The sequence below is a fragment of the Streptomyces sp. NPDC107471 genome (assembly GCF_055582845.1).
Map to the genome: position 1 here is coordinate 1 of NZ_JBVJPC010000012.1, position 57,671 is coordinate 57,671.

48 protein-coding genes (1 of these 48 running past the window's edge) are annotated in these 57,671 nt (G+C 70.0%); 11 read left to right on the forward strand and 37 right to left on the reverse strand.

What is annotated here, in order from left to right:
• Positions 1–263: 263 nt before the first annotated feature.
• The 3 genes from ACZ66S_RS33120 to thyX all read right to left on the reverse strand — a co-directional run bounded on the left by ACZ66S_RS33120 (position 264) and on the right by thyX (position 3,953).
• Positions 264–1,949 (reverse strand): ribonuclease J, encoded by a 1,686-nt coding sequence (locus ACZ66S_RS33120; protein WP_469905264.1) that lies wholly within the window; start codon positions 1,947–1,949, stop codon positions 264–266.
• Between the two features lie 152 nt (positions 1,950–2,101).
• The gene (gene dapA / locus ACZ66S_RS33125) at positions 2,102–3,001 is read right to left on the reverse strand and encodes a 4-hydroxy-tetrahydrodipicolinate synthase (RefSeq protein WP_469905265.1); all 900 of its coding nucleotides are present in this window, start codon (positions 2,999–3,001) and stop codon (positions 2,102–2,104) included.
• 211 nt (positions 3,002–3,212) lie between these two features.
• Positions 3,213–3,953: an FAD-dependent thymidylate synthase gene (thyX, locus tag ACZ66S_RS33130; protein WP_469905266.1), complete on the reverse strand. Its 741-nt coding sequence runs from the start codon at positions 3,951–3,953 to the stop codon at positions 3,213–3,215.
• A gap of 190 nt (positions 3,954–4,143) precedes the next feature.
• Here thyX and ACZ66S_RS33135 point away from each other — a divergent pair, with 190 nt between their 5' ends.
• On the forward strand, positions 4,144–4,383 hold the full coding sequence (locus ACZ66S_RS33135; protein WP_469905432.1) for a hypothetical protein: 240 nt from the start codon (positions 4,144–4,146) through the stop codon (positions 4,381–4,383).
• 122 nt (positions 4,384–4,505) lie between these two features.
• Positions 4,506–5,060 carry a phage holin family protein gene (locus ACZ66S_RS33140; protein WP_469905267.1) on the forward strand — a complete coding sequence of 185 codons (555 nt, stop codon included), beginning with the start codon at positions 4,506–4,508 and terminating at the stop codon, positions 5,058–5,060.
• A 68-nt stretch (positions 5,061–5,128) separates the two neighbouring features.
• On the opposite strand, the gene ACZ66S_RS33145 is transcribed toward ACZ66S_RS33140, so the two are convergent.
• The 6 genes from ACZ66S_RS33145 to eccD form a co-directional block, all read right to left on the reverse strand.
• Positions 5,129–5,584, reverse strand: a complete 456-nt coding sequence (locus tag ACZ66S_RS33145) for a hypothetical protein (protein WP_469905268.1) — start codon at positions 5,582–5,584, stop codon at positions 5,129–5,131.
• A complete protein-coding gene (gene dapB, locus ACZ66S_RS33150; RefSeq protein ID WP_469905269.1) occupies positions 5,584–6,336 on the reverse strand; it encodes a 4-hydroxy-tetrahydrodipicolinate reductase in 753 nt (250 codons plus the stop codon). Before dapB ends, ACZ66S_RS33145 begins: the two co-directional genes overlap by 1 nt.
• 44 nt (positions 6,337–6,380) lie before the next feature.
• On the reverse strand, positions 6,381–7,760 hold the full coding sequence (locus ACZ66S_RS33155; RefSeq protein ID WP_469905270.1) for a M16 family metallopeptidase: 1,380 nt from the start codon (positions 7,758–7,760) through the stop codon (positions 6,381–6,383).
• A complete protein-coding gene (locus ACZ66S_RS33160) occupies positions 7,757–9,979 on the reverse strand; it encodes a polyribonucleotide nucleotidyltransferase (RefSeq protein WP_469905271.1) in 2,223 nt (740 codons plus the stop codon). The genes ACZ66S_RS33155 and ACZ66S_RS33160 overlap by 4 nt, the downstream gene beginning before the upstream one ends.
• Positions 9,980–10,291: 312 nt before the next feature.
• Positions 10,292–10,579 (reverse strand): 30S ribosomal protein S15, encoded by a 288-nt coding sequence (rpsO, locus tag ACZ66S_RS33165; protein WP_005479656.1) that lies wholly within the window; start codon positions 10,577–10,579, stop codon positions 10,292–10,294.
• Between the two features lie 266 nt (positions 10,580–10,845).
• Complete coding sequence (eccD, locus tag ACZ66S_RS33170) at positions 10,846–12,309, reverse strand: type VII secretion integral membrane protein EccD (protein WP_469905272.1); 1,464 nt, start codon at positions 12,307–12,309, stop codon at positions 10,846–10,848.
• 261 nt (positions 12,310–12,570) lie between these two features.
• On the opposite strand from eccD, the gene eccCa reads away from it, so the two are divergent.
• Positions 12,571–16,509 (forward strand): type VII secretion protein EccCa, encoded by a 3,939-nt coding sequence (gene eccCa, locus ACZ66S_RS33175; protein ID WP_469905273.1) that lies wholly within the window; start codon positions 12,571–12,573, stop codon positions 16,507–16,509.
• 75 nt (positions 16,510–16,584) lie between these two features.
• Here the strand turns inward: eccCa and ACZ66S_RS33180 are convergent, their stop codons facing one another.
• From ACZ66S_RS33180 to ACZ66S_RS33210, 7 genes are all read right to left on the reverse strand, one after another.
• Positions 16,585–17,166, reverse strand: coding sequence for a hypothetical protein (locus ACZ66S_RS33180; protein ID WP_469905274.1), 582 nt, complete (start codon positions 17,164–17,166; stop codon positions 16,585–16,587).
• Positions 17,163–17,663 carry a hypothetical protein gene (locus ACZ66S_RS33185; RefSeq protein WP_469905275.1) on the reverse strand — a complete coding sequence of 167 codons (501 nt, stop codon included), beginning with the start codon at positions 17,661–17,663 and terminating at the stop codon, positions 17,163–17,165. The genes ACZ66S_RS33180 and ACZ66S_RS33185 overlap by 4 nt, the downstream gene beginning before the upstream one ends.
• Positions 17,660–18,433, reverse strand: a complete 774-nt coding sequence (locus tag ACZ66S_RS33190; RefSeq protein WP_469905276.1) for a hypothetical protein — start codon at positions 18,431–18,433, stop codon at positions 17,660–17,662. The genes ACZ66S_RS33185 and ACZ66S_RS33190 overlap by 4 nt, the downstream gene beginning before the upstream one ends.
• 3 nt (positions 18,434–18,436) lie before the next feature.
• On the reverse strand, positions 18,437–19,660 hold the full coding sequence (locus ACZ66S_RS33195) for a putative T7SS-secreted protein (RefSeq protein WP_469905277.1): 1,224 nt from the start codon (positions 19,658–19,660) through the stop codon (positions 18,437–18,439).
• A gap of 62 nt (positions 19,661–19,722) precedes the next feature.
• Positions 19,723–20,010 (reverse strand): hypothetical protein, encoded by a 288-nt coding sequence (locus tag ACZ66S_RS33200; RefSeq protein ID WP_469905278.1) that lies wholly within the window; start codon positions 20,008–20,010, stop codon positions 19,723–19,725.
• Positions 20,011–20,122: 112 nt separating this feature from the next.
• Positions 20,123–20,845: a hypothetical protein gene (locus tag ACZ66S_RS33205; protein ID WP_469905279.1), complete on the reverse strand. Its 723-nt coding sequence runs from the start codon at positions 20,843–20,845 to the stop codon at positions 20,123–20,125.
• A gap of 234 nt (positions 20,846–21,079) precedes the next feature.
• Positions 21,080–21,802 (reverse strand): DinB family protein, encoded by a 723-nt coding sequence (locus ACZ66S_RS33210; protein ID WP_469905280.1) that lies wholly within the window; start codon positions 21,800–21,802, stop codon positions 21,080–21,082.
• Positions 21,803–22,006: 204 nt separating this feature from the next.
• On the opposite strand from ACZ66S_RS33210, the gene ACZ66S_RS33215 reads away from it, so the two are divergent.
• The 4 genes from ACZ66S_RS33215 to ACZ66S_RS33230 are packed head-to-tail and all read left to right on the forward strand — an operon-like array spanning position 22,007 to position 27,022.
• Positions 22,007–23,746 (forward strand): nucleic acid/nucleotide deaminase domain-containing protein, encoded by a 1,740-nt coding sequence (locus ACZ66S_RS33215; RefSeq protein ID WP_469905281.1) that lies wholly within the window; start codon positions 22,007–22,009, stop codon positions 23,744–23,746.
• 53 nt (positions 23,747–23,799) lie between these two features.
• A complete protein-coding gene (locus ACZ66S_RS33220) occupies positions 23,800–24,372 on the forward strand; it encodes an SUKH-4 family immunity protein (RefSeq protein WP_469905282.1) in 573 nt (190 codons plus the stop codon).
• Between the two features lie 5 nt (positions 24,373–24,377).
• Complete coding sequence (locus tag ACZ66S_RS33225; RefSeq protein ID WP_469905283.1) at positions 24,378–25,154, forward strand: nucleic acid/nucleotide deaminase domain-containing protein; 777 nt, start codon at positions 24,378–24,380, stop codon at positions 25,152–25,154.
• Between the two features lie 17 nt (positions 25,155–25,171).
• Positions 25,172–27,022, forward strand: coding sequence for a WD40 repeat domain-containing protein (locus ACZ66S_RS33230; RefSeq protein ID WP_469905284.1), 1,851 nt, complete (start codon positions 25,172–25,174; stop codon positions 27,020–27,022).
• A gap of 78 nt (positions 27,023–27,100) precedes the next feature.
• Here the strand turns inward: ACZ66S_RS33230 and ACZ66S_RS33235 are convergent, their stop codons facing one another.
• From ACZ66S_RS33235 to eccB, 16 genes are all read right to left on the reverse strand, one after another.
• A complete protein-coding gene (locus ACZ66S_RS33235) occupies positions 27,101–28,468 on the reverse strand; it encodes a hypothetical protein (RefSeq protein ID WP_469905285.1) in 1,368 nt (455 codons plus the stop codon).
• A gap of 143 nt (positions 28,469–28,611) precedes the next feature.
• Complete coding sequence (locus tag ACZ66S_RS33240; protein ID WP_469905286.1) at positions 28,612–29,742, reverse strand: WXG100 family type VII secretion target; 1,131 nt, start codon at positions 29,740–29,742, stop codon at positions 28,612–28,614.
• On the reverse strand, positions 29,739–30,062 hold the full coding sequence (locus tag ACZ66S_RS33245) for a hypothetical protein (protein ID WP_469905287.1): 324 nt from the start codon (positions 30,060–30,062) through the stop codon (positions 29,739–29,741). The genes ACZ66S_RS33240 and ACZ66S_RS33245 overlap by 4 nt, the downstream gene beginning before the upstream one ends.
• A 543-nt stretch (positions 30,063–30,605) precedes the next feature.
• The gene (locus ACZ66S_RS33250) at positions 30,606–31,121 is read right to left on the reverse strand and encodes a hypothetical protein (protein WP_469905288.1); all 516 of its coding nucleotides are present in this window, start codon (positions 31,119–31,121) and stop codon (positions 30,606–30,608) included.
• A 128-nt stretch (positions 31,122–31,249) separates the two neighbouring features.
• Complete coding sequence (locus tag ACZ66S_RS33255) at positions 31,250–33,463, reverse strand: hypothetical protein (RefSeq protein ID WP_469905289.1); 2,214 nt, start codon at positions 33,461–33,463, stop codon at positions 31,250–31,252.
• Between the two features lie 86 nt (positions 33,464–33,549).
• On the reverse strand, positions 33,550–33,975 hold the full coding sequence (locus ACZ66S_RS33260; RefSeq protein WP_469905290.1) for a hypothetical protein: 426 nt from the start codon (positions 33,973–33,975) through the stop codon (positions 33,550–33,552).
• A gap of 402 nt (positions 33,976–34,377) precedes the next feature.
• Positions 34,378–35,706: a S8 family serine peptidase gene (locus tag ACZ66S_RS33265; RefSeq protein ID WP_469905291.1), complete on the reverse strand. Its 1,329-nt coding sequence runs from the start codon at positions 35,704–35,706 to the stop codon at positions 34,378–34,380.
• Positions 35,707–35,792: 86 nt separating this feature from the next.
• On the reverse strand, positions 35,793–37,196 hold the full coding sequence (locus ACZ66S_RS33270; RefSeq protein ID WP_469905292.1) for a WXG100 family type VII secretion target: 1,404 nt from the start codon (positions 37,194–37,196) through the stop codon (positions 35,793–35,795).
• A 48-nt stretch (positions 37,197–37,244) separates the two neighbouring features.
• Positions 37,245–37,559 carry a WXG100 family type VII secretion target gene (locus ACZ66S_RS33275; RefSeq protein WP_405469996.1) on the reverse strand — a complete coding sequence of 105 codons (315 nt, stop codon included), beginning with the start codon at positions 37,557–37,559 and terminating at the stop codon, positions 37,245–37,247.
• Positions 37,560–37,727: 168 nt separating this feature from the next.
• Positions 37,728–39,044: a type VII secretion-associated serine protease mycosin gene (mycP, locus tag ACZ66S_RS33280; protein ID WP_469905293.1), complete on the reverse strand. Its 1,317-nt coding sequence runs from the start codon at positions 39,042–39,044 to the stop codon at positions 37,728–37,730.
• A gap of 87 nt (positions 39,045–39,131) precedes the next feature.
• Entirely contained in the window at positions 39,132–40,592 is a 1,461-nt protein-coding gene (locus ACZ66S_RS33285) for a PPE domain-containing protein (protein WP_469905294.1), read from the reverse strand.
• A gap of 51 nt (positions 40,593–40,643) precedes the next feature.
• Positions 40,644–40,967, reverse strand: a complete 324-nt coding sequence (locus ACZ66S_RS33290) for a hypothetical protein (RefSeq protein WP_469905295.1) — start codon at positions 40,965–40,967, stop codon at positions 40,644–40,646.
• A gap of 2 nt (positions 40,968–40,969) precedes the next feature.
• Entirely contained in the window at positions 40,970–42,166 is a 1,197-nt protein-coding gene (gene mycP / locus ACZ66S_RS33295) for a type VII secretion-associated serine protease mycosin (RefSeq protein WP_469905296.1), read from the reverse strand.
• Positions 42,167–42,399: 233 nt separating this feature from the next.
• Positions 42,400–42,693: a WXG100 family type VII secretion target gene (locus ACZ66S_RS33300; protein WP_053850322.1), complete on the reverse strand. Its 294-nt coding sequence runs from the start codon at positions 42,691–42,693 to the stop codon at positions 42,400–42,402.
• Between the two features lie 70 nt (positions 42,694–42,763).
• Entirely contained in the window at positions 42,764–43,084 is a 321-nt protein-coding gene (locus tag ACZ66S_RS33305) for a WXG100 family type VII secretion target (RefSeq protein WP_053850321.1), read from the reverse strand.
• Positions 43,085–43,567: 483 nt separating this feature from the next.
• Positions 43,568–45,133 (reverse strand): type VII secretion protein EccB, encoded by a 1,566-nt coding sequence (eccB, locus tag ACZ66S_RS33310; protein ID WP_469905297.1) that lies wholly within the window; start codon positions 45,131–45,133, stop codon positions 43,568–43,570.
• Positions 45,134–45,328: 195 nt separating this feature from the next.
• Here eccB and eccE point away from each other — a divergent pair, with 195 nt between their 5' ends.
• The 4 genes from eccE to ACZ66S_RS33330 all read left to right on the forward strand — a co-directional run bounded on the left by eccE (position 45,329) and on the right by ACZ66S_RS33330 (position 51,307).
• Complete coding sequence (gene eccE / locus ACZ66S_RS33315) at positions 45,329–46,669, forward strand: type VII secretion protein EccE (RefSeq protein ID WP_469905298.1); 1,341 nt, start codon at positions 45,329–45,331, stop codon at positions 46,667–46,669.
• Positions 46,669–47,496 (forward strand): hypothetical protein, encoded by an 828-nt coding sequence (locus tag ACZ66S_RS33320; protein WP_469905299.1) that lies wholly within the window; start codon positions 46,669–46,671, stop codon positions 47,494–47,496. Before eccE ends, ACZ66S_RS33320 begins: the two co-directional genes overlap by 1 nt.
• A gap of 137 nt (positions 47,497–47,633) precedes the next feature.
• Positions 47,634–47,969 carry a DUF397 domain-containing protein gene (locus ACZ66S_RS33325; RefSeq protein ID WP_469905300.1) on the forward strand — a complete coding sequence of 112 codons (336 nt, stop codon included), beginning with the start codon at positions 47,634–47,636 and terminating at the stop codon, positions 47,967–47,969.
• A 302-nt stretch (positions 47,970–48,271) separates the two neighbouring features.
• Complete coding sequence (locus tag ACZ66S_RS33330; protein ID WP_469905301.1) at positions 48,272–51,307, forward strand: SCO5717 family growth-regulating ATPase; 3,036 nt, start codon at positions 48,272–48,274, stop codon at positions 51,305–51,307.
• A gap of 56 nt (positions 51,308–51,363) precedes the next feature.
• Here ACZ66S_RS33330 and ACZ66S_RS33335 read toward each other — a convergent pair whose 3' ends face one another.
• From ACZ66S_RS33335 to ACZ66S_RS33355, 5 genes are all read right to left on the reverse strand, one after another.
• Positions 51,364–52,314, reverse strand: a complete 951-nt coding sequence (locus tag ACZ66S_RS33335) for a bifunctional riboflavin kinase/FAD synthetase (RefSeq protein WP_469905302.1) — start codon at positions 52,312–52,314, stop codon at positions 51,364–51,366.
• Positions 52,315–52,448: 134 nt separating this feature from the next.
• Complete coding sequence (locus tag ACZ66S_RS33340; RefSeq protein ID WP_469905303.1) at positions 52,449–56,015, reverse strand: trypsin-like peptidase domain-containing protein; 3,567 nt, start codon at positions 56,013–56,015, stop codon at positions 52,449–52,451.
• A gap of 257 nt (positions 56,016–56,272) precedes the next feature.
• Positions 56,273–57,178 (reverse strand): tRNA pseudouridine(55) synthase TruB, encoded by a 906-nt coding sequence (gene truB, locus ACZ66S_RS33345; protein ID WP_469905304.1) that lies wholly within the window; start codon positions 57,176–57,178, stop codon positions 56,273–56,275.
• Positions 57,175–57,627: a 30S ribosome-binding factor RbfA gene (rbfA, locus tag ACZ66S_RS33350; protein WP_123763410.1), complete on the reverse strand. Its 453-nt coding sequence runs from the start codon at positions 57,625–57,627 to the stop codon at positions 57,175–57,177. The genes truB and rbfA overlap by 4 nt, the downstream gene beginning before the upstream one ends.
• Positions 57,628–57,659: 32 nt before the next feature.
• On the reverse strand, positions 57,660–57,671 hold the 3' end of the coding sequence (locus ACZ66S_RS33355) for a DUF503 domain-containing protein (RefSeq protein WP_031052658.1). It continues 282 nt past the right edge of the window; 12 of the gene's 294 nt are visible here — the last part of the coding sequence; its start codon lies beyond the right edge, outside the window; the stop codon is at positions 57,660–57,662.

The window sequence follows — 57,671 nt, forward strand, 5'->3', positions numbered from 1 at the left end:
TGCGTTTCCGACTCTATCAGACCGTTTCCGGTTCCGATTTCCTCGGTGCTTTCCAGGTTCCCGCTTCCGCGTTTCCCTTTCCGGCGGTTCCGACTTTATCAGATGTTCTGAGTCGGAATTCCCGCCCCCTGGAGGCTCGGTCCGGAGCATGAAGCTGCCGGGTTCCCCCTCGGGCGGAGCCGTAAACGTACTGGAGCGGGGCGCCCCGATGCAAATCGAGGCGCCCCGCTCCTGGTTCACTCGGACGGATGTCCGACGGTCCGTCAGACCTCCACCACCACAGGGAGGATCATCGGCCTGCGGCGATACGTGTCGGAGACCCACTTGCCGAGGGTCCGTCGCACCAGTTGCTGGAGCTGGTGGGGTTCGACCACACCGTCCTGCGCGGAGCGCTCCAGGACCTCGGTGATCCTTGGGATCACGTCGGCGAACGCCGAGTCCTCGATGCCGGAGCCGCGTGCCTGGATGTGCGGGCCACCCGTGATCTTGCCGGTGGACGAGTCGACGACCAGGAAGACCGAGATGATGCCCTCGTCACCGAGGATCTTGCGGTCCTTGAGCGCCGGCTCGCCGACATCGCCGACCGAGAGGCCGTCGACGTAGACGTATCCCGCCTGGACCTTGCCCGAGATCTTCGCCTTGCCCTCGACGAGGTCGACGACCACGCCGTCCTCGGCGATGACGATGCGGTCGTGCGGGACGCCGGTCAGGGCGCCGAGCTCGGCGTTGGCGCGCAGGTGGCGCCATTCGCCGTGGACCGGCATCAGGTTCTTCGGGCGGCAGATGTTGTAGAAGTACAGGAGCTCGCCCGCGGAGGCGTGGCCCGAGACGTGCACCTTGGCGTTGCCCTTGTGGACGACGTTGGCGCCCCAGCGGGTCAGGCCGTTGATCACGCGGTAGACCGCGTTCTCGTTCCCGGGGATCAGGGAGGACGCGAGGATGACGGTGTCGCCCTGGACGATCCGGATCTGGTGGTCGCGGTTGGCCATGCGGGACAGGGCGGCCATCGGTTCGCCCTGCGAGCCCGTGCAGACCAGGACCACCTCGTGGTCCGGGAGGTCGTCGAGTGTCTTGACGTCGACCACCAGGCCGGGCGGGACCTTCAGATAACCGAGGTCGCGCGCGATGCCCATGTTGCGGACCATCGAGCGGCCGACGAAGGCGACCCGGCGGCCGTACTCGTGCGCCGCGTCCAGGATCTGCTGGATGCGGTGGATGTGGCTCGCGAAGCTCGCCACGATGATCCGCTTGCGGGCGCTTGCGAAGACCTGCCGCAGGACGTTCGAGATGTCCTTCTCGGGCGGGACGAAGCCCGGGACCTCGGCGTTCGTCGAGTCCGAGAGGAGGAGGTCGATGCCCTCCTCGCTCAGCCGCGCGAAGGCGTGCAGGTCCGTGAGACGGCCGTCCAGCGGGAGCTGGTCCATCTTGAAGTCGCCCGTGTGCACGACCATGCCGGCCGGGGTGCGGATGGCGACGGCCAGGGCGTCCGGGATGGAGTGGTTGACCGCGACGAACTCGCAGTCGAAGGGACCGATGCGCTCACGGTGCCCCTCCGCCACCTCGAGGGTGTACGGCCGGATGCGGTGCTCCTGGAGCTTGGCCTCGATGAACGCGAGGGTCAGCTTGGAGCCGATGAGCGGGATGTCCGGCTTCTCGCGGAGGAGGTAGGGGACGCCGCCGATGTGGTCCTCGTGGCCATGGGTGAGGACGATGCCCTCGATGTCGTCGAGGCGGTCCCGGACGGACGAGAAGTCCGGCAGGATCAGGTCGATGCCGGGCTGCTCCTCCTCGGGAAACAGCACTCCGCAGTCGACGATCAGCAGACGGCCGCCGTACTCGAAGACCGTCATGTTTCGGCCGATCTCGCCGAGACCGCCGAGTGGGGTGACCCGCAGGCCGCCTTCGGGCAGCGGCGGGGGCGGGGCCAGTTCAGGATGCGGATGACTCAAAAGACTCTCCTCACCACGCACGCCACGTACCGGTGGGGCACGTGGCGCGCGTGACGTTCGTGCGTGTAGCAGTTGTCGTTGTGGTGCGGGCACCGGTGGCCCGCCTATTCAGTTGTTGAGTCCGTTGCGCGCCGGGCGCGCGAAGTCTGGTGCTAGAGCTGTACCCCGCCGGCGGCAAGATCGATCTTGAGCTGCGCGGTCTCTTCGGGCGAGAGCTCGACCATGGGGGCGCGCAGGGGCCCGGCGGGGAGTCCCTGCAGGGTGAGCGCCGCCTTGGTCGTCATCACGCCCTGGGTGCGGAACATGCCCGTGTAGACGGGGAGCAGCTTCTGGTGGATCTCGGTGGCCTTCTGCACGTCGCCCGAGATGAACGCCTCGACCAGGGCGCGCAGGTCCGGGGTGACCACATGGCCGACGACCGAGACGAAGCCGACCGCGCCCACGGAGAGCAGCGGCAGGTTCAGCATGTCGTCGCCGGAGTACCAGGCGAGGCCGGAGCGGGCGATGGCCCAGCTCGCGCGGCCGAGGTCGCCCTTGGCGTCCTTGTTGGCGACGATCCGCGGGTGCTCGGCGAGCCGGACCAGCGTCTCGGTGCTGATCGGGACGCCGCTGCGGCCGGGGATGTCGTAGAGCATGACGGGCAGCTCGGCGGCGTCGGCGACGGCCTTGAAGTGCCGGTACAGGCCCTCCTGCGGGGGCTTGTTGTAGTACGGCGTCACGATCAGGAGGCCGTGTGCGCCGGCCTTCTCGGCGGTCCGGGCCAGCTCGGTGCTGTGGTGGGTGTCGTTGGTGCCGACGCCCGCGACGACGTGGGCACGGTCGCCGACCGCCTCCAGTACGGCTCGTACCAGGTCCGATTTCTCCGCGTCGCTGGTGGTGGGGGACTCGCCGGTGGTGCCGTTGATGATCAGGCCGTCGTTGCCTGCGTCCACCAGGTGGGTGGCGAGCCGCTGTGCGCCGTCGAGGTCGAGTGCGCCGTCCGCCGTGAAGGGCGTGACCATGGCGGTGAGGACCCGCCCGAAGGGGGTCTGCGGAGTGGAGGTCGGAGCCATGGGTAACACGCTACTCGTTGCGCAGGGCGGGGTCTGCTCTAGGGGGGCGCGGAAAGTCCGGACAAATGCGGAGCCCGGCACTGCCTGCTCGGGGGTTCAAGCAGTGCCGGGTCCGTTTGATCAGGCTAGATGAACTTCTCTAAATGCCGCAATACGGACACTTCGCGCGGTGGACCCGCACATCTGTGCCCGGCGAGGGCTCAGCCCCCTGTTACGGCGCCACGCGGCCGTTCGCGTTGAAGGCGGCGTAGGTGAGCGGCATGAGCTTCGCCCACTCCGCCTCCATCTTCTCGCCGACCATCTCGATCTCCCGCTGAGGGAAGGACGGCACCTTCGCCTCTTCGTGCTGGGTGCGCAGGCCGAGGAAGTGCATGAGCGAGCGGGCGTTGCAGGTGGCGTACATCGAGGAGAACAGGCCGACGGGCAGGACCGAACGGGCGACCTCGCGGGCGACGCCCTGCGCGAGCATCTCCTGGTAGGACCGGTACGCCTGGCGGTACGACTCCTCCATGGCGTGCGCGACGGACTCGTGCTGCTCCGGCGTGCCCTCGACGAAGACGTACTTGCCCGGGCGGCCCTGCTGGACGAGCTTGCGGTCGGCGCCGGGGACGTAGAAGACGGGCTGGAGCTCCCGGTAGCGGCCGGACTCCTCGTTGTACGACCAGCCCACGCGGTGCCGCATGAACTCGCGGAAGACGAGGATCGGGGCGCTGATGAAGAAGGTCATCGAGTTGTGCTCGAAGGGGCTGCCGTGCCGGTCCCGCATGAGGTAGTTGATCAGGCCCTTGGAGCGCTCCGGGTCCTTGTTCAGCTCGTCCAGGGACTGCTCTCCGACGGTCGACACCCGGGCGGCGAACAGCACGTCGGAGTCGGCCGCGCTGTGCTTGACCAGTTCGACGGTGACGTCGTCGCGCAGCTCGATCTTGAAATCGTCGTCGGGGGTGGAGGTCACGGTTCGGGGGGTCCTTCCCAGCTCGTTCGGTGGCGACGCCACTCTACGTGCCGCCAAACGGGACTTTCAGTGTCGTGCCCGAGTTAAGTCGGCGAAACCGGGCACCTTTTGCGGCAACCGCTCGTCTGTACAGACAGCAGCGATTCGTTCGATCCCTGACTCGATCCCTGAAGGGAGAAGTACCCCCATGCTGTTGCGTCGGCGCGAACCCGTTCCGTTCGCCTTTGTCGCCGAAGCCGACAGGTTCCGCAGCAATGTCACTCCTCCGCCCCGTGAGCGGGCGTCCGCCGGTGAGATGGCCGGGCGCTGGCTGATAGGGCTCACCATCGTCGCCGGACTCGTGGGATCCCTGGTCCTCGGGATGCCGGCGCTGTCGCAGGATCAGGCGCCCTCGCAGACCCAGCAGTCGCAGGCGTCCCAAGGCCGCTGACCCTCCCCCGCTCCCCGAATGGCGTGGGACGCACCCCCATTGGCCCCCGAAGGTGGCTCGCGGGGGGCCCGGCGGATAGCCTCACCGGCACTGACCACGCATGGACCGAGTGAGGAACCGCCGTGCCCCTGCCCTTCCTGACGGCCGACCGCGCATTCGAGGCGACCGACGACGTCGCGCTGCCGTTCGACGACCGTGACCACTGGCGGCGCCCCTACCGGCCCGGTCCGTGGCGGGTGGGTGTAGCGGCGATTCTCCTGCTGCTCGCCTCGTACGTGCTGTTCGCCGCGGTGATCATCGCGCTCACCGACTCGCCGTCCGAGGCCGCGGTGGTGCTCGGCATCGCGGTGCTCGTCATCGTCGGTGCGCTGCGGCTGCTGCGCATGGGGGTGTGGGTGAACGCCCGCGGGGTGCGTCGGGTCGGCTTCCTGCTGACTCGCACGGTGCCCTGGGAGCAGGTCGTCGCTGTGCGGACCGCACAGCAGCCGGTGCGCTGGCTCGGACTGCCGCGCACGGTCCAGGGCCAGGCCCTGACCCTCGTACGGCAGGGTCGTGCGCCGGAGGACCTGCCGCCGCTGCTGACCACGCACAACGCGGACTTCCTCGCGCGCGGCCAGGCGTTCGACCGGGCCGCGGACGCGGTGGAGGCCTGGGCCGCGGAGCACGCGCAGGGCTGATCGACAGGGACAGACGCAGAAGGGGGCCGGTCCGTGTCAGGACCGGCCCCCTTCGGCGTGCCGGGACCTCAGAGCTGCTGGACGGGCCTGCCGTCGTGCAGCGCTATCGCGCGCTGCATGGCCTTGCGGGCCCGCGGGGTGTCACGGGCGTCGTGGTAGGCCACGGCGAGCCGGAACCAACTGCGCCAGTCGTCGGGGGCCTTCTCGGTCTCGGCCTTGCGCCGGGCGAAGACCTCGTCGGCGGAGTCCCGGTCGATGCGGCCGGCGGGCGTGCGCTTGAGTTCGTCGACGGGCAGGCCGCCCTCGGCGTCGAGCTCGGCGGCGAGCGCGTTGGCCCTGCGGACGAACTGGGTGTTCTTCCACAGGAACCACAGGCCGATCACCGGCAGGACCAGCACCGCGACGCCGAACGTGACGGTGACGAGGGTGCCGGACTGGATCAGCATCACGCCGCGGCTGCCGACCAGGACGAAGTAGAAGACCAGGACGGCGGCCGTGAGGAGGTAGGACAGCTTGGCGCGCATCAGCCCAGGTCCAGGAAGTTCTCCAGGCCGAAGGTCAGGCCCGGTGTCGTGACCACGCGGCGGGCGCCGAGCAGGATGCCGGGCATGAAGCTGCTGTGGTGCAGCGAGTCGTGGCGCACCGTCAGGGTCTCGCCCTCGCCGCCGAGCAGGACCTCCTGGTGGGCGAGGAGTCCGCGCAGGCGGACGGCGTGCACGGGGACCCCGTCGACATCGGCGCCGCGCGCTCCCTCCAGGGCTGTCTCCGTGGCGTCCGGCGCCGGGGCGGTACCCGCCGCGCGCCGGGCCTCGGCGATGAGCTGGGCCGTGCGCGTGGCGGTGCCGGACGGGGCGTCGACCTTCTTCGGGTGGTGCAGCTCGACGACCTCGACCGACTCGAAGTAGGGCGCGGCGATCTGCGCGAACTTCATGGTGAGGACGGCCCCGATGGAGAAGTTGGGGGCGATGAGCACACCCGTCTCCGGGGACTGGGCGAGCCAGCCCTTGAGCTCCGCGAGGCGCTCGTCGGTCCAGCCCGTCGTACCGACGACGGCGTGGATGCCGTGGCCGACGCAGTACTCGAGGTTGGCCATCACCGAGGCCGGTGTGGTCAGTTCGACGGCGACCTGGGCGCCGGTCTCGGCCAGGGTCTCCAGCTTGTCGCCCCGGCCGAGGGCGGCCACCAGCTCCATGTCCTCGGCGGCCTCCACGGCCTTGACCGCCTCGGCGCCGATCCGGCCCCTGGCTCCGAGGACCGCCACGCGCAGCTTGCTCATCTTCTTGCTTCCTTAGGCGAGTTGACCGGCTTGGACCGGCTGGATTAGGCCACGGCCTCGTGCAGTCGGGCCGCCTGCTTGTCCTTCAGCGGGCCGATGACCGACAGCGACGGGTGCCGCCCCAGGATCTCGCGGGCGACCGCGCGGACGTCGTCCGGGGTGACCGACGCTATGCGGCTCAGCATGTCGTCGACGGACATCTGCTCGCCCCAGCACAGCTCGCTCTTGCCGATGCGGTTCATCAGCGCGCCGGTGTCCTCCAGGCCGAGGACGGTGGAGCCCCGGAGCTGCCCGATGGCGCGGCCGATCTCGTCGTCCGAGAGGCCGTGCTCGGCGACCTGGTCGAGCTCGTCGCGGCAGATCTTCAGCACGTCGTGGACCTGCGAGGGCCGGCAGCCGGCGTACACCCCGAACAGGCCGCAGTCGGCGAAGCCGGAGGTGTAGGAGTACACGCTGTACGCCAGTCCGCGCTTCTCCCTGACCTCCTGGAAGAGCCGGGACGACATGCCGCCGCCGAGGGCGGTGTTCAGCACACCGAGGGCCCAGCGGCGGTCGTCCGTGCGGGCGAGGCCGGGCATGCCGAGGACGACGTGGGCCTGCTCGGTCTTGCGGCCGAGCAGCTCGACGCGGCCCGCGGTGCGCAGGGCGCGCACGCCGTCGCGCGGGGCGATCGGCGTGGCGTCGGGGTTGGAGAGGGCGCCGGCCTTCTCGAAGGCGGCGCGGACCTGTCGTACGACCTTGTCGTGGTCGACGTTGCCCGCGGCCGCGACCACGAGGTGCGTCGGGTCGTAGTGCTTCCGGTAGAAGCGGCGGATGCGGTCGGCGGTGAGGGCGTTGACGGTGTCGACGGTGCCGAGGACCGGGCGGCCGAGGGGGTTGTCGCCGAACATGGTGTGCGCGAACAGGTCGTGCACGCAGTCGCCCGGGTCGTCCTCGGTCATCGCGATCTCCTCGAGGATCGCGCCCCGCTCGACGTTGACGTCCTCCTCGCGGATGAGGGAGCCCGTGAGCATGTCGCAGACGACGTCGATGGCGAGCGGCAGGTCGGCGTCGAGCACGCGTGCGTAGTAGCACGTGTACTCCTTCGCCGTGAACGCGTTCATCTCGCCGCCGACCGCGTCGAGCGCGGAGGAGATGTCCAGGGCGCTGCGCTTGGCGGTGCCCTTGAAGAGGAGGTGCTCCAGATAGTGCGTGGCGCCGTTCAGCGACGGGGTCTCGTCGCGGGAGCCGACGTGCGCCCAGATGCCGAAGGTCGCGGAGCGGACCGAGGGGAGGGTCTCGGTGACGATGCGCAGGCCACCGGGGAGGGTGGTCCTGCGGACGGTGCCGATGCCGTTCTCACCCTTGATCAGGGTTTGGGTACGGGCGACGGCCCGCGCCTCCGAGGAGGTGCGGGCCGTCGCCTTGGAGCCACGGGACGTCACTGGTCGGCGTCGTCCTTCTTCTCGTCGGAGGAGCCTTCCTCGCCCTCGATCACGGGGATCAGGGAGAGCTTGCCGCGGGAGTCGATCTCGGCGATCTCGACCTGGACCTTGGCGCCCACACCGAGCACGTCCTCGACGTTCTCGACGCGCTTGCCGCCGGCCAGCTTGCGGATCTGCGAGATGTGCAGCAGACCGTCCTTGCCCGGGAGCAGCGAGACGAACGCGCCGAAGGTGGTCGTCTTCACGACCGTGCCCAGGTAGCGCTCGCCGACCTCCGGCATGGTCGGGTTGGCGATCGAGTTGATCGTGGTGCGGGCGGCCTCGGCGGCCGGGCCGTCGGCGGCACCGATGTAGATGGTGCCGTCGTCCTCGATCGTGATCTCGGCGCCGGTGTCCTCCTGGATCTGGTTGATCATCTTGCCCTTGGGGCCGATGACCTCGCCGATCTTGTCCACGGGGATCTTGACGGTGATGATCCGCGGGGCGTTCGGGGACATCTCGTCCGGCGTGTCGATCGCTTCCATCATCACGTCGAGGATGTGGAGGCGGGCGTCACGGGCCTGCTTGAGGGCGGCGGCCAGGACGGAGGCGGGGATGCCGTCCAGCTTGGTGTCGAGCTGGAGGGCGGTGACGAACTCCTTGGTGCCGGCGACCTTGAAGTCCATGTCGCCGAAGGCGTCCTCCGCACCGAGGATGTCGGTGAGGGTGACGTAGTGCGTCTCGCCGTCGATGTCCTGGGAGATCAGGCCCATGGCGATACCGGCGACGGGGGCCTTCAGGGGCACACCGGCGTTCAGCAGCGACATGGTGGAGGCGCAGACCGAGCCCATGGACGTCGAGCCGTTGGAGCTCAGCGCCTCGGAGACCTGGCGGATCGCGTAGGGGAACTCCTCGCGGGTCGGCAGGACCGGGACGAGAGCGCGCTCGGCGAGGGCGCCGTGGCCGATCTCGCGGCGCTTCGGGGAGCCGACGCGGCCGGTCTCGCCGGTGGAGTACGGCGGGAAGTTGTAGTTGTGCATGTAGCGCTTGCGCGTCACCGGGGAGAGGGTGTCGAGCTGCTGCTCCATGCGGAGCATGTTGAGGGTGGTGACGCCCAGGATCTGGGTCTCGCCACGCTCGAACACCGCGGAGCCGTGCACGCGCGGGATGGCCTCGACCTCGGCGGCGAGCGTACGGATGTCCGTGACGCCGCGGCCGTCGATGCGCTTCTTCTCCTTGATCACGCGCTCGCGGACGAGCTGCTTGGTCAGGGAGCGGTACGCGGCGGAGATCTCCTTCTCGCGGCCCTCGAACTCCGGGAGGAGCTTCTCGGCGGCCAGACCCTTGACGCGGTCCAGCTCGGCCTCGCGCTCCTGCTTGCCGGCGATGGTCAGCGCGGAGGCGAGCTCCGGGCGGACAGCGGCGGAGAGCGCCTCCAGGACGTCGTCCTGGTAGTCGAGGAAGATCGGGAACTCGCCGGTGGGCTTGGCGGCCTTGGCGGCGAGGTCGGCCTGGGCCTTGCACAGGACCTTGATGAAGGGCTTCGCGGCCTCGAGACCGGCGGCGACGACCTCCTCGGTCGGGGCCTCGGCGCCGCCCTTGACGAGCTGGATGGTCTTCTCGGTGGCCTCGGCCTCGACCATCATGATCGCGACGTCGCCGTCCTCCAGGGTGCGGCCCGCGACGACCATGTCGAAGACGGCGTCCTCGAGCTCGGAGTGCGTCGGGAAGGCGACCCACTGACCGTTGATCAGCGCGACGCGGACGCCGCCGATCGGGCCGGAGAAGGGCAGACCGGCGAGCTGGGTGGACGCGGAGGCGGCGTTGATCGCCACGACGTCGTAGAGGTGGTCCGGGTTGAGCGCCATGATGGTGGCGACGACCTGGATCTCGTTGCGCAGGCCCTTCTTGAAGGAGGGGCGCAGCGGGCGGTCGATCAGGCGGCAGGTGAGGATGGCGTCCTCGGAGGGACGGCCCTCACGGCGGAAGAAGCTGCCGGGGATCTTGCCGGCGGCGTACATCCGCTCCTCGACGTCCACCGTCAGGGGGAAGAAGTCGAGCTGGTCCTTGGGGTTCTTGGAAGCGGTGGTGGCCGACAGCACCATGGTGTCGTCGTCCAGGTACGCCACGGCGGAGCCGGCGGCCTGCTTGGCGAGGCGGCCCGTCTCGAAGCGGATGGTGCGGGTGCCGAAGGAGCCGTTGTCGATGACGGCCTCGGCGTAGTGGGTCTCGTTCTCCACTAGGTGCTCTCCGTTACTTTTCGTCTGCGTTCGTCTTTTGTCCCGATCCGCCCGTGTGGCGGGGGGACCTGCGCGGAGAAGCGCTCCATCTGGTGCGGGCCGGTCTTCGATCGAAGCACCCGGGTTCGCAAGGCCCGGGGGCCACTACCGAGGACCGGCGGCGGCGAGGTGCACTTCTCCTCGTGGTACTGCGTTGTGCTACCACACTACAAAGCGGGTGTGACACTGCGCACGTTTCCATACGTACGGTGCGCACGTACGGCAAAGGGAGCGGCCCCCGATCGTTTCGGGAACCGCTCCCCTCACGGCGTCCTACTTGGCGCCCGCCGCACCGCGGCGGATGCCGAGGCGGTCGACCAGCGCACGGAAGCGCTGGATGTCCTTCTTCGCCAGGTACTGGAGAAGGCGACGGCGCTGACCGACCAGGATCAGCAGACCACGACGGGAGTGGTGGTCGTGCTTGTGGGTCTTGAGGTGCTCGGTCAGGTCCGAGATACGGCGCGAGAGCATCGCGACCTGGACCTCGGGGGAGCCGGTGTCGCCCTCCTTGGTACCGAACTCGGTGATGATCTGCTTCTTCGTAGCGGCGTCGAGCGACACGCGTACTCCTCGTAGTCTCTTGGGTAGCCACCGAGTGCCCCTGGTCCACTTCTCAGGGGAGCTTCCGTAACTCGGGAGGCGGGGATCCGCTGGGCGCGGCCTCCAGGGCGATCAGCTCCGGGGGTGCGTACACAAACGGCCGTCAGCCAGGGTATCAGCCCTGCGGTAGTGCCCCGGCCCCCGCCGACGTCGTACGCATGACCACGACACGGCGGCTGCCACCCGGGTGGGTGACAGCCGCCGGGGCTGTCCGGGACGGTCGGCCGTCAGCTCGTCATGCCGCGGGCCGCCGCGTACAGGTCGAGGACGGCGAGGCAGAGCGGGACCAGGGAGAGGAGCACCGCGCCCTCGCTCAGGTCGAGCATCCGGCCCCAGAACGGGGTGACGCCCTTGCGCGGCACGATCAGGGCGATGGCCACCAGGAGCGTGGCGCCCAGGGCCACCGCGGCCGCCAGCCAGACGGTGCGGATGTCGAGCGGGGCGCTGTTGTGGTCGTAGACGAGTTCCTTGATGATGTCGGCCGGCGGGTTCAGGGCGAGGCCGAGGACCAGCAGGCTGACCGTGACGATGCCCGACAGCATCAGGGTCACGACCTGGGACGTGTACAGGAAGAGCCGGGCCCGCATCAGCATGGCGAGGCCGGCCGCGAGCGACAGGAGCTGGGCCCAGCCGCTGCTGGAGAAGCCGAGCACCACACCGGCGGAGGCGACCCCGGTGACGGCGCAGCCGCCGACGAGGCCGAGCAGCAGTTCGTGACCGCGGCGGGCCTGGTCGGTGATGAGCTGGTAGTCGACCGGCTCCTGCTCCTGCTGGTCCTCGGCCCGGCCGCGCTTGGCGATCTGGTCGGGCGAGCGGAAGCCGATGGGCAGCCGGGAGAAGCGGGCGGACCAGCCGGGCAGGAAGCCGATGACGGCGATCATGACGACGGCGGTGACGGCGGCGGTCTCGCGCGGCTCGGCCTCGGAGACGATCGCGGCGAAGGTGGCGAGGACGCCGATGCCGGCGCCGAACGCGGCGGCGATGAAGGGCGCGTCGTTGTGCGGCAGCATCAGGACGAGCAGGACGGCGGCGACGAGGACGACGGCGAAGCCGACGAGGAGGTTCAGCCGTCCGGGGCCCTCGCCCGCGTCGAGCGCCATGATGCCGGAGCCGCCGACCATCAGGTGCGGCAGCGAGGCGAGTCCGAGGGCGACGGCCGCGTGGTGGTCGTCGTACACGCGCGCGCGTACCGAGGCGAGCGCGACGAGGACGGCTCCGGTGACGCCGGCGATGACGCCGGGCAGGCCGTGCATGTCGTGACGCAGCGGCTCGGAGAACCACAGGGCCAGCGCCATCATGGTCAGCAGCAGCGCGCCCGCGGTCAGGCCGACGACGCGCATCATGCCGTCGTTCCAGCTCCGCCGGTCGGCCTCGACGACGGCGGCCACGGCGTCGACGACGTCGTCGAAGACGGCGGGCGGCAGCGAGTCCGCGAACGGCCGCAGGAGCAGCAATTCGCCATCGCGTATCTGCTGTTCGGCGAGCGAGCGGCCGTCGTCGAGGACGGAACCGTCCCTGCGTACGAGGTTGTACCCGGTGGGCGCGGCCTCTTCGGGAGTCTGTCCCGACAGCCGCAGGATCTCCGGGTAGACGTCAGAGAGCGGCACGTCCTCGGGAAGTGCCACATCGATCCGGCTGTTCGGTGCCGCCACCGTGACCCGGCAGAATCCGGTTGCTGAAACCGTACTCACCTGACGGTTCCCCCTAGTCCAGTACTCGGTGATTCGTCGCGGTTTGCCAGGGCGAAACCCGTTCCGCGCATCGTTTGGAGCGTCACCCTACCGTCCTCTTGCGGCATCTCCTCATCCCCTATCGGCTCAACGGCCCCGCAGAACAGTAGGATCAACGCCCGACTCATGAGTTGGCCAAGCCCCATGAAGTCGACGAACATACGGGGGCCGTCACGACGGGGGCGGTTCGACATTGCTATTGCGTGAAGGACTGGTGGATCGGTGAGCGTTGTCATCGTCAAGCGCCCGCCGCGGGTTTACCCGCCGGAGGTGCCGGGTGAGGAGGTCAAGCTCGAGTCCCCTCCCGAACTCCCTCGTACCGAGGACGACAGCCTGCTGATGAACCTGCTGCCCATGCTGGGCATGGGTTCGTCGGCGGCGTTCTTCTTCATGCCCGGTGCCCAGGGCTTCATGAAGATCATGGGCATGCTGATGATGGCCTCCACGGTCGCCATGCTGGTCGCCCAGATAGTGCGGGCCCGCAAGGGACCGTCGGGTCAGATGGCCGAGGCCCGCCGCGACTACCTCAAGTACCTGGCGCAGAAGCGTCGCGAGGTGCGGCGCACGGTGCACAAGCAGCGGGACGCCCAGTACTACCTGCACCCGGCGCCGGAGCAGCTCTGGGCGCTGGTGGCCGAGGGCTCGCGGCTGTGGGAACGCCGTTCCACGGACCCGGACTTCGCGCAGGTGCGCATCGGCCTCGGCCCGCAGCAGCTCGCGACCCCGCTGGTCGCCCCCGACACCGCGCCGGTGGACGAGCTGGAGCCGCTGACCGCCCACGCCATGCAGCAGTTCATCGCGAGCTACGGCACGCTGGGCGACCTCCCGCTGGCGATCGGGCTGCGCTCCTTCTACCACGTGACGATCTCCGGCGACGCCGAGACGGTCTACGGCCAGACCCGGTCGGTCGTCGGTCAACTCGCCTCGCTGCACTCGCCCGAGGACGTGGTGATCGCGGTCGTGGCCTCGCCGGGCGCGGCGGTGGACTGGGAGTGGACCAAGTGGCTGCCGCACATGCAGCACAAGGAGTCCGACGGGGCCGGCAGCCGGCGTCTGCTCTGCTACGACCTCGGCGAGCTGGAGGAGATGATCGCCCACCAGCTCGAGGGGCGCCCCCGCTGGAGCCGGGACGGCTCGCCGGTCCTGGACCAGCCGCACGTGGTCGTCGTCCTCGACGGCGGCGGGGTGCCCGCGGACTCGGTGCTCGCCTCGGCGGAGGGCCTCCAGGGCGTGACCATCCTCGAGGTGGTGCCCGGTGAACTCGACGAGGCACGGGGCTCGTTGTCGGTGCGGGTGTGGCCCGAGGCCATGGAGCTGGAGGCGGGCACGGGTGTCTTCACCGGTGTCCCCGACGTGCTGTCGCAGGCGCAGGCCGAGTCGCTGGCCCGGCAGCTCGCCCCGCTGCGGCTCGGTGCCGCCGACGCGGACGAACCGCTGCTGGCGAACCTGGACTTCACCGACCTCATGCAGATCGGTGACGCGGCGAGCGTGGACGTCTCGCGCACCTGGCGGCCGCGCACCCTGCACGAGCGGCTGCGGGTGCCGATCGGTCTCGGCGAGAACGGCGAGCCGGTCATGCTGGACATCAAGGAGGCCTCGCAGGAGGGCATGGGCCCGCACGGCCTGTGCGTCGGCGCCACCGGTTCCGGCAAGTCGGAGCTGCTGCGCACCCTGGTGCTGGGCCTCGCGGTCACGCACTCCTCCGAGACCCTGAACTTCGTCCTCGCGGACTTTAAGGGCGGTGCGACCTTCACCGGCATGGGCTCCATGCCGCACGTCTCCGCGGTCATCACCAACCTGGCCGACGAGCTCACCCTCGTCGACCGCATGCGCGACTCCATCACCGGTGAGCTGACCCGCCGCCAGGAGCTCCTGCGGACGGCCGGCAACTACGCCAACATCACCGACTACGAGAAGGCCCGCGCCGCCGGTGCCGCCCTCGACCCGCTGCCCTCGCTCGTCCTGATCATCGACGAGTTCAGCGAACTCCTCGCCGCCAAGCCGGACTTCATCGAGATGTTCATCCAGATCGGCCGGATCGGCCGTTCGCTGGGTGTGCACATGCTGCTCGCCTCGCAGCGCCTTGAGGAGGGCAAGCTGCGCGGCCTCGACACCTTCCTGTCGTACCGCATCGGTCTGCGCACCTTCTCGGCGGCCGAGTCCCGTACGGCGATCGGCGTGCCCGACGCGTACCACCTGCCGAACGTCCCCGGCGCGGGCATCCTCAAGTACGACACCGAGACGATGGTGCAGTTCAAGGCCGCGTACGTGTCGGGCACCTACCGGGCGAACGGGCCGATGGCGCAGGGCGGCGGCCGGATCGACCGCTCCCCCGTGCTGTTCACCGCGGCGCCGGTGCCGGTGCGCATCCTCGCCGAGCCGGAGCCGGAGACCCGGCCCAACCAGATCGACGACGCGCTCGCCGACACCGTCCTCGACGTCATCGTCAGCCGCCTGGACGGCCAGGGTCCGCCCGCCCACCAGGTGTGGCTGCCGCCGCTGGACGAGCCGTTCAGCCTCGACCAGGTGCTGCCGGCCCTCAACATCAGCCCGGAGCGCGGTCTGCACGCCGAGGGCTACCACGCCCAGAGCAAGCTGATCGTCCCGGTCGGCCTGGTCGACAAGCCCTTCGAGCAGCGCCGTGACGTCATGTACGCGGACCTGTCGGGCTCCGCCGGTCACGCGCTGATCGTGGGTGGTCCGCAGTCCGGCAAGTCGACGCTCGTGCGCACGATGATCACGTCGTTCGCGCTCACGCACACACCGGCCGAAGTGCAGTTCTACGCGCTCGACTTCGGCGGCGGCGGCATGCTCGCGCTGGAGAACCTGGCCCATGTGGGCGGCGCCGCCTCGCGCCTGGACCAGGAGAAGGTGCGTCGTACGGTCGCGGAGGTGCACGGCATCCTCAACGCCCGCGAGGAGTTCTTCCGCTCCAAGAGCATCGACTCCATGAACACCTTCCGCTCCCGCCGCGCCCAGGGGCACTACCCCGACCAGCAGTGGGGTGACGTCTTCCTCATCATCGACGGCTGGGGGACGTTCAAGAACGACTACGAGATGCTCGACCCGGTCATCGCGGACATCGCGACCCGTGGTCTCGGCTTCGGTGTCCACCTGATCATCACGGCGACCCGGTACACCGAGATGCGGCCGGCGCTGCGCGACCAGATCCTGAGCCGCCTCGAACTGCGGCTCGGTGACGCCATGGAGTCGGAGTTCGACCGCAAGCGGGCCGAGAACGTGCCGATGGGCAAGCCCGGCCGCGGTCTGTCCCCGGAGAAGCTGGACTACCTGGCCGCCACCCCCCGGATCGACGGGTCGACGCAGGTGGAGGACCTCGCCGACGGCATGGCGAACCTCGTGCAGAGCGTCAACAGCGGCTGGCAGGGGCCGACGGCCCCGAAGGTGCGGATGCTGCCGACCCTGCTGCCCGCGTCCGAGCTGCCCGGCGGCGGCGACTTCGGCAGCCGCGGCATCGCGGTCGGCGTCGACGAGCTCACCCTCTCGCCGGTCTTCGTGGACTTCGAGACCGACCCGCTGTTCGTCATCTACGGCGAGAGCGAGTCCGGCAAGTCCTCCCTGCTGCGGTTCATGGCCAAGCAGATCTCCGAGCGGTACGCCCCCAACAAGGCGCTGTTCGTGGTCTCGGACTTCCGGCGCGCGCTGCTCGGCCAGGTGCCGGAGAGCCACATGTACAAGTACTGCGCCTCGGGTCCGCAGCTCCAGGAGGTCATGGAGTCGCTGGCCGGTTCGATGAGCCGCCGTATGCCGGGCCCGGACGTGACGCCGGACCAGCTCCGCAACCGGTCCTGGTACAGCGAGCCCGACGCGTTCATCTTCGTCGACGACTACGACCTCGTCGCCACGTCGATGGGCAACCCGATGTCGGTGCTCCTGGAGTACCTGCCGTTCGCGCGTGACCTGGGTCTGCGCATCATCCTGGCCCGCAGCACCTCGGGCGCCTCGCGCTCGTCCTTCGAGCCGGTGCTCACCCGGATCAAGGAGCTCGGCGCGCAGGGCATCGTGCTGTCCGGCGACCCGTCGGAGGGCCCGGTGTTCAACAACATCAAGGCCACTCCGCAGCCGCAGGGCCGCGGCCAGTTCATCTCCCGCCGGTCGAGCGGGCAGCTCGTGCAGACGGGGTACCTGCCGGAGAGCTGAGCGGATCGTCCATGGGGATACGGCGAGGGCGGCACCCGGAAAGGGTGCCGCCCTCGCCGTACGCGTGCCGTGCGGTCAGGTGGACCAGAAGTGCAGGACCGCCTGGGCGTAGGCCACGCGGGGGTCGAGCCGGGAGGAGCGGAGCTTGTACTTGTCGGTGATGCCGTAGAACTTCAGCGGCGCGGGGCCGAGGCCGCCGGAGCGCCAGGCCGTGCGCGACGGGAGGTGCCAGTCGATGCCGTATCCGCCGATGAGGCTCGCCGCGTTGTAGAGCAGCGTCAGCGGGAAGAGGACGACGTACACGGCCCACGCGCTCACGGTGCCGGCTCGTCCGACCAGCCTGGTGCCGTCGGGGAGTTCGATCTCGTACCGGCGTCCGCCGGCGGGCGGGTGGAGCAGGGCGAGGACGGAGCCGTCGGGTGCCGTCACCGTCAGCGCGTCGCCCTGGCCCCGTCGGGCCACGGTGCACAGCGGCTTCTGGCCCGCCTGGTCCTCGTAGAGGGTGAAGTCGGTGGCGAGGCCGTGCGGTGTGCTGTCGTTCGAGGAGCCTCGTGCGACGTGGACGGGGTGTCCGCCGCGCACCTTGATGACACTCTGGAGGTTGAGGGCCGTGGTGCCCTGGTCGGCCTGCGCGTGCACGCCAAATACAGTCGTCATCGCCATCTCTTTCCAGTGGCCGGCCTCAACCAGCCAGGCAGTCCGTGATGCGGGAGTCCCGCCGCCGACAAGACCTGAAGGTACCCGTTGACCTGGTCGCGGGTCCCGCCGCGCAGCCAGAGGCGGCGGAGCCGGAACGCCCGGGCCAGCAGGTACACGCTGAGCGCGAGGAGGAGCACCACCGGCGTCCAGAGGATCACGTCGACCACCGGGGTGGAGGCGGACCGGTCGGCGGTGTCGATCAGGAACCAGGCGCCGACCGCCCCGGGGACGAGCAGCAGACCGCCCCACGCCCCGCGGGCGTTCATCCCGCCCAGCAGCCGGCGGTGGCGTTGGAGCATCGCCGCGACCTGCGCGTCGGCGAGATAGTCGATGCCCAGGCCGGCACCGATCGTCCGCGCCTTCTCGGTCAGGCCCGGCACCGTCGCCATCTGCGCGGCCCTGACCTGCAACAGGTCGAGGGCCTCGGCGGGGACGGTGCCGTCGGCGCTGTTCATCCGAACACGTCTCGCACGGACTGTGCCTGGAGGGGGACTTGGGCGCCGGCCGACGGATCCGCCGGGCCACCGGACGGCACGTCGTCCTGCGGCTGCCGCGGCTCAGGCGTCTCGGCGGGCCTGCCGGGGTCGTTCAGCTCGATGGTGTTCACGATGCTGAAGAAGAGGTCGGAGTACAGGTCCCAGTCCTGCATGCACGGAGTGCTGAGTTCGAACAGCACCATCTCCGCGTCCTTGCGCAGCGGCAGGAAGACGGCGATCTTCCCGACCTCCACGTCCTCGGGGCGGCCGGAGTCGGTGACGTCCCCCGGAAGGGTGGTGACGTCCGCGGTGAACCGGACCACCGCCTCGCCCGCCGTGAGCCACACCGTCTCGACCTGGGCCTGGTCCCCGCTGAGGCCCGCGAGCTCCGCGGCCACGCTCGACGCGGTCATCTTCCGGCCGTCCGGCACGGACTCCAGCAGGGCGGCCGTCACGGTCGCCGTGCTGCGCCGTCCGTCGAGGTCGAGCAGACAGAAACCGGCGTAGCTGACTCCGGCGTCCATCATCTGGGCGACCACGGGCAGTTGGGTCGCCGCGTACTGGTACCAGAGCTCGGGGGTGCCCTGCGGATAGATGTCCTGGGCCAGCTCCATCAGCGCCTCGCCGACCTGCTCCTCGCTCTCGTAGACCGGGAGTTCGAAGAAGGCGGGCGGTACCCGGAAGGTGAGGCGCTCGGTGGTGACGGCCGCGGAACCGGCCGAGACGTCGCCGGGAATCATGCTGTTCATCGGTTACGCCGCTCCCGCCGCAGACATGAACGCGTTGCTGGACGGCGCGGGGGCCGCCTTGGTCTCCGAGCCGCCGCCCGAGATGAGACCGAAGGCCAGGCCCACGCCCTTGATGCCGCCCATGGTGCCGCGCATCAGTCCGCTGCCGACGTCCACGGCCTCGTCGGTGAGGCCCATCGCCTTGCCCGCGCGCGCGAGGCCCTTGTACATGAGGCCGTCGGCCATGCCGCGGGCCATGTTGACCGAGGTCGCCATCTCGTCGGCGTGGGAGAAGACACCGGCCAGCCGCTCTCCGGTCGCCGCGGCCCTGGCCGCCTTGGCTCCCGCGGTGATGCCCTTGACCGCTCCGATGCCGGGCAGCACACCGAGTCCGGCGCCGACCCAGTCCATCACGCCGACCTTCTCGCCCCGGGCCGTCTTGACGCCGTAACCGGCGAGCGCGAGGGCGCTGGCCCCGATGGCGAGCCCGCCGAGGATCGCTCCCACGGGCGGGATGGCCATGGTGGCCAGGGAGAGGATGGACAGCACGGAACCGATCTTGGAGAACAGGTCCGCGTTGTCGGCGAGGAAGTCGGTGAAGCCGTCCCAGGCGGCCTTGAGGCCGTCGCCGATCGACTCCCAGATGCTGATGTCCGGCGGTCGGTTGTTCGCGGCCTCACGGATGGCGTGCTCGGCCCTGGAGGACTGTTCCTCCCAGTACTTGCGCAGTGCCTCGCCGTCCTGGATGAGGATCTTGAGGTCGGTGGCGGCGTCCTGGGCGGCCTGCGAGGCGGAGTTGGCCTCCTCCGACAGGGCCTTGGCCTGCTGCTCGGTGAGCTGCTGGAACTGCGCGCCCTCGATCTTGACGTTGACCCGGTCGACGTCGGCGTTCTTCTGGTCGAGCCGCTTGCGGGCCTCGACCGCGCGCTCCTCCAGGTTCTTGGCCTGGCGCTGCATGGTCTGCAGCTCGTCGTGCCAGCCGCGCAGCGCCTTGGAGCAGGCCGCCATCGACTCGTGGCCCTGCTGGAGGTACTTGGGCAGCTCGCCGACCTTCGCCTGGAACTTCTTGGCGGCCTCGCCGTCCCACACACCGTCGGTCCTGCCGATGCTCACGAGCATCTCGCGCATCTCGTCGAGCTCGTCGCCGACCGTCTTGACGTCGTACGCCAGCGACTCGATCGTGTGCAGGTCGCCCTTGGCCGGGTTGAACGTCAGACCTGGCCAGTTGGGATCGTCGAACATCCCCATCGTCTTCTCCCCGTTGCTTGCGGTTGCTTGTGTGCGAGTCGTCGGTGCGGCGGCGGCCGGGACTACTTCTGGCTGAAGCCCTTCTGCAGTTCCTGCTCGGTCGTCTGGTACATCTCGACCGTCTTCTGCAGCCCCTCGTGCAGGGTCTTGGAGGCGTCGGCGATCCGCTTGATGCCGTCGCCCCAGGCGTCCTGGAAGTCGTCACAGGCGTTGTCGAGACCGTCGGTGCCGAGGCCCTTCGGGCCCACCTTGTTCAGCCGCTGCTGGGCGCCCCGCATGCGGTCGTCGACCTGGTCCAGCCTGTTGATCAGGGTCTTCATGCGATCGACATCGATCTGGAAGTCCGCCATCCCCGTGTCTCCCCGTAGTCGTGATCCAGTCAGCGTCGCTCAGATTATCGGAGCACCAAGTCCCGGGACACCGGGGGATGTTCGCTGCCGCCAATTTGCGACTTGTCCATGTTTACGCCCGGTCCCAGACGTGCAGCACGGCCTGGGCCCAGGCCAACCGGGGGTCCAGCCGTGACGCGGTGAGACGGTAGACGCGGCCGGTCCGGTACTCGACGACGACGTCCTGTTCGCCGGTCGCACACCATCGCGTCCACGTCGGAGGCTCCATCTCCCACGCGGCTTCCTTCCTGGCCTCGCCCTTCTCCCCGAGCAGCAGCCAGATCGCTCCCTGCGCAGCCATGACCGCCCAGCACATGAAGTACAGGGGGGAGATCAGGACGAACACCGTCCACGCCGTGCGGGTGCCGACCACTCCGTCCGCGGACGCGCCTCCGTCGGCGGGCTGCACGCTCCACCGCACGCGGCGCGGCCAGGGCAGGACGCGTCCGCCACGTCGGGTGATCCGGCCGATCGGGCCACCGTCGGCGCCGTACACCTCGTACGTGCCTCGGCCGCTGGGCCGGACCGAGCAGAGCGGCTCGGCGTCCGGGCCGCTCACGGTGAAGGGCGGGCGGGCCCGGCTTCCGCCCTTGGGGGCGTCGCGAGGCACGTGGACGTACGCGAGCGGTTCGCCCTTCGTGCCGGGGCCGCTCTGCCGGACGGTGGCCGCGCACTCCCCCGCCGCGACCTCGGCGTACCTGTGCAGCCCCTTGTTCGGGACCTCGATCATGGTCTCCGCCGGGGCGGAGGATCGCGGCGGGGGCTGCGGGGCCCGTGTCTGCTTGCCGTGGTTCATGACCGCCCGTGTCGATGCGAGGAACGAGGACGGTCGACAGACTGCCAAAGGTCGGCCGGAGCTGTCGCGGGGCGGTCGGGGCCGGACGATCGGTGGCCGAATCATCCACAGGACGTTCACGAGATGTCCCCGGGAGCCCTGCCTTTCCGGCCGCGAAGGGGGCCGGTACGGAGCCGGCCGTCGCTCAGCGGCCTGCGCGTACCGGGCCCGCCGTCGTTCGGTGGCTCTACGACGTCACAGCGTGGTCCGGGTGGAGCGGGCCGTCCAGAGATCCCGCAGCAGTGCGATCTCCGCCATGTGGTGGATCAGTTCGAGGTTGGACCCCCACAGCACGGAGATGTACGGCTCGTCGGGGGCGGAGCCGTACGGGTACTGGGAGAAGCCGATCGTGTCGAGCTGTTCCTCCGTCACCTTGCCGACCTCCGCGCGCCAGCGGTCGAGTAGGGCCCAGAGGCGGTCGAGGGCGAGGGCGGCGGAGGGGGTGAAGTCGACCAACTGCTTGGGGTCGGTGCGGTGTGCGCCGAAGGTCCACTCGTACTCGCCCGCGAAGCAGGAGTGCAGGTGGCCCAGCCGCCAGGCGATGGTCGTGACCGGGGTGACGTCGGGTTCGACCGGGCCGGTGTGGGCGAGGACCTCCTCGACGCGTTCGACGCTCACGCTCCAGTCCTCGGCGATCTTGGCGACGCTCATGCCGTCGGCGGCCTGCCGGGCGACCTCGGCGTACTCGCCCGAGGGGATGTCGGGGGCACCCTGGTCCAGCAGCCACTCGCCGGGGCCGTACGCCCGCGGGGTCACCGCCTCGCCGCGGCGCCGGATCGACCAGCAGCCGGGCACCGGTTCCCAGAGGTACTCCTCGTCGCCGAGCCCCTCCAGGCGTATCTGCGCCCGCTCGCGCACACAGTCGAACTGGTCGAGCAGTACGCCCAGTCGGTCGGTCCGTACGCGTCCCGTCTCCATGCCCGGCTCCCCTCACGGTCCCGTCCGGGCGGAGGCTAACCGGCCGCCCGCACGGAGCGCGACGGATTTATGCACCCGCGGGTTCCGTTCGGAAAACTCTGCGCCAACTGAGCCTCAGAACAGGTCATGTGACGCGGTGTGAACTTGTCCCCATGATCCGATCAAAGTTACGTTGCCCCAACTAACTTTCGAACGGGGGTCCTTGTGGGTGTAGTCCTGCCGAGCGAGCTGGATGCGGCCCTGGACCTGATAGGCATCAGTTGGCCCAACGTCGACGAGGACGACTACCGCGACATGGCCCAGGCCATGCGGGAGTTCGCCGACGACATCGACGACGGTGCCGCGGACGCGCACCTGGCGATCACCGATCTCATCGGTGGCAACGAGGGCCTCGCGATCCAGGCGCTGGAGAAGCACTGGGACCTGGTCAAGGGCAAGCATCTGACCAACCTCGCCGAAGCGGGCCGGGTGGCGGCCACCGCGCTGGACGCGGTCGCCGTGCTGATCGAGGGCGCGAAGATCGCGGCGATCGCCCAACTCGGCATCCTGGCGGCGGAGATCGCGGCGGCCATCGCGGCCGCCCCGCTCACCCTGGGTCTGTCGACACTGGGCGGCATCGCGGGGACGCAGGTCACCCGCCTCGCGGTGAAGCGCATCTTCCAGGAGGTGTGCGAGGAGATCGCCTCGCGGATCATCGAGGTCGCGACGGGTCCGATATTCGAGGCCCTCGGCGCCATGGCGGGCGACCTGGTCCTGCAACTGGGCGGCAACGCCCTGGGGACGCAGAACGGCGTCGACCTCGGCCAGACCGCGAGGGCGGGCCGGGAGGGCCTGGACGAGGGCGTCGACAACCTCAAGTCGGGCGGGGGCATGCAACTGGCCAGCGCGGGCGGAAGCTCGGGCGGGTCCATGCAACTGGCCGGTGCGGGCGGGGACGGCGGGTCCAGCAGCGGGTCCGGCAGCGGTGGCGGTGGCGGACAGTTCAGCATGGACCTGGAGTCCTACGACCGCGCCGGCAACGGGCTCAAGAGCGCGGGCGGCAAGATCCGCGACGGGGCCGGCAGCAAGCTGACCCGCGCCAAGTCCTCGCACGGCCGCGCCCGGGGCAAGGATCCGCTCACCAATCTGCTCGACCCCATGGTCGACGAGCTCATGGAGGGGATCGGGAAGGGCGTCAAGCGCTCCGCGTCCCACCTCGACGAGAGCATGACCAGCGGCCTGAGCAAGATGGCCAAGCGTCACAAGGACAACGACGACGAGACCGCCCTGTCCCTGAAGCAGCTCCAGAAGGGCAACGACGGCAAGACGCCGATGTACCTCATGGGCGACGACGGCACGCTCAAGAGGCTGCGGACGGACGGCGGCACCGACAAGCTGACCCAGGACGACCGGGACCGCATCGGCCTCAATCTCACCGGCGACAACGCGGGCCGGCCGCTGCCGGGCGAGCCGAACCTCAAGCTCCACGGCAAGCAGCGGCCGCGTCCCCTCAGCAACTCCGAACAGGTGGATCTCGGGAGCACGCCCCTGTCCCAGGCCGTGCAGCTCGCCCGGCACTCGGACAAGAGCTACGGCAACCACAAGCAGGTCAACGGGCAGGACAAGTTCGAGAGCAACAACTACGCCGCCGCCCGGTTCGACAGCGCCAAGAAGGACGACGGCAACTTCATCATGGTCGCCCGCAGTTCGGGATTCCGTCACTCCGAGCGCATGATCGGGTTCCCGGTCCTCCGGGACGGCGCCGGTGGCCGCATGACCGAGCTGTACACGGAAAGGGCTCCTTGTTCGTCCGCGCCGAACTGCAGCGCATGGATGAAGGAAAGACTTTCCCACGTCGACGTCACGCACAGCATCGATTACGGGAACACGAAGGAATCCAGAGCCCAGGGCAACGCGGAAATGATGGATTACCTGGACCGCCTCAAGGCGAACCGGCACAAATAGGCACATGCTAGCATCGGGCACTCCGATCATTCGCAAGGCAGGCAGGTCACGAGATGACGTCCCCCATCGACCGGGAGACCCTGGAATCCGAGTTCGATCCGGAGGAGCTCACCACCTTTTCCGCGGCGACGGTGGCAGGCATCCGGCACGAACCGAGTGCGGACTTTCTTCGCAATGTCGGCATCCCGGCCCGCCCGAATCCCTGGTTCGACCTCGTGGACGGCTCTCCGGAGCAGGTCAGGACACTCGGCGACGCCTACGAAGACCTCCGCGAGCGGTGGACGGACCTGCCCGAAGGTGCCGAGGGCTGGCTTCTGCTGGGCATGGTGCCCTATGACGACATCGCCCTCGACGGGGTCTCCGGAGTCGTGTACTGCCTTCCGGGCGAAGAATCCGAGATCTACCCGCTCAACAAGGATCTCCCCTCCTTCGCCCACTTTCTCTATCTGCTGGAGAAGGAGCGCCCGAACTACGACTTCGAGTCGGAACTCGACGATATCGACCCGGAAAGCGCGGCGGCCCGCCTCACCGAGCGGATGCGGGAAATCGACCCGGCCGCTCTCGACGTGAGCAATTCCCGCTGGCACGACATCCTGGAGTATGTCGCCGAGCCCGAGGCGAGGTAATGGCGATGAATGACAGCGATATGCGACGCATCGGGGACATCGCTCTCCCGCTGACCGTCGGCCCGTATTTCGCCACCGCCGAGTCCGACCCCGTTCCGCTGGAGGAGTTCGCCCGGTCCGTCGGGCGTACGGTCGTGCTGGAGGAGTGCCGGGAGTGGACGCGGTTCGGGTCGGACCGCGGGTTCGAACTCTGCGCCAACCAGGACGGCGTCGTACGCGCGGTGCTGCTGGACTGGACCGAGGACTCGCGGTTCGTGAACGCGACGCCGGAGGCCTTCGCCCAGTCGCTCACAGCGCTCGACCAGGCGCTGGGCGCGATCCTCGGTACCGACGAGCCGCAGGCGGCCGCCGCCGCGTACGCGGAGCTGGAGCAGCGGTTGCGGACCCTGGACCCACGGGCGTTCGAGGGGCGGGAGCACTGGTGGCCCCTCGTCCTCGACGACATCCGGGACACCGCGAGCGCGGAGTGGTTCACCGCCTTCGAGATCGTGAACGACCGGGGCGAGAAGCAGATCGTCACGCAGGCCGGCGACATCGGCGTCCACCCGGAGGAGCGGCTGTGGGCCCGGTTGCGGGCCGCGGGTGTGCAGCCGGAGCAAGTGCTGCGCGTCCACACCGAGTTGGAGGCCTGCTTCATGCCGGGACACTACTGCTCGCTGTGGCTCGGGCAGGTCTTTCCCGAAGCGCGACTGACCCACAACTTCCCCTACGGGGAGACGGCCGAGTCCCGCGCGGAGGGCATCCGGCAACTGCGTGAGGCAGCGGCCCAGCAGCCGCAGTAGAGGGGATTCAGCACATCATGACCGTCGGTACCGTCACGCCGGACATCGCCTCCTGGCCGCCGCTGGACGACGAAAAGCGGGCTCCGGGACGGCAGTTGCTCGACTGGGCCGCCGGCGGCGACCGGCCGCGGCTGTGTCTGGTGCGGGGCGCGGAGGGCAGCGGCAAGAGCGGACTGCTGGCCTGGCTCCTGGCCGGGACCGTCGGCCGTGCGGGGCTCACCGTCCACGCCACCGTGCCGTCCGAGGGGCTGACGACCGAGAGCTTCGCCTGGGAGGCGGGACGCCAGCTCGGCTACGGCCCCCTCTCCCCCGGCCGCCTGCTCGACCGGGTCGGCGCGGACGGGCGGCCGCTGCTGATCCTCGTACCCGATCTGCACCGGGCCGGGGCGGGCCCCGCGGACCTGCCGGCCGCGGCACCGCAGACCCTGGTCGCCGAGCTGCTGGAGCCGTTGCTGGCCCTTCCCCAGGTGCGCGCGGCCGTCGAGGTCGGGACCTCGGGGCTGCTGTCCGGTCACGCCGCCGAGGTCGTCGACCTGGGCGGAAGCGCCGGTAACGGCAGCGGACCGGCCTCGTACACGGAGCTCCTCGCCGAGGTCCCGCGCACGCCCGACGGCCGCCCCGACTGGTCCCACGCCCCTGACAGGGTGCTGCGGCACGTCCTCGACGCGGCCCTGCGCACGGATGCCCCCTACGGCCAAGGCGGCGCCGTGCTCGGCCTGTTGGCCGACCCCGGGTTCCTGGTGCACGGCTCGGCCGCCGCACTGACCGCCCTCCTCGCCGACGAGCGCGTACCCGTGCCCGGGCGACTGCGCGAGGTGTGGCGGTCTGCCGCACCGGAACTGACGGCACGTCACACCGACAGCGCCGAACGGGCCGCCCTGCTGCACGCCGCCGCGCTCGACACGGACCCGGGCCTCTCCGAGTACCTGCGCCCGCTCGCCCGACAGCACTGGTGGTCCACGGTGTGGGCCCGGCGTGCCCTGCCGGTCGACGCGCTCGCCCTGGTGCCGGGCGTGGAGCGAGGACTGCTGGCCGCGGACCCCACGGGGCGGCTGCGGACGTACGACGTGGAGAGCGGTACGCCGCTCGGCGCGTACGGCGGCAGCGCGTCACCGGCCGTCGGTGCGACCGCCGGGGCCGCATGGCCGTCCCTCGACGCCTCGGAGGAGGGAGCGGCGGCGCCCTACGCCCACCCCACCTCCGTACGCCCGCGCTCCCTCGCCCCGCGGGACGGCCGCTCGGCGCTGCTGCTCGACCGGTCCGACGCGCTGCTGCCGCTCGTGACCGAGGACGACCCGACCGCGGCGTTCGCGCTCGAGCGCATCGCCGAGCACCACGGTTCGGCCGCGCTCGCCGGGGACGAGTCGCGGGTCACCGCGCTCGGCAGCGGCGGCACCCGGAACCCGTACGCGGTCGTCGGCGACCAAGGCGGCACGGTGCATGTGTGGTCCCTGGGCGAGTACCAGGACGTCCCGCGCTCCTGCCCCGTGCACGAACAGGCGGTCACGGCCGTCACCTGCGTCGACACCGCCGACGGGCTGACCCTCACCTTCAGCGCGGGCGCGGACGGTTCGGTACGGCTGTGGGAGACGGCCTCCGCCGAGCCGATGCCGACGCCGGTGCAGCAGCGCGACGCCCAGGTCACCGCCCTCGCCGCGACGGACACCCCGACCGGCCCGGTACTCGCCGTGGCCTGGAGCGACAACGAACTGCACCTGTGGCACGTGTTCACGGGCAGGATGCGGGTGCTGCCGTGGCTGCGGGTCTGCGAGGCGGTTGTGGTTACTTCGGGAGGAGGGGTTGTGGTGGGGGATGGTGTGGGGGTGCATGGGGTGGGGGTTCGGTTGGATGGGCTTTGGGAGCAGTGAGGCGTCCGACGGCTGGCGTGCGTTCATCGGCGCCTCCGTGGAAGGCAGCCTTTGTCGCCCGGAGCCAGGAAAATCCCTTCACGCGGACCCTTGAAGTTGCCGGGCCGCCGTCTCGGGGTCCATCCTCGCCATCGCCTGCATGGTGAAGCCGATTCCCGGAGCGAGCACGCCTGCGGCGGCGGTCCACCAACGCCAGGCACCGCTGTCCGGGACGAGCAGCAGGGTGGCGAGGCAGCCGAACGCCACCACGAACCCCGCAACCGCCGGCAGTGACGCGGTCACCAGCCAGCCCCCTCCGAGATCCAGCAGCCCGACCCGCCGTTCGGGATCCGGTTGCGCGGCTTCGGTGACCCCTTCCACCACGGCCTCCTCGGCCACCCGGGCCGGAACCCAGCCCGGCAACTGCCAACCCTCGTCACCCACCAATTCGGCTGGGACATCACGACCTCGGCGCCGGCGGGGAGGCCAGAGCAGCCGGCCCTGCGCGCCGGACAGCACCTGCCCGGCTGCCTCGATTCCCATCTGGGAGTGGAAGGGGATCCTTCGACCGCGGCACTCCAGAACCAGGCACTGCAGTCGGCGGGTGTTCTCCCTGCGCTTCTTCTCGTCGGCGGCCTCGGGGCTTCCGGGCAAGGGCGCTTCCGTGTGCCGTTCGGTGCCGGTGACCGTGACACGTACGGTGCGCCACTCGGGGGTGACCCGGCGGGCGGGGCGCCGGATGCTCTCGGTCAGGAACCAGCCCATGGTCGCGCCGATGGTCGCCAGCAGCCACAAGCCCCCGATCACCGAAGCACTCCCGAACTCGACCGCCCGCCCGTCGAGTTGGCGTTCCACCTCGGAGAGGCGATCGTCACCGATGGCTCCGAGTTCCGGCTGTCCCGGTACGAACGCCACGTAGAGCTCGCTGCCGATTCCCTGGCGTCGGTCGGTGTCCGCCCAGAAGGTCGTGGGCACACTGCTCCCTCCGTCCGACGAGGGAAGGAGGACGGTGTAGTCGGCCCTTGCGGAGGAACGGTGGCTTCTGCCCGCGTCCTGGTTCTCGATCTTCACGATGGGACGCTGCTCGATCACCGCACCCTTGCGTGCCAGCACCGCACTCGTGCCTGTGCCCAGAGCATCCGATGCGGCGAGCGTCACCCAGAGGGCGATCAGCGTGCAGGTGGTGACGATTGCCGCGCCGTAGCGGACCGTCGGCCATCGCGTGCCGCTCAAACACTCCGGGGCGTTTCCCTCGCCCCGTCCCGGTGACATCGCAGCGGTCCGCACCGCCCAGCCGTAGACCTCGGTCCGGGCCCGATCGCCGTTACGCAGCACCGCGGTCACCCAGATGACCAGGGAAGCGGCGAGAAGGGCCAGCGAGCACCACAGGACGGCCGTGTGCACCGGTGAGGCACCCAGGAACAGCCAGGTGGCGGTCAGCGCCACGAGGGCGAGCGGAACGGCCACGGTGACGAACCTTCCGCAACGTGCGTAGGCCCGGCCGCCGTTCACGGCCTCGCCCGAGTTCACAGCCTTTTCCAGGCTCACAGCCTTTTCCGGGTTGACGGTCTTTTCCAGGTTGACGGCTCTGTTCAAGGCCCATTCGTCGCTCATCCGAACGCTCCAAACCGCTGCGGGTCGGGCCGATCCCGCAGGGCCTTCGCGTCCCCACGCGCTCCCCTGCGCGCGTCGGCGGCCGCGCCGGGTCGGTCCGCCTTCTCGTCCGCGGTGGGATCTCCGTTGACCGCCGCATCACCGTGCTTGGACAGATTGCCGCCCGCACCGAGAGCGAAGCCGACGGGAACGTTCGTGGCCACATCGCCCGCCAGGTTTCGCGCCGCCGAGAGGGTCCGCCCGTCCGTGGCCCGATGCACGGCTGTGCTGCCCGCTCCCCCGGCGAGCCCTCCGGCAACCGCTCCGAGCGCCATCTGCGAGCCGTCGAACCGAGCCCCGCTGCGCAGGTTGTTGGCGGTGTCACCGGCGACTGAGGAGAGGGCGCCCAGTGCCACCCCATCCACTGCGTTGCCCATCACGCCTCCGCCGAGTTGCGCCGCCAGGCGACCCGCGACGAACCTGCCGCCGACGGCTCCTACGACGCCGTTGAGCGCGTTGCCCTTGAGGTCGGCGTCATCGCCGGTGGCCAGGTTCGTCACGATTCCGGATCCGGTGCCGGCAGCCCACTGGACGGCCAACTCGACGCCCACCTTCAGCCACGCGCGGTCCCTCACCGTCGTACGGACGGTCTGGAACAGGCGGGCAGCAGCAGCCAGCAACCGTCCAAGCCTCGTGGCCGCCTCCGCGGCCTGCGTCCCCAGCCGCACCGCATTCGCCGCTCCAGCAGCCGCTGAGAATCCGACCGTGACGAAGGAGAGCGCGACGGACGCCGCGATCGAGACGCCGATCTCGAGGTAGATCTGATGGATCTCGTCGTTGATCTCCTCGATGTTGTCGGCAGCCTCCTCGAGCCCTTTCGCCGCCTGCTCGAAAAGCGGCACGGTCTCCTCGACCGCGCGCCCGACCTTCTCCCAGTACTCCCGGAACGACTCGGCGGACTCCCCGCGCCAGTGCTCACCGAGTACGCCCCGGACCTTCCGGTCGAGCGCTCCGTACGCCTCCTGCAGTTCCTCCCCCATCGTGCGCCACCCCTTGGCCGCGGCACGCAGCACATCGGGACGGCCACCGGGATTCACCACCTCGATCCCGGCTTCGTAGACCTTCTCGGCGACGCTCTCCTCGCTCAACTCCGGCCACCCCTGAGCAGTCCGGCGAGAGCGTCGTCCGCCGCTGCGGAGTTCCTGGCATTGCCCTGGACGCTCTGGCTCACCGACTCGAACTGCCGCGCCAGATTCCCCAGCGCCTCGACCATCCCCGAAGCCAGGTCGATGTAGGCCGACGTGACCTCTTCGGACTCCGTCAGAAGCCCGAACCCGTCATGGATCTGTTCCGCCCCCGTGCTCCGCTCAAATGTCCTGACCGCACTCGCCAGGTCGTACGCCCGCGTCTCGAACGAGCCTGCCAGTTGCGCCAGTTCGTGCGGATCCAAGTAGAAGTCACCAGTCATGCGCCGCTCCCGTACACCCATCCCTCGACGACCTTTGACGTGCACTTCCGCAACCGCACACGGCCCGAAGAGTCACGTAGCGGCACACGATGGGGGGACACGGTCAACTCGGCCGCCGGGCAGGCAGGGTGGGATCTGTCGATCCCCGAGGGCTCCTCCAGGGATGCGCTCCTGCACCGTCTCGCGGCGGCGGTCTTGGCACTGTCGCCACCGAAGTCATCCCTATGCAGGCACCGGAGGCGGCACCGGCCGACATGGTCCGGGCGCCGTCGAAGATGCGATCGCCCCGCCCGTGTCCCCCGGCTCCGCCTCGCAACCGGTCTTGTCCGGCCCGCCGCTGCGCAGTCTCCGCGGCGGGCCGGACGAGCTTGAGCCGTACAGGTTCGGTGACCTCGACGTCGTACGGCGTGTCTGGCGGCGCGGGGATTCCGCCGCCCTCGTTCGGTGATCAGTCCCTGCCGTGAGGAGCACCGACCAGTGTCCCCGCGGGTACGACGAGCCGCCGCCTCCGCTCACCGAGCAGGCCCTACCTCCCCGCGTCACTCACGTCGTCGCACTGCTCGAAGGGCTGCTCTCCGTGGGGTGCATCGCTGCGCACTTGAACACTTCGCCGCCGATATACCGCGCAGCGATGGTCGCGGCGGAGGCGAACGTCTCGCGCTGCCCGCTGTCGAGGGTCCGGCTCGGCGGCATGTTCGCCACCTCGACTTCGAGCAGTTCGTGCTTGCTCGCGGACCGCCCCTCGAAGGCGCAGGGGATGGCGACGAACGCACGGTTCTTCTCCACGTACCCGACCGCCGAGTCGACCCTGAACGACTTGACGGTGGAGGCATTGGGCGATCGGTACCTGTCGAGGTCGTCGAGGTCGTCCGAGTGCCACAGGTAGTCGATCCGGACGGAGTCCTCCTTACCGTAGAGCTCGCACCTCCCGGCAGCCGTCCACTTCGTGGGAGAGAACTTGCTGGTCTTCTCCGAGACGACGCCGTCGTCACCGACCAGCGTTGCGAAGACCTGCCCCTTGAGGGTGCCGTCACACACCGAGGTGCTGCGGTGGTCCACTGTGTCGCCATCCTGGCCACTGCAGCCGGCCGATACAAACACCACCGCAGTGACGGCGGCCAGCGCTCCGAGGCGCTGCCGAAGTCCACGGGCGGCGCCCGGCCCACGAGGATTCATCACTGTCGACATCACCGCCCGCTCCCCGAGGAGTTCCAGGTCGCTCCCGTGGTGTGCCCGTCGTCCGCCGCCCGCGCCGCGGACTCGGCCAGCGTGTCGAGCTTCTGAGGGGACATGTCCACCCCGGCGTTCCTGATGGCTTCGCGGAGCGAATCCGCAGTGGAGTCCCGCACGGCAGCCCTTCCTTCCGCGTACCTGGTGTACGCCTCTTTCTGGGCCTCGTCGGTGGTGTCCTGCTGGACCTGGTCCACCACCATGGCCTGGATGTCCTCGACGGCCCAGCCCGCGATGGTCCCGACGATCGGAGCCGCTGCCCCCGTCGCCGCGCCGACCGCCATGCCGAGGCCCCGCCCGGCCCACTTGTCGCCGGTCGCCACGGCATCGTTGAAGTCCTTGTCGGACGCCGAGTGCTCCTCGAAGATCGCCTGATCGCGGGCGTCGCTGAGGATCCCGGCCACAATGCCGCCCGGATGCGCCACGTTCTCCATCGCGGGCGTCATCTCGTCGTAGCCGGGGTGCTGCTTCGCCACCTCCTGCATCCAGATGGCGGTGTTGGCCTGCGAGGACTCGCTGATGGCGACGTAGGCGTCCGGGTCGCGCCCGACGTTCGCGAGAAAGGGTACGAGAGTGCCGGTCTCAAATCCCTTGGGGGGATTGACGGGTTCTCCGAAGGACTTGATCGTGCCCTGCTCGTTCCCGAACGCGGCTTGGACGTCGGCCATGTACTCGGCCGTCATGTTGCCCAGGCTGTCCCGCATGTCGTCCCGGGGGGACCCGCTGATCAGACCGGGGTCGCCACCGATGGTGTTGACAAGTTCGTTCATCAGCGCCGCACGCTCGGTGGTGTGCTTCACCGGGGCTCCGTCGCTGTCGAAGGGGCGACCCGAGGTGGCGGATTCCATGGCGTGGCCCAGGTTGTTGTAACCGCTGGGGTTCGCGGAGTCGCCCGTGTAGCCCGCGCCCTCCGGCCAGTGTCTGTCCTTCAGCAGGTAGTCCAGGTGATCCACCTTCTCACCGTCGATGGTGGCATCGGAAGTGAGGAACTCGGTGGAGGCGTCAGGATTGTGCCCCAGAGCGTCCATGAAGCCGGTCATCGGGTCGAGCGCCCCGATGTTGGTCGAGCCCAGCGTCCGTGGATAGCCCCAGTAGGTGTCCGGGTTCTGCCCGGCGTTGGCGCCGTTCTTCTCCGCGGTGATGAGCGCGTCGCCGTAGTCCTGGAGGAAGTCCTTGTCCCACTTGCCCTCGCTCATCAGGCTGCTGGTGAGCTGGTAGCCGCTGAGGCCGTACGGCGACTCGGTGGGGTTGGCGTTGAAGTCGCGCTGTCCGGCCTTGAGGAGGTCGTTCTGGAACTTGGTGATCTCCGGGTCGGGTCCGCCCTTGCGGTGGTCGTCCGACGTGGTGGCCGTACCGATGGTGGTGCCCAAGTTGGACTTGAGCTCCTTGAGTTGCGCCAACTGTGCCTTGGAGAGCGTGGTGCCGGCCGGCGGGCTCATGAGCTGGTTGTACTTGCTCAGCATGTTCTCGCCGCCGGTCTTCACCGCGAACTCCCGTGAGAACTCGGGGTCGTTCCTGTTGGCGGAGAGCAGCAGGTTGAGCTTGGTGATCTCGGCGTCGGAGAGCCGGCCCTTCTTGTTCATCAGCGCGGACGCCTGGTCGGCCTCGACGGAGTCGAGAGTGGTGTAGACGCTGGTGTTGAAGGACTGGCTGTCGCCGTTGGCGTCCCGCTCCAGTGCCGAACTGGCCGCCTCGTCCGCGGCGGTGGCCACCTCCAGGACGCGCGTCAGCCTGGAGACGAGCGAGTCCAGCTTCTTCTTGCGCTCCTCGGCGAGGCCCGGCGACGCGGAGGCGGTCGGGCTGTCCTGCCGCGGATCGACGTCCTCGACGCGGCCGTCGTCGTACACCTTGTAGTGGTCGCTGCGTGCCTCGTCGAGGAGGGCGTGCAACTGCTTCTGGGAGGCGGTGAATTCGCCGTGCGCGTCCAGCAGCAGCTTGGCGATGCGCTCCGCCTCGGTGGCGGCGTTCTCGTACTCCGTGCGGGCCTTGCCCATGGTGGTCAAGGCCGCGTCGGCCGCGTCCCCCTCCCAGTGGCCCTTCAGGTGGTTGACGACCCGCTGCTCGAACTCCCGCTGCAACGCCTCGTACTTGGCAGGCAGCGCCTTCCAGGACGCGGCGGCGTCGGCCAGCGGGCCGAGGTCGGCCTTGTCGAGGTAGGGGATGGACACCATGTGCGACTGCTCCTTGTGAGGGGGTTCCGGTACGACTCGACGGCTCGCCCGGGCGCGACGCTACGGCGTCGGCCAGGCGGCCCAACTCACCCGAAGGGCGTGCTGATCGAGTGCTGCCGGGCCTGTTCCTCCTGTTCGGTGCGGGTGTAGTGACCGGTGGTGGAGTGGAGCTTGTCGCTGATGTCCTGGAGCAGGCGCTTGAGGTTGAGGACCTGGGAGCCCCAGCGGACGTCCATCGTCACCAGGGAGCCGGCGGTGGCCCAGGAGCCCGCCTCGACCATGCCACCGGCGCTGTGCTTGTTCAGCCCCCTGGAGGCGCTGAGGCAGTCGTCGTCGGCACCGTTGTCGACGTTCTCGGTGTCACCGCGCAACTCGACGAGAGCGTTGGCGGCTTCGTCGAGGCGTTGGGTGTCGACGTTGGTACCGCCGCCGCCACCGCCTTCCGCGGGCAGGGAGTTCAGCCGCGTGTGAGTGGATCCGCTGTTCTGCGGCGCATCGAAGGGAGTACTCATCCCTTGTCCCATCCCCGTTGTGAAAGTGGTGAACATGTCCGGTTCGCTCACTCGACCCGGACCACGTTGTATCCGTACGACGTGAGGTGCCCACTCCGGCCGAGCCACGCCCGGCACCCTAGGCAAGGACATGCCAATCAGCAGGCCGAAAGATACCGGATCTTCCTTTGGGTGGCCCAGGGTCGGTCGGAGTGTGGGACGCGTCAGTGATCGCGAACGACTCGGCGGGCCAATTGCACACCGAGCCGTCACCTTCTCAGGGGGCAGCCCTTCAGCGTCTCGACGACCCCTCCGGACAGCGCCTACGCCCCGCCGGCTCCCCGCAATCGGGAGTCCCGGAGTGTTCGACGCAGGTGCCGGATCCCGCGGCGGATCAGCGACCGCACCGGACCGAATCTGCGGCTACTGCTGTGGCGGCCACTGCGACTGGGGCGGGGTGGGCTGCTGCTGGTACGGATTCTGTTGCTGCGGTGCGGCGGGCTGCTGATAGGGGTTCTGCTGCGGCGGGAAGGGCTGCTGACCGTACTGCGGATACGCACCCGGGCCGCCCGGCCCACCGTTGTTGTTCTTGTTGCGCCGGGAGAGCTTCACAATCAGCAGGACGATGAGGCCGATCACTACCAGTGCGATGACACCGAGAACGACGAAGAAGAGCAGTTGCTTTTGGTCTGCCTTTTCCTGCTCAGCTCGAGACTCCGTGTCAGATGTGCCCGCGCTTGCAGCAGCGGACGCGCTATCAGACCCCGGGACTGCAAGCGGTCCGTACTTTGATCCTGCGTGAATGTTCTCCGTCAACGCCGCGAGCGGGCGAATTACGCCGTAACCGTACTTCTCATCGGGAAGCGAAATTCCCTTCGCGGAACCCGGAAGCACTGCCGTCTTCACTAGGCGGTTGGCGATCTGCCCCGCAGTCAAGTCAGGGAATTTCGACTTGATCAAGGCGGCGGCTGCAGCCGTGAACGCTGCAGAGTCGGACGTTCCCGTGCCGATGCGGAGTTTATTCCCGGGCCATCCAGCACTTACGATGTTCGTGGCAGGTGCCGTCAGCAAGACTTGAGGCCCATAATTCGAACCTTCCCACAAAGTCCCATTTTTATCTACACCTCCGACCGTCAGGACTCCCCCAAACTCCCCAGGGAAGTCAATCTGACCGGACGTGCCTTCATTTCCCGAGGCTGTCACGATGAGGACATCATGCTCAATTGCATATGCCACTGCCGCTCGATCCTCGGGGAATTCATGGCTGGTACTCACAGACATGCTAATAACCGAAGCGCCACGATCTACTGCGTAGCGAATCTCATCTGCAAAGCTCCCACCTCCCCAACGAATGGGCAGGATTTTGGCTTCTGGGGCCAACCCCATCACGCCATCGGCAGCGCCCGCACCATGTCCGTGTCCCGCAATTAGCGAGGCCATCTCCGTGCCGTGATTGGTGGACAAATTGGAATCTGACTCCGGAGAAGGATCATTATCACCATCCACAAAGTCCTTCCCATTGAGCACGTTGCCCTTGAGATCTTGGTGCTCGGCATTGACCCCAGTGTCGATGACGGCGACCGTGACGCCCTTGCCCGTTGACATCTTCCAAGCGGACTTGGCCTGCAGTGTATCGAGTGCCCACTGGTCACGTCTGGTCTGGTCGGCGGAAGCAATAGGTGCCGCCGCCAGGATGAGCGCGCCTGTCAGTGCCGTGGTGCCTACGGCGCGCACCATTCGAGTGAAGGCCATTCCCTCTTCCTCTCCCATACCCAACGTGGGCGTGACCCGGAGGCCACGCCCACGCATCCTGTCACGTGCCGGTGAGTACTGAGCGACTACTCGATGACGCGGGGCGCCGCGTTGGTCTGGGGCGTCCAGGTCTCCTCGTCTTCGACCAGGTAGTCGGGACGCTCGCCCTCACGCTGCTCGTCTTCCTTGCGGCGACCAGTGCGTGACCCGGGGGCACCTGCGATGCCGCCCTTACGGACAGCACTGGCTCCCTTTCCTGCGGCACCACGGCTGCTGTGCAGGCCCGAGCCGCCGGCAGTACCCCTGCCAGCGCCCGCACCGGACTTGGGTGTGCCACCGACCACGCCACCACGGGCCGTGCCCCCGACCCGCCCGGCCGCGCCCTTGGCGGCACCCGCGCCGCCTACGCCGCCAGCACCGACGCGGCCGGCCATACCTCCGGCTCCGGCACCGGCACGACCGATCAAGCCAGCGCGAGCAGCACCAGCTCCTGCCGCCCCTCCTACGGCTCCGCCAACGAAGCCTCCGCCACCACTGACGCCACCACCGCCGGCAGTTCCGCCACCAACCGTGCCGACGCCACCAGTCGGAGGCGCGCCCGTACGACCGCCCGGAAGGCCGTCAATCGCGGTACCAACTTGGGGCTGTGGTGCAGACGGCTTGTGGGCGCCACCAGTGATACCCGACGGCGGAGAGACAGATTTTGACGAGCCGATTGTACTGACCTGGCCGCTGCGGGCTGTACCCGCCGTCGCGGCCTTCGGGCTTCGAGGGACGCTCTCTGCCGGCACCGGTACTGGGGCCGGAGCGACGCCACCCGGATCACCGGGATAATCCTCGCTGTCGTCTCTGGTCCTGTTCCGGGTCCACGACCCCATCTCCGCAGCCCGACTGTTATAAGCCGCCCCCAGCGCCTCCATCTTCACAGCCATGCGGAGTTGCGCCTCGCGGCCCTCCGAGAGGCTGCCCGCGTTGCCGTCGAGGGCCTGCTGGGAGCCGGCGCCGCTCTTGAGGGCGTTGTTCGCGCCCGAGTCGTCGCGGTCGCCCATGTTGCCGATGTAGTCGAGAGCGCTGGAGACCTTGCCCGGCTTCTCCATCGCCATGACCTCGGGCTTGATCTGCTCGAGCGTCGCGGCGGCGCCCTTCAGCGAGGTCGACGTGTGCGTGGCGTACTTGGAGCTGTCGGTGATCTTCTTGCCGATCACCTGAGCCCGCGCCTTGAACAGATCCGCGCTCTGCCCTTCCCAGTGGGCGAGAACGTGCTCGACGGCCGCGTCGAGGCTCTCCTTGATCCCGCCCGGCCCGACGAGGTCCTTGCTGAGGGCCTCCCAGGCCGCCGCCACACGCTTCACGGTGCCCGGGTCGGCGTCACGGACCATGTCCTTCATCTGGTCCATGTCGTAGTCGAGCCCGAACGGCGTGGTGTGCTCGGCCGCGATGCACTGATTCGTCTCGACGTACTCGAAGTCGTCGATGTCCTTGCCGCCCATGTCTACAGCCCCCTCTGATCCACGTGGTCCACGTCGCAGGACATCCCGTTACTTCTTGTTGAACGCCGCATAGTTCTCCGCCTCAGCGTCGCTGAACGCGTCATGCGTCCTCTTCGTCTTCTTGCCGAAGTCGTCCAGCACGTCTTCCAGGTGCGCGACGATCTCGTAGAGACGTTCCTTCATCGCTTCGTGGGCGTCGTACAGCGCCTTCGCCTCACCGAAGCCCGTGCCCAACGCGCCCTGCGGCAGGTACGTGTTGCCCATGCAGCTCGACTTGGACGTCGTCATGTCCCTGATGACGCCGTTGAGCTTGGTGATGGTCCCCTCGATCTCACTCAGATCGACCTTGTACTGCTCAGCCATGTTGCTCAGCTCCCCGTTGACTCCACGTTGTTACCCACACCCTGCTTGCGCCGCCAGTCGCTCAGGACCTGTCCGCCTCCGAACAGCCCGGCGGGCGGGGTGGCCATGACGAACTGACCGGCATGGCGCCCACACACTTGGCCGAACAGGGTGCGTTACTGCTTCTACCTACTGCTGCGGCGGCCATTGTCCCTGAGGCGGAGTCGGCTGCTGGTACGGGTTCTGCTGCGACGACGCGGGCGCCTGCTGCTGGTACGGGTTCTGGTGCGGCGGAGCCGGCTGCTGTCCGTACTGCGGGTAGACGGCGGGGCCACCAGGACCGCCACCGTTGCCCTTGTTCCGCTTGGACGCTTTGACGATCAGGAACACGATCAGACCGAGGACGGCCAGACCTACGACACCGATGACAGCCCAGATGAGCACGGCCTTCTGATCGGCCTTTGTCTGTTCACCGCCGGAGGCGCTTGCGGCGGTTGCGGCATCCGACTGCTTCAGGGAGTCCGGAACGGTGAGCGGCCCGTACTTCGAGCCGGACGGGATGTCATTCTTCAGGGCAGCCACCGGCTGGATGATCCCGTATCCGTAGCTCTGGTCCGGAAGGGACAATCCCTTTTCAGTATCAGGCAGAACTGCCGTCTTCACGAGGCGATTGGCGATCTGACCCGCTGTCAGGTCGGGAAACTTCGACCGCAGAAGAGCAGCGGCCGCCGAGGCGTAAGCGGTGGCGTCAGACGTTCCGTTCCCGCTGACGTACGAATTTCCGGTCCCTTTTGCCGAGACAATATTGGTACCCGGTGCCGTCAGGGATACCTGGGGACCCGAGTTGGACTTCTCCCAGATCTGCCCATCGTTTTTTACGGCGCCCACGCCCAGCGCACCTGGCGCGGAGGCGGGGTAACACTTACTTGAGTTGCCATCGTTTCCTGCGCCACCAATAACCAGCACATCACGACTCAGCGCATAGGCAACAGCGCTCGAGACCTTCTCGAGATCGTCCTGAGAGCTCGAATCAAAACACTGCGAAACGTTGATCACGGAAGCGCCGTGATCGACAGCATATCGAATTGCTACACCGGTTCCCGGACCACTCGTTCCGAACTCACGAATGGGCAGAATTTTTGCCTCGGGTGCCAGGCCGATGACTCCGTCGTCGGCGCCATGTCCATGCGCAGCGATGATTGCCGCCATCGCCGTACCGTGGTCATCACCAGCCGCCGGGGTGGGGCTGCCCCCGTCCATGAAGTCCTTGCCGGGGAGCACATTGCCCTGCAGGTCGATGTGGTCGGCGTTGACGCCGTCGTCGATGACGGCGACCGTTACACCGCTTCCTTTGGAGATCTTCCACGCGGACTCGGCATTGAGTGCGTCCAGCGCCCATTGGTCTTCTCTGATCTGGTCCGCCGTCGCAAGCGGAGCAGAAGTGAACAGCAGTGCACTGGCGAATGCACCGCAGGTCACTGTACGAAGTACCTGGGTCATGCCCATCCGTGTGTCCTCTCTAAGGTCGGTGCGGGGAAGCCGCTATGGGCAGCATCCCCGCACCTTCCTACCAACAGCGGCATGCCGCGCGGCTTACTCCTCGATTACGCGAGGAGCCACGTTGGTCTGGGGCGTCCAGGTCTCCTCGTCCTCGACCAGGTAGTCAGGACGCTCGCCCTCGCGCTGCTCGTCTTCCTTGCGGCGGCCAGCGCGCGAACCGGGGGCACCTGCAATGCCGCCCTTACGGACAGCGCTCGCTCCCTTGCCTGCGGCACCACGGCTGCTGTGCAGACCCGAGCCGCCGGCAGTACCCCTGCCCGCGCCCGCACCCGACTTCGGTGTGCCACCCACGACGCCGCCGCGGGCCGTGCCACCGACACGTCCGGCCGCGCCCCTGGCAGCACCTGCGCCTCCGGCACCTACGCCGCCAACGCCTCCGGCACCAGCCCGACCCGCCATGCCGGCGGCGCCAGCGCCTGCACGCCCCACCATGCCGGCGCGAGCGGCACCCGCTCCAGCGGCCCCTCCAACGGCACCACCGACGAAGCCGGCCCCGCCGCCGACACCACCACCGCCGGCGGTTCCGCCGCCGACCACACCCGGACCGCCGACATTGGTGCCTCCGGTACGACCACCGGCAACGCCGTCAATCGCTGTACCGGTGTTCCCTGTACCGATGTTCCCTGCACCGACGTTCCCTGTACCGACATTCCCCGTCGGTACAGTCGGCTTGTGCGCTCCACCGGTGATTCCCGAAGGCGGAGTCACGGCCTTGGACGAGCTGATGCCGCTCGTCTGAGCCGTCCGGGCCGTACTCGCCGGCACACTCTGCGGGCTTCGGGGCGAACGGGCGGTCGGCATAACGACAGGGGTAGGCGCAATACCGCCCGGGTCGCCCGGGTAGTCGCTCTCGTCGCCGATGCTCGGCTTCCTCTGCCATGACCCCATGGCCTTGGCCTGGGAATTGTAGGAGGCGCCCAGCGTCTCCATCCTCGCAGCCATCTTGAGCTGCGCCTCCCGGCCCGCCGAAAGGTCGTCGTGGTTGGCGTCGAGGGCGTCCTGGGCGCCCTTTCCGGCGGCCAGGTCCTTGTTCAGGCCGTCGTCGCTACGCGTGAAGCCGTCTCCCAGGCTGTTCATCGCGCTGGAAAGCTTGCTCGGCTTTTCCATCGCCATGACTTCGGGCTTGATCTGGCTCAGCGTGGCGCCGGCGTTCGCCATCGCGGTCGAGGTGTGGCTGGCGTACTTCGCAGTGTCGCCAATGCTCTTGCTGACCTGCTTGGCCTTGGCCGCGAACCTTTCCGCAGCCGCCCCCTTCCAGTGTTCCTGGATGCGGGCCACTTCTTTCTCGAACTCGGTCTGGATGCTGGTGAGCTGCGTCGACAGCCCTCTCCAGCCCTCGGCCACACCTGACACGAGTTCCGGCCTGGCATGCTGCACCATGGCCTTCATCTCGTCCATGTTCTTGCCGCCGGCGAAGGCCGTCGTGTGCTTCTCGTTGAAGCACATGTTCATCTCGGTGTAGTCGTAGTCGATCTGACCGTCGCTGTCAGCCATGCCCCCGTGCCCCCTCGTCGATTCGCACCTCAGCCGTCACCATGTCCTGGATCACTGCTTTCCCGCGTTGGGGAAACTCGCCTGGGCGTCGTAGTCGGAGTCCTGGTACGCCCCGTGCGCGTACTTCGTCTTCTGTCCGAACTCGTCCATGACTGTGTTGAGATACTTCACAGCGTCTTCGATGTACGTCTTGATCTCGTTGTGGGCGTTGGCGAGTTTGTCCGCCTCGTCGAAGCCCGTTCCGAGGGCACCCGCCGGAAGGTAGGTGTTGGTCTTCGAGTCCGTGTCCGCCTTGCCGAGATCACCGAGTACTCGGTTGAGCGCGGTGACGGTCTTCTCGAGTTCGTCGAGATCGACGCTTACTTCTTCAGCCATGCTCAGCTCCCCGTTGACTCCACGTTGTTACCCGCACCCTGCTTGCGCCGCCAGTCGCTCAGGACCCGTCCGCCGCCGAACAGCAGCAGCACCAGCGCGAACCCCGCCGCCAGGACGTACAGCGCGTACCGTTCCGTTCGCTGTTGCTCGGACTCGCCGAGGACCAGTGTCGCGGCCTGGACGTCGGCGGAGTCGCCCACGGGGCCGACCGAGTCCGGCTTCGGGCCGTCGGCCGAGGGCGTCGTCGTGTCGTCGTTGACCGCGGCGGCCGGGTCGATGACGCCCCAGCCCACGAAGTCGTCGCGGCCCGACTTGGTCCGGTCCGCCGTCTGCTCGATCTGGGTGATGACCTGCTTGTAGCTCCACTCGGGGTGCTTGGCGCGGATCAGTGCCGCCACACCCGCGACGTAGGGAGCCGCGAAACTCGTGCCCTGGTCGACGCAGTTGCCGCCCACCGGGACCGTCGAGACCATGTCGATGCCCGGCGCCGCCACGCCCACGAAGGGGCCCGACTGGGAGAAGGGGGCACGGGCGTTGTTGCGGTCGGAAGCCGCGACCGCCAGCACGCCCGGGTACGCCGCCGGGTACGTCTCCTTGATCTTGCCGTCCGCGCCGTCGTTGCCGGCCGCCGCGACGATCAGGGCGTCCTTCTGCTCCTGGGCGTACTTGACGACCTGTCGGAAGGCGGCGTCGACCGTCGGGTCCATCTTCGAGGCGGTGTCCTGCGAGATGTTGATGACCTTGGCGCCCGCGTCGGCCGCGTACTTGATCGCCTGGATCATCGTGCCGACGTTGCCGCTGCCCTGGTCGTCGTTCTGCCGGACCGGGATGATCGTCGCTTCCGGGGCGAGGCCGACGAAGCCGGTGCCGTCGAGCTTCCTGGCCGCGATGATGCCCGCGACCTTGGTGCCGTGGCCCACCTTGTCAGTCCTGCCGTTGCCGCCGGGGTGCAGGAAGTCCTTGCCGTTGGCGACAGCGCCGCCCTTGAGCTGCGCGTTGACGGTGTCGACGCCGGTGTCGATGACGGCGACCTTGACGCCCTTGCCCTTGGTGTCCTGCCAGAGCTGGTCCAGGACCACGCGCTGCAACGACCAGGGCGTTCCCTTGATGATGTCGGACGGGAACGAGCAGCTCGTGTCGTCGACCTGGAAGCGCACGTCGTCGTCGGCCAAGGTGGTCCGCACGCGGTCTGCGGCCATGCTCGGTGTGGCCCCCGCCAAGGGCAGCCCGCAGGCCAGAACCGCCACGGCGGCGGTGCCTGCGGCGCTCCGACGCGCGGCGCGCGATGCCCCGGATCCCACTGTCTTACGTCCTCCCGTTTTGATCCTGTACAGGACGCATGAACCGGCTATGAGCGGAAAAGTCCATACGCCCCGTGAACCGCCGATGGGGCGAGTGCGCGACAGCGCACCCGCCCCATCAGGCGATCACGTCAGCCGCCCCAGATCTGGGCGTTCTTCGACTCGGTCGCCTGGTAGTTCTGGGCGGCACCGTCGAGGGCCTTGGCGATGGCCTCCAGCGTCTGCTGCATGGAGGCGGCGCGCTGGTCCCACTCGGCCTGCTTGGCGCGGTAGGCCTCCTGCGCGGAGCCCTCCCAGCTCGTGGAGATCCGCTTCACGCCGCTCTCGAGGTCGTCGAGCTGCTGGCGGATCTTCCCCGCCGTGCTGCGGACGTCCTGAGCGGCCTGGGAGATCGTGGCGAAATTGACAAGGATCTGCCCGGACATGTCTTTGTTGTCTCCTCAGTTGTGGGAATGATCAGTCATGCGGCACGCACGCCGAGGCGCACGGGACCGATCATCCGAACGGGGACTGCGCAGCGATGTTCTGGATGGACGCGCGCTGCTCTTCTTCCGACGCCGCGTAGGCCTTGGTGCTCTGGTCGATCGCTTCCTTGATGTCGCCCAGGATCTGGTTGATCTTGGTGGCATCCTGGTTGACCTGGTTCTGCAGGTTGTTGTACGCGGTGGCCGCCGAACCCTTCCAGCCGCCCGTGATCGTGTCGATCACGGTCTGCAGCCGGCGGATCTCGGACTGAATCGAGGAGCTGACCGTGGAGATCTGGCCGCTGAACGCAACCATCTCCTCCTCGGTCATGGTGAACTGCTGTCCAGCCATGCTGTGTCCCCCATGAGACGTAGGAGTTCTAGGTAGACCCGCACTCGGAACACCACCGCCGAGGGGCGGCAGGCGTATCCAGTCTGGTCCGGCACCACTCTAGTCGCATCCGCCGACAGAACGAACATCCGAAGGGTTCTGTAGCAAGATCGCGATGAACTCAACTCACCTTTTTCACAAGTTGTTTGCTATGCGCGCGCGACGCGCGTGATCCATAACGTGATCCATAACAGGGGTGCACGCGCAGCCCTCGACGGGGGCGCCCCGGCGACCTTCCGAGGCTCCCGCGAAGCACCGCTCCGAGGCTCCCGCGAAGCACCGTCCCGCGGCTCCAGCGAAGTCCCGTCCCGCGGACGCCTCGAAGTCCCGCCCCTCAACTCCCGCCAACCCCGCCCGTCAAGCCCCGCAACACCACAAGAGGCCCTCCCCCAGCCCAACCGGCTGAAGCAGAGCCCCTCGTAGCGATGAAGCACTGACGCCCGTCTACGACCCCTGCGCCTGCTCCGCGTTCCCGCTGCTCAACTCCGGCCCCGCAGCCAGCAGATCGGCCCACGCCGCCGGTACCGAGACCGGCTTGATCTTGCCGTAACCGAGCCTGACCTGGGCGGTGTTGGTCTGCTGGGTGTCGGCCTTCTCGCCGCCGGTGACCTGGCTGTCGTTGCGGGCGGGCACCGAGTAGCGCAGACCGGTGTCGGTGACGAGGAAGGTGCTGCCGCCACCGGCGTTGGCACCCGTGAGGCGCTTGAACAGCAGGCCGCTGCCGGGCGAGACGTAGGTCCTCGAACCGCTCTGGGAGAGGTCCTTCGGGTAGTCCTGGCCGGACCACACCGACATCAGCGGCATTCCGGTCCGCTCGTTCTTCTGGCCGCCGTGCCAGACGCTGCACGAGATCTTGTTGCCGCCCTGCTCCCAGTGCGTGTTGGCCTGGACCACCGGCTCCTCGGGCCACCGCATCTCGTCCATCCACTCACCGGTCTCGGGGTGGATGTCGTTGAAGCCGACCTCGATCGGCTCCGGCTTGCGGCCCGCGTACACGGCACTGATGAAGGGGCTGCGCAGCCACATCTGCGCCGCGAAGTCGGACACCGGCTGGACCTTGTCCTTCAGCACGACGTACTTCTGCTCGCCGGCTCCGGAACCGGCCTCCAGGACCATGCCGACCTTGGAGAGATCAGGAGCGAGCCCCTCGACGTTCGCGTCCGCGCCCGCGTCCTCCGCCATGTTGGGGAACTCGAGGGTTCCCGCCACGTTCAGCGTCTTGAGGAAGTCCGGGCTCACGCTCTGCGGCTGCTTCCCGTCACCGAACACCGCGCGCTCGATGTCCTGGAGCGAGTTCTTGCTGGCGAGACGCCAGGCCTTGCCGCCGATCAGATAGGCACTGCCGTCCGCGGTGACCATGTACCGGGGGCCGTTGCCGCTGATGGACGTGGAGTCCTTCGGGCCCTCGACGTACAGGACCTGGCCCTGCTTCAACTCGCTCTTGTTGTGCAGCAGCTTGTTGTAGTCGCTCTTGTCCAGCACGTACGTCGCGCTGACCGGCTGCCCGTCCTGTCCCGGGGACTGGCACAGCGCCCAGGTCTTGACCGTCTCGGCGTCCTTCGCGGAGGGCAGCCGGTCCGGGGCGAAGGGGATGCCGACGGTGGCGCCCATCGGGTACTTGCTGTTGTCGAGCACCGACTCCTTGATCTTCATGACCTGGGGGTTCTCGCCGTTGAGCAGCAGCTTGGCGGAGGCCAGGTTGAGGACCGGGTGCAGGCTGAGCTTGTTCTCGCCCTTGGTCTTCACCAGCACGTAGCGGGTCGTCGACTCGCTGCCGACGAGGATGTTCTTGCCCTGTTCGTCCCAACCCTTCGGCGCGGTCGGACTGAGCATGCCCCAGGCGCCGAATCCGATGAGCACCAGCGCCGCCACACCGAGACTCGGCAGGACCGTCTTCAGGGGGCGCGGCGCGGCCTCCTCCGAACCGTGCGGAGACGGCTGAAGAAACGCCGCCACCGTGCGCCTGCGCGCGAAGGAGTAAGCGTTCAGCTCATCCCGACGTGTCGCCATCGATGGGTCAACTCCCCGTTATTTCGCTTTGTTGCCGAATGCGGAACTCCCCAGGGCCGCCCGGTAGTCCGTGGCGTTTGCTCCTGCAGGGGCCTCTACTATGCCGTGTGACGATCGCACCGTACGGTACGGGGTACGGTGATCCGCCGCCAGCTCGAGTCGCGGCCAGACAATGCAAAGGGGTTGTACCGGGGGATGAGCACTGCGACCAGGTCCCGGCGCCGTAACGGCGGCCGTCGTACCGAGGAGAACCAGGGGCCAGGGCAGGTGCCGGAACCGGCACAGCCGTCCTCGGCCCCGCGGCCCGCGAGTCCGGCCTCACCGTCGCTCGCCCGGCGTCCCGGCAGCATCGGGCCCATCCGCATCCAGCAGCTCATCGGCTTCGAGCTGGCCGCCGCGGTCCTCCTGATCGGCTGGCTGCTGCGCCCCATCGGTCTCACCGTCGGCATCGTGCTGGCCGTACCGCTGGTCCTCGCCGGACTGCTGCGCCGGCGCGGCCGTCCGCTGCCCGAGTGGCTCAGCACCGCCCGCGCGCTGCGCGACCGCCGCAAGCGCAACGCCGAGCCCGTACCGCCCGGCACCGACCCCGGCTTCGCCCCGGCCGTCGAGTGCGACCCGGCGCTGCGCACGTACAGCTTCCAGGACCGCGAGCAGCGCGAGATCGGCATGCTCGGCGACGGCACCTTCCTGACCGCGCTGGTCCAGGTGCAGGCCGCGGACACCCCCCTGCGCCCCTCCTACGGCACCGGCGACATCCCCCTCGACCTGCTCCAGGGCCTGCTGGAGGTGGACGACATCCGGCTCGCCTCCGTGCAGGTCGTCCAGCACACCCAGCCCGCGCCCGCCCCGCACCTGCCCCCGCAGGCCATGGCGGTCCGCTCCTACGGCCCGCTCCAGGCCCAGAGCATGACGCCGGGGCTGCGCATCACCTGGGTCGCGCTCAAGCTCGACCCGGAGCTGTGCCCGGAGGCCGTGGAGGCCCGCGGCGGCGGTATGCAGGGTGCCCGGCGGGCGCTGCTGCGCGTCGCCGACCAGTTGGCCAGCCGCCTCATGGGGGCCGGCATGCAGGCCAAGGTGCTCAGCGAGTCGGACATCTGCGGCGCCATCGCCACCTCGAGCTGTGTCAACCCGATGGCCACCACCGGCGGTGCCGCCCTCGACGGCAGCCGCTCGGGCCGCCGTACGGCCGAGACCTCGCGCACCTGGCGCTGCGACGACCGGCTGCACACCACGTACTGGATCTCCAAGTGGCCGCAGTTCGGCGGCGGCGGACCGGCCTTCCCCCGGCTGGTCGGCGCGCTGACGTCGGCGCCCACGCTGGCGAGCACCTTCTCCCTCACCATCAGCAGGCGGCGCGGCAAGGTCCTGGCGCTGTCCGGGCACGTCCGGCTGACCGGCCGCGGCGAGAACGAACTGGGCGAGGCCGCCCAGCACTTGGAGCGGGCCGCCTCCGCCTTCAAGGTCGGTCTCGTACGGCTGGACCGTGAGCAGTTGCCCGGAGTTCTGGCCACCCTGCCGCTGGGAGGTACCCGCTGATGTCCGCTCCCACCATGCGTCCCTCGGGGCGCTCCGGCTTCGGTTCGGCGACCCCGGGCTTTCCCGGACAGCGTCCCGGGCACCTGCCCCGCTCCCCCGAGCCGGCCCGGCTGGGCCCCGAGCGGCGGCTGCGGGCGGCCTTCGGTCTGCTCGGCCCCCGGCGCGAGCGCCACCTCGTCGACGCCGACGTACTGGCGCAGCTCACGCTGCCGGTCGGCGACGACGGTCTGATCCTCGGCATCGACCCCGACAACCAGCCCGCGGTGCTGGGCCTGTGCCGTCCCACCCGGCTGGACATGGTGCTGGTGGGCGGTACCTGGCTGGCCCAGGTCATCGCCCTGCGGGCGGCGGCGATCGGCGCCCGGGTGGTCGTCGAGACGGCCCGTCCGCAGCTCTGGGCGCCGATGGCGCAGGCGGCCGGCGGCGGCCAGCAGTGCGTGACCGTGCACCAGGTCGGGCGGATCGCCCCGCAGGGCCCGTCCCCGGCCAGCCCGGTCCTGATCATCCGCGACCTGGGCATCCGTCCGCCGCGCAGCCGTCTCACCACGGCGCCCTGGCAGTCGGTGCTGACGCTGCTCCCCTACCTCGGCCCCACCGCGCCGCGGCTGCTGGCCAACGCGGACGTCGTCGGGATCCAGCGGATCTCCCCGCAGGAGTCCGAAGTGGTGGGCAAGTCCATGCGGTTGCCCCAGGGCGACGCCCAGTCCCTGCCGTCCCTCTCCGACAACGTCGCCCTGTGGTGCACGCAGAAGCACCGGCAGTACGTGATGACCCAGCCCACCGACGCGGAGACCGGTCTGCTCGGGGCGCCTCGCCGCATGGACTGACGGGCGGGCCGAGGGCGCGGCCAAGGTCTCGGCCCCTCGCGCGAGTTCGTGACCGAACCGTTGCGCCGTGTGAGGGGTGCCTGGCCAAGTAGGGTGCTGCTGCACGAGGTTCGCTCATGAGAAAGGGCCCGCCGACCATGACTGACGCGGACGACATCGCCGCAAAGACACCGGACGAGGACGTCAGGGCGCGAAAGGCGAGGGAACGGGACGAGCTGTACGGCCTGGACATCTCCGGCGTCGAATGGCACAGCGCGCCCGGCACCGAGGAGCACGAGGAGCGCGTCGAGATCGCGTACCTCCCCGAGGGGGCGGTGGCCATGCGGTCCTCCCTGGACCCGGACACCGTCCTGCGGTACACGGAGGCGGAGTGGCGGGCCTTCGTACTGGGCGCCCGTGACGGCGAGTTCGACCTGGAGCCCGCACAGCACGACGGCGGACCCGCCGCGCAGCAGGCGGAGTCGGCGGGCTAGGTCCGACACCCCGGCCCCGGCCGGGACAGAACCGGCCTCCCCGGTCCGCGGGAGACAGACAACCGTCACAAGGGCGACATCCGGGCAGGCACCGTTCCGTCGCGTGCGAGCGCACAGCGGACGGGCCTGCCCCGCCGACGCCTGTGGCGTTTACGCTTGATGCGGGTGCGACGTAGGAACCCACGGGTGGGTTGTTCGCGTCCAGGGGACTTCAGTCGGATCGGACAACAGGAACGGTCGCCCCCAGCCCGGCACATGAGTGCCCACAGGCACGAGGGTGCTCGACCACACCAGGAGGAATTGTGCAGAGCGATCGGGACGGGCTGCGCGCGGGCTGGACCACGCCCAGCGACGACCAGTCCGACGCGGAGTCCGCCACCGAGTTGACGGGCGAGTTCACCATCGACTACGCCGCCCCTGCCTGGTACACGCAGAGCGCGGCGCCCGAGGCGGAGGCGGCGCCTCCCGCGCCGGCCCCTGCCCCCACCGCGCCTGCACAGCACCCTGGTTACCCCGATACGTCCGGATCCGCGCCGACGGCTCCCGCTCCCGGCCCGCAGTTCGACCCGTCCGCGGGTGCGACCGGCGCGACACCGCCGCCTCCGCCGCCGTGGGCCGGCAACCCCGCGGCCCCGCAGCCCCCGGCACCCCCTGCCCCGCAGGGCGGTTACGGCTATCCGCAGCCCCCGGCGCCCCCGAACCCCCAGGCCGGCTACGGCTACCCCCAGCCTCCGACGCCCCCGGCCCCGCCGGCCGGCTACGGCTACCCGCAGCCCCCGACTCCGCCCAACCCCCAGACCGGCTACGGCTACCCGCAGCCCCCCGCGCCTCCGGCCCCCGTGGCCCCGGCCCCGCCCGTGGCCCCGGCCTCGGCGGCGCCCGTCCCGCCGGTGGCCCCCGCGCCTCCCACGGCGCCGACGGCACCCGCTCCCCCGGTCGCCCCCGAACCTCCCGCCGCCCAGGGCAGCACCGACACCACAGCGCCCTCGAACGGCGAGGACGCGCCCGGCGGTGACGACACCCCGTCCGCCGCCACCAGCACGAGCGTCCCGCAGCCTCCCGCCGCCCCGTCGGCGGACGCGCCCACCGCACCCGAGCCGTCGGCCTCCGGCGAGGCTCCGCAGGTGTCCCCCGAACCGGGCGACACCGCACCGGCCGCGCCCGTCCCGAGTGAGGCGGCCGCCGGCTCCGAAGCCGAGGGTGCGGACACCCCGCAGGCCCCGCCCGCCGCCGAGGCCACGGAACCGGAAGCCCCGGCCGCCACCTCCGCAGGTGACGCCGAGCCTGGCCCGGAGCCGCAGGCCGCCGCACCGGACGCCCCGGCCGCGCAGACCGCCGTACCGGAACAGCCCCCGGCCGCCCCGAGCACCGCTCCGGAGCAGCCCGAGGCCCAGCAGCACCCCGTACCGGAGCAGCCCGAGGCCCAGCCGGACGGCTGGCGGCCCCCGCCGGCGCCGCAGGGTGCCGTGCCGCCGCTGCCGCCCCAGTTCGCGTCGGCGGAGGCCGGCACGGCACCGCCGTCGGCCCCGGAGTGGACCACGGGCGGTCAGCCGCAGCCGCATGCCGTGCAGCCCGGCACCCCGCCGCAGGCACCCCAGCCGGCGGCCGCCGCGACCCCGCCCCAGGCACCCCAGCCCGCCCCCGGCGGCTGGCCGGCCAACCCGCCGCAGCCCGACGGCCCGGCGGCGCAGGGCGGTTACGGCTTCCCGCAGCCTCCCGCGCCCCAGAACCCGCAGGGTGGTTACGGCTTCCCGCAGCCCCCGGCCCCGCAGCCCGGCCAGGGCGGCTACGGCTACCCCCAGCCGCCGGCCGCCCCCAACCCGCAGGCGGGTTACGGCTTCCCGCAGCCTCCCGCCCCCCAGAACCCGCAGAGCGGCTACGGCTTCCCGCAGGCACCCCCGTCGCCCCAGGCACCCCAGGCCCCGCAGACTCCTCAGGCACCGCCCGCCCCGCAGGCCCCCCAGCCCACCCCGGGCGGTTACGGCTACCCGCAGCAGCAGGCCCCGGGGCAGCCCGGCCGGCCCATGCCCCCGGCCCAGCCGGGACAGCAGCCGCCGCAGGCGCCCCAGCCCAACCCCTACGCGGGCGCCCCCGGCCAGCCGGGCGTGGACCCGCGCACCGGTGCCGCCTGGCCCGCCGCCGTCCAGCACGACCAGCGGCAGCAGGTCGCCGGCGCGGGTGCGCCGCTCGGCTACAACGCCGCGGTGGAGCTGACCTCGGACCGGCTCGTCAACAGCAAGAAGCAGAAGGCCAAGAGCAGCCGTCCGACTCCCGGCGGGTCCAAGTTCAAGCTGGGCGGCAAGAAGGAGGAGCAGGAGCGGCAGCGCAAGCTCGACCTCATCCGCACCCCGGTGCTGTCCTGCTACCGGATCGCGGTGATCAGCCTCAAGGGCGGCGTGGGCAAGACGACCACGACGACCGCCCTCGGCTCCACCCTGGCCACCGAGCGGCAGGACAAGATCCTCGCCATCGACGCCAACCCGGACGCCGGCACGCTCGGCCGCCGGGTGCGGCGCGAGACCGGTGCGACCATCCGCGACCTGGTCCAGGCGATCCCGTACCTCAACTCGTACATGGACATCCGCCGGTTCACCTCGCAGGCGGCCTCGGGTCTCGAGATCATCGCGAACGACGTCGACCCGGCCGTGTCCACGACGTTCAACGACGAGGACTACCGGCGCGCGATCGACGTGCTGGGCCGCCAGTACCCGATCATCCTCACCGACTCGGGCACGGGTCTGCTCTACAGCGCCATGCGCGGGGTCCTGGACCTCGCCGACCAGCTCATCATCATCTCGACGCCCTCGGTGGACGGCGCGAGCAGCGCCAGCACGACCCTCGACTGGCTGTCGGCCCACGGGTACGCGTCCCTGGTGTCGCGGTCCATCACCGTCATCTCGGGTGTCCGCGAGACCGGAAAGATGATCAAGGTCGAGGACATCGTCACCCACTTCGAACAGCGGTGCCGCGGTGTCATCGTCGTGCCGTTCGACGAGCACCTGGCGGCCGGTGCCGAGGTGGACCTCGACATGATGCGGCCGAAGGTCCGGGAGGCGTACTTCGACCTCGCCTCGATGGTGGCCGAGGACTTCGTGCGGGCCCAGCAGGAGCAGGGCCTGTGGACGGGACAGGGCGGCCACCAGCCGCCGACCATGGCGCCCCCGATGCCGGGCCAGCCGCAGGCCCAGCAGCCGCCCGCCGCCCAGCCGCCGTTCCAGGGCTTCCCCGGCGCCCAGCCCGGCCAGCCGTGGCAGCAGCCCGGTCAGCCCGGTCAGCCGCAGCCCGGGTTCCCGCAGCCGCCGTACGACCCGAACGCGGGTCAGCCGCCGCAGCAGTAGCCCCACGCGAAAGGGGGCCGGCACCATCCCGGTGCCGGCCCCCTTTCGCGTCCCGATCAGGCCTGCGCGCCCTCGATCAGCTCACTGCACCGCTTCACGTCGTCGGCCATGGCCTTGAGCAGCTCGTCCAGCGACGCGAACTTCTGCTGCCCGCGCACATAGGCGAGGAAGTCCACCGCCACGTGCAGTCCGTACAGGTCGAGCCCGACGCGGTCGATGGCGTACGCCTCCACCGTGCGCTCGGTGCCGTCGAACTGCGGGTTGGTGCCGACGGAGATCGCGGCCGGCATCGCCTCGCCCTGTGTGTGCAGCCAGCCGGCGTAGACGCCGTCGGCGGGGATGGCGGTGTGCGGGAGCGTCTCGACGTTGGCGGTCGGGAAGCCGAGTTCACGGCCGCGCTGGGCGCCGCGCACGACCACGCCCTCGACCCGGTGCGGGCGGCCCAGGATCTCCCCGGCGCCCTCCACGTCGCCCTCGGCGACCAGGCGCCGGGTCAGCGTGGAGGAGAAGGGCTCGCCGCCGCCGGCCGCGCCGGTCACGTACAGGTCGACGACCTCGACCTCGAAGTCGTACGTCTTGCCCTGCTCGGTGAGGAAGTCGACGTTGCCCGCGGCCTTGTGGCCGAAGCGGAAGTTGGGGCCCTCGACGACCGCTTTGGCGTGCAGCTTGTCGACGAGGACCTTGACGACGAACTCGGCGGGCGAGAGCTTCGAGAACTCCGTGGTGAAGGGGAGGATCAGCAGTGCGTCCACGCCCAGTTCGGCCATGAGCTCGGCGCGCCGGTGGTGCGGGGCGAGCAGCGGCGGGTGGCTGCCGGGGCGGACGACCTCGCTGGGGTGCGGGTCGAAGGTGACGACCACGGAGGGGACGCCCAGCTCGCGCGCCCGGTCCACGGCATGCCGGATGATGAGCTGGTGCCCGCGGTGGACCCCGTCGTAGGAACCGATGGTGACGACGCTGCGCCCCCAGTCCTCGGGGATGTCCTCCAAGCCACGCCAGCGCTGCACTGTGACCGCTCCTCGTCGAACCCGTGTCCGGATGAATCTCAAGACCTGCGCAGGTCTAAGGGTGCCATGCCGCGTGCCCGTCGCCCGCATCGGCATGGGGGCTGTGACCCGACGCACGCGGACCCGGAGCACGCTCAGGCCGGAACCCGCACCCCCGCGAGGTTCTCGATCATCCGCCGGGTGCCTGGGCCGACCACCGCCGCCCACTCCCGCGGGTTCTCCGCGAGCCAGCCCGCCACCAGCGTGGCGAACCCGGGGACGTGCCGGCCGAGGTCGACGAGTCCGCGGTCGAAACGGGCCGCGCCGTCCGGGCTGCGGACGAGGAGGAGGCCGATGCGGTGCACGAGGTCCCGCATGCCGGCGTCGGCGCGGGCGGCGGCCGCGGGCAGCAGGGCGACCAGGACCGCGGGCTCCCGCTCGTGGTCCATGAGGAGGTCGAGGAGTTCCTGGCGGAGCGGGCGGGATGCGGGGCCGCCGGGCCCGGCGAGCACGGCCGCCAGCGCGGCCCGTACCCCTTCCGGACCGCCGTCGAGGAGTCCGGTGACCAGCGGGAGCAGCACGGCCCGGGCGGCGGGGCCCTGGTCGAGGCGGCGGTCGACGTACGCGGCCACGTCCCCGGCCGTCTCCGGGCGCCGCTCCACCACCTCCCGCACCAGCGCGGCCACCCGGCGGGCCAGGGCGGGCGTGGTGACGTCGGCGAGCGTGCGCAGCGCGTCCCCGGCGCCCGGTCGCCGCAGCCGCTCCCGGAAGGCGTCCAGGACCGCGTCGGGGTCGGTGGCGAGCGCGGGCACCAGCGCGTCCGGCGGGAACCGCGGGTCGCCGGCCGCGAAGTGCCCGAGCGCCTGCGGGAGATGACGGGCACGCGTACGGGGATCGCGGACCAGCAGGGCGAGCGCGCCGCCGTGCAGGGTGCAGTCCTCGGGGCGGGCCAGCAGGGCGAGGGCGGCGTAGCGCAGGAGTTCGCGGTCGGCCTCGGTGCGCACGTGCGGGGCGGCGCGCAGTCCGTACGCCACCGCCGCCACCCGCCGCGCCGGCCTCTCGTCGTGCGCCCACCGGTCCACGGCCCGGCACACCGCCGACGGCTCCTCCTCGGCCAGCGCGGCGAGCAGTTCGTCGGCGCGCAGGTGCGCACAGTCGACGAGCACCTCGGCGAGGTCGTCCAGGGCCCGGGTCCGGTGCGTGTGCAGCAGTGCCTGCGCGGCCCTCGCCACGGTGGCGTGCGGGGTCGCGGGCAGCGGCCGCTCGTCGTCGAACCAGCGGGTGAGATGCGGCTGTACGGCGGTGGGGTCGGCGGCGAGCAGCTCCGCGACGGCGTCCAGGAACCGGGGTCCCGGTTCCTGCGGTGGCCCGTCGGCGAGGACGAGACGGCGGAGCAGGTCCAGGCGGGTGCCCGGCGGGAGCCGCAGAGCGGTCCAGAAGGCGGGACCGAACACGGCCGGAACCGGTTCCCGCCGGTCGCGCCGGGCCACGAGGCGGTCGGCGAGCTGCCGCAGGACCTCGGTGTACGGCGTCGCGTCGGGCACCCGCAGCAGGGTCTCGGCGCACAGCCGGGCCGCCCACCAGGAGTCCGGGTCGGCGTCGAGGGCGTGCAGCAACTCCTCCAGCCGGTACGCCAGTCGGGGGGTGCCCTGCTGGCGGGCGACGAGGAGCAGGGCCTGCACGACGGGGCCGATGCGGTGGTGCGGGACGGGCAGCGGGTGTTCCGGGGCGGTGCGGCGGCGGTGGACGAGGGCGCGCAGGGCCTCGTCCAGGTCCAGGTGCATGCCCTGGATCCAGTCGGCGAGCTCCTCGTGGGCGAAGCGGTAGCCGCTGCCGGCTGGCACGAGGAGGCCCTCGGTGAGGACGGCCGAGGCCCAGCCGGTGCCGCCGAGCCGCTTCGGGGCCGGTCCCCAGGGGAACAGCGCCTCGAACGTGGTCCGGTCCAGTTCGCCCTGCCCGGGGCCGAGGCTGCGGCGGGCGGCCTCGTGGACCTGGCCGGAGACCTTCGCGGCGAGCCGGCGGACGGCGGTGCCGCGCAGCCCGCTCGGGGTGGCGAGCCGTACCGCGACGCGCAGGCACATGAGGTCGAGGTAGGCCTCGAAGACCTGGTCGCGGTCCACGGTGGCGTGGGGCGCGTCCGGCAGGGCGGCGCGGACCTCGGAGAGGAGGCGGAGGGTGAGGGGGTGGCGGGCGTCGGAGTCGGCGAGCGTGCCCTCGGGGAGGGCGTTGCGGGCCCGGGCGCGGCGGGCCTCGTCGTCGGTGAGGTCGCCGAGCCGTACGCAGGGCGGGAGGTGCCCCTGCGCGTCGCCGTGCAGCAGCTCGGCCGGGAAGGCCGCCTCCTCCCAGTGCTCGGCCCGGCACGCCACCACCAGCCGCGCTCCCGTCTCCCGCAGCCACTGGGCCGTGCCCTCGGTCCACTCGGCGAGGCGGTGCGCCAGGACCGGGGGCATCTCCTCGGGGCCGTCGAGGAGGAGGAACAGGGGGCGGCCCGCGGTGCGGGACAACGCGGCGAGCGTCTCGGGGGTGGTGTCGCCCAGCTCGGCCGGGTCGGTGTCCGCGGAGGCGGCCACGATCCGGGCCGCCCGGGTGAGCGCGCGGCGGGCCGCGTCGGCCACCGAGGTGTCGGTGTCCGCCAGGTCCGCGCCGCGCAGCCAGAGCGTGGGGGCCGGGGCGGGGCCGCGGTGGCGGCGGGCGGCGAGGGCCGCGAGTTGGGTCGTACGGCCGCTGCCGGGCGGTCCGACGAGGGCGAGGACGGGGGCCGGGCCCTCGGTGAAGGCGGTGAACTCCCCGGCGATGTCGGCCCGTTCGACCGGTTCCGTCGGGTCCTCGCGCATGTGACCGGCGAGCGCGCCCCGCGGTCCGTCCTGGCCCACCGAGGTGGCCGTCAGCTCCAGCACACCGGCGAGGTTGAGGTCGGGTCCGTACGCCGGGACCGTCGCGGCGTTCTCCGCGAGGAGGTCGGCGAGGGGCCCGGTGCGCGCGGGGCGCAGCGGGACCGCGTAGGCGCTGTCGCGGTGGCCGCTGTGCAGGGCGGTGCCGAGGACGGCGACCACCGCGCCGGTGCCGGCGTCGAGGACGGGGCCGCCCGCGGCTCCGCCGCCCAGGCGCAGCGCGTCCCGTCCCGCGGTGCCGATCGCCAACTCCAGGGTGTCTTCGAGAAGATGGCTGCGATCGGTGGCCGTGTAGGTCACGGCGGCGGGGCCGAGCACCCGGGCCTCGCGCCAGCAGCCGGCGAGCAGCCGCACATAGGCGCCGGTCCCGACGGTGTCGCGCACGGAGACGGGCAGCGGGTCCACGCCGAGCCCCTCGGTCCGCACGAGTGCCAGATCCAGCTCGGGCAGGGGGGTCACGGCGTCGGCGGTCACCACGCACCGGCGGTCCCCGGCGTGCAGCACGAGCCGGGGCAGCCCGTCGACGGTCTCGTGAGCGGTGACGACGGTGCCGTGGTGGTCGCCGACGAAGCCGGTCCCCCGCAGCCGCCCGGCGAGATCGTGAATCCGTACGAGTCCTGTGTCCTGGCCGGGTGCGGTCGAGATCTGTTCCCGGGGCGCGGGCTCGGAACGGTCGTCGCGCCGCCCCCACGTGAGCCTGTCGCACCTCTGCCGCCGCGGCCCGTCCTCCTCGGTGGCCGCCCGCTCGCCCCACCGGGTTCGCCGGCCGCTCTCGCGTGCCGCCCGGCCGGGTGGCACGGCTCCACCGACGGAGTCATCCCCTGCCGTCATGGCCGAACCTCCCCGCCGTACGCACGTTCCTGTTCTCGACGTTAGGCGTGCGGTGATCAGCGGGACAGATCTCGTGGTGAACGCGCCCCCTTCCGCTCCCCCGGTTCACTCCGAGCGCCTGCCCGCGCGGGTGAATGGAAGGGGGACGGCGGATACACCCTAGGGGTGGGGGAACCGAGGGGGGACCGTGGAGCGGCGGCGCAACCCCGTGATCGCCGCTCCACGGGCGGACCGCCCGGTGCCCCCGCGCTCCGGCGTCAGCCGAAGACGGCCAGGCTCTTCGCCTTGCCGTTGTGCTCCTCGACCAGCGCGAGGAAGCGGCCCTCGGGGTCGAAGACGGCCACCGTGCCGGCGCCCGCGTACTCGTCGGGCATGTCGAGCCGCACACCGTTGGTCAGCAGCTTGGCCCGGCGGTCGTCGACGTCCCAGCGGCGGAAGGCGGCCGCCGCGGCCTCGGCGATCGGCATCACCGTCAGCTCCTGCTGGAGCTGGTCGAGGGTCCTGGCGGCGTCCAGCTTGTACGGGCCCACGCGGGTGCGCCGCAGAGCCGTCAGATGGCCGCCCACACCCAGGTCGGCGCCCAGGTCCCGGGCGAGCGCCCGGATGTAGGTGCCGGACGAGCAGACCACGGAGACGACCAGGTCCAGGACCGGGGTGCCGTCCTCGGCGACCGCGTCCCGGACGTCGTACACCGCGAAGGACGAGATGGTGACGGGCCGCGCGGGGATCTCGAACTCCTCGCCCTCCCGTGCCCGCTTGTAGGAGCGCACCCCGTCGATCTTGATGGCGCTGACCTTCGACGGCACCTGCATGATGTCGCCGGTCAGCTTGGCGATCCCGGCGTCGACGGCGTCGCGGGTGACCTTCGAGGCGTCGACCGACCCCGTGATCTCGCCCTCGGCGTCGTCGGTCAGGGTCGTCTGGCCGAGCCGGATCGTGCCCAGGTACTCCTTCTCGGTCAGCGCGAGGTGCCCGAGTAGCTTCGTCGCCCTCTCGACCCCGAGGACCAGCACGCCCGTGGCCATGGGGTCGAGGGTGCCGGCGTGGCCGACCCGGCGGGTCCTGGCGATCCCGCGCATCTTGGCGACCACGTCGTGCGAAGTGAAGCCCGACGGCTTGTCGACGATGACAAGGCCGTCGGGCGTCCGGTTCTTCTGGGTCATGCGGTGGTGTCGTCCGTCTCGTCCTCGTCGCCCGGCTTCCGGTACGGGTCGGCGTCACCGGCGTAGGCGGCACCCGCCGAGACCTCGCGCACCTTCTCGTCGGACTGGCGGGCCTTGTCGAGGAGGTCGTCGATGGTCTTGGCGGTGTCGGGCAGCGCGTCGGCCACGAAGGTCAGCGTCGGGGTGAACTTCACGCCCGCCGCCGCCCCGACCGCGGAGCGGAGCACGCCCTTGGCGCTCTCCAGTCCGGCCGCCGCGGCCGCCCGCTCCTCCTCGCCGCCGTACACCGTGTAGAAGACGGTCGCCTCCCGCAGGTCACCCGTGACCCGGGTGTCCGTGATGGTGACGTGCGATCCGAGCCGCGGGTCCTTGATCCCGCGCAGCAGCTTCTGGGCCACCACCTCTCGGATGAGGTCCGCCAGCCTCTTGGCGCGCGCGTTGTCGGCCACTGGTCCGTCTCCTTAAGTACTTACTTGTTGCTTCAGTCTTCGTC

What these genes read in the sequence shown, in the direction of transcription:
- dapA (WP_469905265.1), bottom strand. Translation starts at nt 3,001, where the DNA reads ATGGCTCCGACCTCCACTCCGCAGACCCCCTTCGGGCGGGTCCTCACC.
- ACZ66S_RS33145 (WP_469905268.1), bottom strand. Translation starts at nt 5,584, where the DNA reads ATGCGCGCCAAGCTGTCCTACCTCCTCACGGCCGCCGTCCTGGTCTTC.
- dapB (WP_469905269.1), bottom strand. Translation starts at nt 6,336, where the DNA reads ATGAGCAAGCTGCGCGTGGCGGTCCTCGGAGCCAGGGGCCGGATCGGC.
- ACZ66S_RS33180 (WP_469905274.1), bottom strand. Translation starts at nt 17,166, where the DNA reads ATGACGACTGTATTTGGCGTGCACGCGCAGGCCGACCAGGGCACCACG.
- ACZ66S_RS33185 (WP_469905275.1), bottom strand. Translation starts at nt 17,663, where the DNA reads ATGAACAGCGCCGACGGCACCGTCCCCGCCGAGGCCCTCGACCTGTTG.
- ACZ66S_RS33190 (WP_469905276.1), bottom strand. Translation starts at nt 18,433, where the DNA reads ATGAACAGCATGATTCCCGGCGACGTCTCGGCCGGTTCCGCGGCCGTC.
- ACZ66S_RS33195 (WP_469905277.1), bottom strand. Translation starts at nt 19,660, where the DNA reads ATGGGGATGTTCGACGATCCCAACTGGCCAGGTCTGACGTTCAACCCG.
- ACZ66S_RS33200 (WP_469905278.1), bottom strand. Translation starts at nt 20,010, where the DNA reads ATGGCGGACTTCCAGATCGATGTCGATCGCATGAAGACCCTGATCAAC.
- ACZ66S_RS33205 (WP_469905279.1), bottom strand. Translation starts at nt 20,845, where the DNA reads ATGAACCACGGCAAGCAGACACGGGCCCCGCAGCCCCCGCCGCGATCC.
- ACZ66S_RS33210 (WP_469905280.1), bottom strand. Translation starts at nt 21,802, where the DNA reads ATGGAGACGGGACGCGTACGGACCGACCGACTGGGCGTACTGCTCGAC.
- ACZ66S_RS33220 (WP_469905282.1), top strand. Translation starts at nt 23,800, where the DNA reads ATGACGTCCCCCATCGACCGGGAGACCCTGGAATCCGAGTTCGATCCG.
- ACZ66S_RS33225 (WP_469905283.1), top strand. Translation starts at nt 24,378, where the DNA reads ATGAATGACAGCGATATGCGACGCATCGGGGACATCGCTCTCCCGCTG.
- ACZ66S_RS33230 (WP_469905284.1), top strand. Translation starts at nt 25,172, where the DNA reads ATGACCGTCGGTACCGTCACGCCGGACATCGCCTCCTGGCCGCCGCTG.
- ACZ66S_RS33245 (WP_469905287.1), bottom strand. Translation starts at nt 30,062, where the DNA reads ATGACTGGTGACTTCTACTTGGATCCGCACGAACTGGCGCAACTGGCA.
- ACZ66S_RS33255 (WP_469905289.1), bottom strand. Translation starts at nt 33,463, where the DNA reads ATGGTGTCCATCCCCTACCTCGACAAGGCCGACCTCGGCCCGCTGGCC.
- ACZ66S_RS33260 (WP_469905290.1), bottom strand. Translation starts at nt 33,975, where the DNA reads ATGAGTACTCCCTTCGATGCGCCGCAGAACAGCGGATCCACTCACACG.
- ACZ66S_RS33265 (WP_469905291.1), bottom strand. Translation starts at nt 35,706, where the DNA reads ATGGCCTTCACTCGAATGGTGCGCGCCGTAGGCACCACGGCACTGACA.
- ACZ66S_RS33270 (WP_469905292.1), bottom strand. Translation starts at nt 37,196, where the DNA reads ATGGGCGGCAAGGACATCGACGACTTCGAGTACGTCGAGACGAATCAG.
- ACZ66S_RS33275 (WP_405469996.1), bottom strand. Translation starts at nt 37,559, where the DNA reads ATGGCTGAGCAGTACAAGGTCGATCTGAGTGAGATCGAGGGGACCATC.
- mycP (WP_469905293.1), bottom strand. Translation starts at nt 39,044, where the DNA reads ATGGGCATGACCCAGGTACTTCGTACAGTGACCTGCGGTGCATTCGCC.
- ACZ66S_RS33285 (WP_469905294.1), bottom strand. Translation starts at nt 40,592, where the DNA reads ATGGCTGACAGCGACGGTCAGATCGACTACGACTACACCGAGATGAAC.
- ACZ66S_RS33290 (WP_469905295.1), bottom strand. Translation starts at nt 40,967, where the DNA reads ATGGCTGAAGAAGTAAGCGTCGATCTCGACGAACTCGAGAAGACCGTC.
- mycP (WP_469905296.1), bottom strand. Translation starts at nt 42,166, where the DNA reads ATGGCCGCAGACCGCGTGCGGACCACCTTGGCCGACGACGACGTGCGC.
- ACZ66S_RS33300 (WP_053850322.1), bottom strand. Translation starts at nt 42,693, where the DNA reads ATGTCCGGGCAGATCCTTGTCAATTTCGCCACGATCTCCCAGGCCGCT.
- ACZ66S_RS33305 (WP_053850321.1), bottom strand. Translation starts at nt 43,084, where the DNA reads ATGGCTGGACAGCAGTTCACCATGACCGAGGAGGAGATGGTTGCGTTC.
- eccB (WP_469905297.1), bottom strand. Translation starts at nt 45,133, where the DNA reads ATGGCGACACGTCGGGATGAGCTGAACGCTTACTCCTTCGCGCGCAGG.
- eccE (WP_469905298.1), top strand. Translation starts at nt 45,329, where the DNA reads ATGAGCACTGCGACCAGGTCCCGGCGCCGTAACGGCGGCCGTCGTACC.
- ACZ66S_RS33320 (WP_469905299.1), top strand. Translation starts at nt 46,669, where the DNA reads ATGTCCGCTCCCACCATGCGTCCCTCGGGGCGCTCCGGCTTCGGTTCG.
- ACZ66S_RS33325 (WP_469905300.1), top strand. Translation starts at nt 47,634, where the DNA reads ATGACTGACGCGGACGACATCGCCGCAAAGACACCGGACGAGGACGTC.
- ACZ66S_RS33340 (WP_469905303.1), bottom strand. Translation starts at nt 56,015, where the DNA reads ATGACGGCAGGGGATGACTCCGTCGGTGGAGCCGTGCCACCCGGCCGG.
- truB (WP_469905304.1), bottom strand. Translation starts at nt 57,178, where the DNA reads ATGACCCAGAAGAACCGGACGCCCGACGGCCTTGTCATCGTCGACAAG.